The organism is Lysinibacillus antri (assembly GCF_003977595.1).
Lineage (GTDB): Bacteria > Bacillota > Bacilli > Bacillales_A > Planococcaceae > Ureibacillus > Ureibacillus antri.
Window position 1 is genome coordinate 1 of the sequence record NZ_RYYR01000008.1, and the last position, 57,671, is coordinate 57,671.

Genomic DNA, 57,671 nt, shown 5'->3' on the forward strand with positions numbered 1-57,671 from the left:
TAAGGTAAAACTAAAAGGCATGAGTCCAGTACAGTACCGAACTCATGCCCAAGTAGCTGCCTAATATTCATGTCTAACTTTTTGGGTTCACTTCAATTAGGGTTCTTTCTCTAAATATATGAAACACTTATTTAACTAATTCTCGGCCACCAGCAATACCTGGATGTGTCATTTCAAATGGATCAAGGATTATATCCAGTTGTTCTGCAGTAAGAGCACCCGATTTTAAACAAAGTTCACGCACTGAAGCGCCAGTAGCGATGGCTTCTTTTGCAATTTGTGCAGCCAGCTCATAACCAATATGCGGGTTTACAGCTGTAATAATACCAACACTTTTTTCAACGTATTCTCTTAAGTGCTCTTCATTTGCCTTAATATCAACTAAACATTTATTTGTAAACACTTCAAATACATTACTCATAATAGAGATTGATTGAATTAAATTAAAGAATAATACTGGCTCCATAACATTTAATTCGAATTGACCAGCTTCCGATGCAGCTGAAATTGTTAAGTCGTTCCCCATCACTTGGAAAGCTACTTGGTTTACCACTTCTGCCATAACCGGATTTACTTTTCCAGGCATAATGGATGAGCCTGGTTGACGCGCAGGTAAGACGATTTCAAATAGACCATCGCGCGGACCTGAAGCCATTAAACGTAAGTCATTTGCGATTTTTGACATATTAATCATACAAACTTTTAAATTAGCTGAGACTTCTGTATAGCAATCTGTATTTTGAGTAGCATCCACTAAATGTTCTGCCCCTTTTAACGGTAAGCCACTTAATTCACTAAGATTTCGAACGACTGCTTGAATATAAGTTGGATCGGCATTTAACCCTGTACCAACTGCAGTTGCGCCCATGTTTACTTCATATAGATGTTGTCTTGAAAGTGAAATACGATCAATATCACGTGATACGACACGACTATAGGCTTCAAATTCTTGGCCTAAAAGGATTGGTACCGCATCTTGAAGGTGAGTACGTCCCATTTTAATAATATGACCGAATTCCTTTGATTTTGAGACAAACGCTTGATGCATTGTTTTAATGGATTCTAATAATTGATTCATTAAACTTAAAATTGCGATATGTGTTGCTGTTGGGAAAGCATCGTTCGTTGATTGAGACATGTTAATATGGCTGTTTGGGCTAATAATTTTATAGTTTCCTTTTTCTTCACCCATTATTTCAAGCGCACGGTTTGCAATAACCTCGTTTGCATTCATATTGATTGATGTTCCAGCTCCACCTTGAATCGGATCAACAATAAATTGGTCGTTCCACTTCCCTGCAATTACTTCATCACATGCTTGAATAATATGTTGGCCGATTTCTTTTTTCAACATACCAACTTCCATATTCGCAAGCGCGGCAGCCTTTTTAACAATACCTAAAGACTTAATTAATTCTGGATGAATGCGATAACCTGTAATCGGGAAGTTTTCAATAGCTCTCGTTGTTTGAACACCATAATAAGCATCTTTTGGAATTTGTTTTTCCCCTAAGAAGTCTTTTTCAATACGATACGCTGTATTTGACATTATACTATTCTCCATTTCTCAGATGTAGGCTATTAAAGCTACATAATTTGTTTCTACACTACTAATATATATCAAGATTAGAACAATTTCATCTATTTTTGAGATAAATATTTTTTTATTTATTAGGTCATATATAAAAACATGGAAAATCCATTTAAATTACCTATAAAAAAGAGATGCCCAGAAAGCACTGCACTTTCTGGACATCTACGCTTCTAATGATAAAATACCACTAAAAATCTGTGCTCCTGCGGTAGTAACAATAAATTGTCACTATCCTCGTCGCAAAAGAGGGACGTCCAAAAATCCCTTTTCGGACGTCCCCCCTTTCGCTATACAGTTGTTTCCTCTAACCATTTTAATTGCTGTTGTACGAATTCTGGAGTTAAATTGTGCTTCACAATGTAGCGATTTCGTTCATGTTTAGAGCATTCAATTGTACAACCACCTAAATGTTTTAACTCATTTTCTTCAGAAGCTAAAATTTGTTTATTACATTCAGGGTTTGCACAGTTTACATATCGTTCACAAGGAGTCCCATCAAAATGATCCTTCCCTACCACAACATGCTCTACCTGGTTGATTGGGACAGTTAATCTTTCATCAAACACATACATTTGACCATCCCATAATTGACCTTTAGCCACAGGGTCTTTACCATATGTGGCAATACCACCATGCAACTGACCAACGTCTTCCCCAATGCCTTCACGTTTTAACCAACCAGAAAACTTTTCACAGCGAATTCCGCCAGTACAATACGTTAAAACGCGTTTACCTTCGAATAGCTCTCGATTATTACGTACCCATTCTGGTGTATCACGGAATGTTTCTACTTCTGGGCGAATCGCACCTCTGAAATGGCCGACATCATATTCATATGTGTTACGAACGTCTAACACAACTGTATCTTCTAGTTGCATTTCAGTTAAAAATTGCTCCGGTGTTAAGTAGCGACCAGTAATTTCATGAGGATTGATATCATCTTCCAAGCTTAAATTTACGAGTTCTGGACGTGGACGAACATGCATTTTCTTGAAAGCGTGCCCTTCTACTGGATCAATTTTGAACACAATTCCTTTAAATAAAGGATGTTGCTTCATCATTTCCATATAAGCATTTGTATCTTCAATTGTTCCGGAAACAGTACCATTCATTCCTTCTGTTGCAACTAAAATACGACCTTTTAAATTCAATGCTTTACAGTCAGCTAAATGTGCTGCAGCGAAAGCTTCTGGGTCAGTTATATTTGTATAATGATAATAAAGTAATACTTGATAATTCATTGTTTATTCCACCTATCATGTTTATTTGCAAGATAATTGATAGTATCTTTCGTTTTTAAAGCAAAAAAAATAGCGGTAATCCCGCAACAAGTTTTGTTAGTAAAGTATATTGCTATAACCACGCTATTAGATTAACATACTTTCTTCATCTTCTCTTCAGACCTAAGTTTGAATTAATCATTACCTATTATTCAATTTTTTTACATCTCTCTCCCTCATTCATATCATTCCAAAAACAAATTTCTAAAAAAACTTTTTCTCGACCCCCACAAACTTTCTATCACTCTACGAATAATAAAGTGTCCGAATAAAATGGACAAAATAATCTTAGAGGTGACTAAACATGAAATTCAAAAAAGCAGGCGCAGCAATTATTGTAGCAACATTAACAGTAGCAGGATCAAGTTATGCATGGGCAGATGAAAACCTATTTAATTCAACAGAAGAACAAACGGAAACACAAACAGAAGAAACAACACAAGTGATTACACCTGAAGACGAGACAAATACGACAGAAGATACAACAGTTGAAAATTCAGAAGAAAACGGTACTGACGAAACGGTTACACCTGAAGAATCAACTACAGATGAAGAGGAAGAAACAGATACTACGGAAGAATCGACAACTACTTCACCTGAAGAAGTAAATAAAGATTCTGAGTTCCCTGAAATCCCTGAAGGTTACACAGCTGGAAATCTTATTGCGTTAAAGCAAGCCTATGAGAATGCTGGAAATGCAACGGCTAAAGCGGCTATTTTACGTAATGCCGAAAGAGCTATTGCTAAATTCGAAGCAAAACAAGCAGCATCTAAACAAGTAGACTCAACGGAATCAGAAGTTATCGATTTAACACCGTTCTTAGAAAACACAGAAACAGTGACACCTGTTACAGAAACGAAAGTACAACCAGCACCAGTTGAAACAACAAAAGAATCAGTAAAAGCTCAACAAAAAACTCTTAAAGAAGAACATAAACAAGAGAAAAAAGCACTTCAAGAGAAACATAAAACAGAAAAACAAGAATTAAAAGCGGAACATAAAGCTGAAAAACAAGCGGCTAAAGGGAAAGAGTAAAATTATCCAAAAATATTAAATAATTATTTCAATATATTAAAACCGCTTTTCATTTCCAAGAAAGCCATATACAATCATGGCATTCACTAGATGTGAGAACGGAGGGTATTTATGCTTTTGTCTATTATTCATGGACTATTTAAACCAAAACAAGATATTGGTGAGCTTGCACAATTGGCAAAAGCAGGTAATGAGGAGGTTTTAAACGACCTCCTTTTTGCTCATGCTCCGTTTATGAAAAAAACAGCTTCTTTTGTCTGTAAACGAACAATTGACGAACATGATGAAGAATTTAGTGTCGCTATGCATGGGTTTCATGAAGCAATTCAAAGATATAAAGCTTCAGAAAAGGCTTCTTTTTTAACATTTGCGCATCTCATTATTAAAAGAAGATTAATCGACTTTATTCGAAATGAATCCGCAAGAAAAGAAAGAGTTTATTTAATCGAACCAAGCAACGAAGAATCATCTAATCAGCATTATATATTTGATGAGCAATCCATCCATACATATTCTGAAACCCAACGAGCACAATCCAGAAAAGAAGAACTACTCTTATATAAACAAGCCCTTGCAAATTTTAATTTAACCTTTGAAGAGCTAACGAAATGTTCGCCAAAGCATGAAGATTCGAGGAAAACTGCATTTTACATTGCTCAAATCGTTGCACAATCGGAAGAGCTATATAGCTATCTGGACAACAATAAAAAACTTCCGATTAAACAGCTTGAATCTTTAGTGGAAGTATCTCGAAAAACAATTGAACGCCATCGCAAATATATTATTGCTGTGGTGATCTTATTAAACAGTGATTATACGTATTTGAAAGATTACGTCAAAGGAGAAATCATATGATGCGCACATATAGAGGAATTGTTTGCGAAAAAAACAAAAATGATATGGTTTTCATGACGGATCAAGGTGAATTTCTTCGTGGCATTCCTCTTGTCGCAAATGCTGAAGTTGGCGAGGAAGTAGAATTTCAACTCGTTACCTCTGCCCCACTTCGAAATAAGAAATTGAAATTATTTGTGGCTGCCCCAGTTTTGGCCGCTGCGATTGTTTTACTTCTCCTAACCTCAACCTTGTTTACAAAAACAGCGAATGTGTATGCATATATTCAACTAGAAGGCGAAACATCCATTGAAATTGGCATAGATGAGGATGGTAAAGTAATTTCAGTGAGTTCTGATAATCAAGAACTTCCGCTTGACCATTGGAAGGACCAACCAGTAGATCAAGTACTAGCTGATGCAATAAAACAAATCGCGCCCAACAATGAGGATTATGAAATCAAAACAAAATTTGAAAAACAAGATCAATCGGAATTAAATTCGTATATAGAAAACACCGTTAAAGAAAGCAAAGAGCAAATCAACAAGCCAGTTCAAAACATACAAGAGAAGATCGAAAAAGAAGGAACGATCCCTGAGGACAATACACCTACAGAGATACCTGATGAAAATAATGGTAATAATACGAAACAACAACAACCACCATCGAAAGTACAAGACGAAAACAACGGAAAATCGAATCAAGAAAAAACAAATAACTCGAACGCAGAAATTAAAAAATCCGATAACCATTCAAATCAAAGGGAAAATAAACAAACGCCAAATAACAATAACATAGAAAAAGAACACCTTAATAAAGATAAGGAAATTAAAACGAACGACAAATCAAATGGTCCACAAAATAATAAGCAGAAACAACCACATCAAGAAGAATAGAAAATCAGGGAGGCGATCATGTAGCTTCCCTTTTTAATAGAAATGAACAGTGGACTATAGGACAGTTCTAATTATGCATCTACCTTAATATAATTATAATATGGTGGCCCAAAAACTCGAATTTTGCATACTAATATTTCGTACATTGATTTTCTTGGGCACTACAATACTTTTTTATTTTGCTAATTCCTTTGAAAGTATATAATAGGTTAATGGAGGTATACGATGCTGAAAATAAAAAATATAGAATTTATAAAAACGGTTTATGATGAATCTCTTTCACATAATATCTTTTCAATTGCGAATATTCAATTCTCAAATTATCCTCCCATTAACGGAGCTCTACTTTACTGGAAAAAGAACACATCTCGCGCGGAGTTTACTCCTGAGGGGGATTTTAAATTTTTCTATGATATGGCAAACATTACATATTACGCTTCTGTTAAGTTTCCAAAAAATATAAAATTAACCCGTGATCAAAAACAAGAACTAGCTTATATTTTACTGGACGAACGAGGCTCAATCGGTACTTATAGTTTAAAAACCCATCCTAGCCGAAAGAAAAAATTCAATCCTAAGACATCACTAGCAAAATTAAATATACCGAAAGATTTTGACGTAAAATCCATTCCTTCTTATGTTGGACCAATTATTGATGACCTTGATATGAATGTATTGCTAGAGGCAAACCCACATCTATCTAAAAAGTTTATTCATGATTATTGCTTTTGGCGTTACAACTTAGTCAAAATGCATCCCAATGAATTTGAGCGCTATTTAGACTATGTTGATTTTTCATATATTTGTTATGCTTGTGATACGCTAACGGAGAAATACTTAATCGATCATTTAGATCAAGTCGATGTTTCTTCCTTACAATACAATTACCCTGTTTTATCTCGTCTATCAGCATCCTTTAAAAAATTTATTATCGATGAATTAAGAAGTCAAAATGTCAAAATGAATCAACATTTTGAAGAAGAGATTGATTTATTTATAGAAGACGATACGTATTTTAGTGAGTATAGTACGATCCATCTACTAGATGATGAGAATGATTTCGATGAGGAAGAAGAAATAACAGAATTTCAATTTTTCGAATTCGATCGCGGTCAATATAAATGGCTAGGAAGCGAACACATGGTAAAAGGAATTCCTTCTCTTGCAAGTCAAATATATGATGACATGGGCTATAAAAAGCCATCTAATAAAGAAATGGATATGATGTTTAGTAGCTATAACAAAAAACAGAAACAACTGGTTAGTGCGATTATAGAACCTCATTGGTTACATCGATATCGCGAAAAATTAGACTGGACAACTATTTGTCAATATAACGTATATTTAACAGAAGATTTTTTAAATGCCCATCTACAGTATATTGATTTTGGGGCACTCGGAAATAATCTATGGTGCGAACTCTCAGAAGCTTTTATCGAAAAGCATATGAACCAATTTAATCATAATAAGCCAGTCCCAATCATTATTCGCCATTTAACCGAACAATTATATTTAAATTATAAACATATGATCAAAGTGAACTCTGACCTACTTTATCAATATTACGATTCAATTGGAAATGATGAATATGAGAAGTTACAAAACTTAATAAGCGAATAAAAAAATCAGGAACATTGGCATTCAATGTTCCTGATTTTTATTTATATGAGTAAGCCTTCAATTTTCATTGTAAATTCTTGTACATTAAGGGGTTTACTAAAATAATACCCTTGTACATATTCACAGCCATATTCCTTTAAAATTTGCAGTTCTTCCAGTTTTTCAACACCTTCTGCAACAACTTTAAGATTTAGCGCGTGTGCTAATGAAATGATAGCCGCAACCATTGATATTCCCGATTCCCCCTCGCTCATATTCACAATAAACGAGCGATCAATTTTCAAAATATCAATTGGGAATTCCTTTAAAAAGCCAAGAGAACTATAACCAGTACCGAAATCATCAATCGCTACCGTTAACCCTAACGCCTTTAATTGTTTAATTTTACTCAGTACATCTTCATTATGGTCCATCATGCTCATTTCAGTAATTTCGATTTCTAAATTATGTGCATCTACACCTGTTTCATCCATAATTTCAACGAGACGGTTTATAAAATTAACTTCTTGAAAATGAATTGGCGAAATATTGATGGCAACATGCAAATCAAGGCCAAATTGTTCTTTCCATTGTTTGATTTGTAGAGAAGCCTTACGTAACACCCATTCGCCGATATCGCAAATTAAACCGCAATCTTCAGCGAATGGAATAAATTGATTTGGTGGAATCTGTCCTAATTCTGGATCTTTCCACCTTAACAATGCTTCCATTCCAACCATTTTCTCAGTTTTTACACAAATTTTAGGTTGGTAATACAATTCTAGTACGTCATTTTTAATTGCATGATGTAGTTTTGATTCAAACATGAGTGCATGGTCATTTAAACCGTTCATATTTTCTCGGAAAACTTGATATTGATTTCCCCGCTTATTTTTCGCTGCATACATCGCTACATCGGCACTAACCATTAAATTTTCCGCATTATTCCCGTGATCAGGAAAAATGCTGATCCCGATACAAATACTTGAATAGAACTCGTAATTATTAAAACTAAACGGTTTATTAAATAGCTGCATAAATTTATTGGCCATATAATCCACTTGAGCTGCATCCTCTAATAAAAATACAAACTCATCTCCATTGAGACGATAAAAAGAATTCCCTGATTTATCAAGTGTTTTAAAACGCTCCGCAACTTCGATTAGGAATAGATCCCCTACATTATGACCAAGCGCATCATTAATATTTCGGAAACGATTCACATCAATAAAAAACAGCGCAAACTTACTATTTGTTTGGCGACTTGCATCGATTTGTTTTAATAATCTATTTGATAAATTCCGTCGATTTGGTAAGCCTGTTAAATCATCGTGATTCGCAAAGTGTGTTAAAATATTAATGTTTTTTTGAGCAGTTATATCTGTTCGGATTGAAATATATTGATAAGGCTTCCCCTTTTCATCTAAAAAAGGAACGATTGATGTTTGTACCCAATAATGAGAACCATCTTTTGCTTTATTACAAATTTCACCGTGCCACGTATGACCATTACCAATTGTTTTCCACATTTCTTTAAAAAATGACTTTGGATGTATGCCTGAATTTAAGATTCGGTGGTTTTGTCCGATTAATTCTTCTCTAGTATATTTTGAAATATCACAAAAGCGGTCATTTACGGCTGTAATATTTCCCTTACGATCGGTTACTGCAAGAATAACAGATTTATCAAGTGCTGCTTTAATGTCTTTTAGTTCTTCATAACTATGATCCATTAAAGAGGTTTGAGTTGAATGAATGTCGTTTTTCACAAATGGCCCTCCATTCATTAAGTACATTCCAATATATCAATATATTAGCATGTGAGTTAACGATTATTTCGTAATTATAATACCTAATGCAAATAAATAATAGTGTATTGTCGAAATTTAAATAAACATTGTCATTTATGTCGAATTTTCAGTATAGTAATATACTACTAATCTTACTAATGAAAAACAACCCTACTTGCATAGAAACAAGTAAGGTTGTTAAAAGAAGGTGCTATTTAAATTAATTTTCAATATCACGACCTCTTTTCTGTTCGGCTCGTTCGTTATATGCATCTAATTGTTCCTGTGACAAGTTCAAAATATAATAGTGGAAATTGATTGGCTCTAAACCATGTTGTTGGCATGCTTGTTTGTAATATTCATAACCGATACGATAGTCACCCATCTTACATTCTTCCTTTCATTTCACGTGCTTGTTCATTGAATTGATCTAACTGCTCTTGTGATAATTGTTGAACATAATAATAAAAATTAATTGGCTCCAATCCAAAATCCTCACATTTTGTTAAGTAGTATTCATAACCTTCTCGATACATTGACATTTTTCATCGTCCCTTTCTTTTGTGTACTATAACAGTATTTATTTTGTGTTTTTAATATAGTACAGAATGCAAACAGTGTCAATAAGTTTTCTAAAAATTTTTAAAAGTTAATGTAGGCTTTAAATGTTGGATGAACGCCGTTACTGCTACACATATAAAAAACTCACGTAAATACGTGAGTTCCTAAAAGCACATCTTATGAAATTAAACTTTTAACCACTTTGGAAATCGTCGCCCCATCTGCTTTTCCAGTTAATAATGGTTTTGCAATCTTCATTGCATCGCCCATGTTCATACCTGTTGCGACACCAGCTTCTGTTAACACCGCCACAATTTCTTCTTCTGAAAGTTGTTTTGGTAAAAAGCCTTTTAATAGTGTTAGTTTTGCTTCTTCTTTTTCAATAAGATCTTCACGATTAGCTTGTTTTGCACCATCTAACGCTTGATTTGTTTGCTTAATTTCACGGTTTACAATAGCAATCTCTTCTTCTGTAGTTAGAACTGCACCTTTTTCTTTCTCTTCTTTATCTAACGCAGACTTTAATAAAGTTAGTACACCTTTTGATAATGCGTCCTTTTCTTTCATTGCCTTTTTTAATTGTTCAAATACTGTTTCTTTTAACATTCGAATCTCTCCATTCCTTACTTCCATAAGTAAAAATATACATGGAAATCGCTATGAATTCCAATTGTAGCTTTATAATCTTCCATATTCTTATCCTTTAATTTAATGAAGTTTTCACTTATTAACGTTTATACTTTTTAAAAACGTTTTCACGCTCTAAATTTTCTTCAATTTCTATACACAAACAATTATCTGAAAATTGTAAGTTGAATTAATTTTCATAACTTATATAATAATCTTACATTCGACATCGAGATTTACAACAAGAGAGGATTTGAGTTACATGAAAGATTTTTTTAATAAATTATTAACTGGGATGAGTTTAGGGATTGTTGTTTGTTTAATTCCAAATGCTCTCGTAGGTGAAATATTAAAGCTTTTCATTCCTTATGCTCCATTTTTAGAAACTGTTCTAAACGCGTCTGTAATTGTGATGAGCTTACTACCAGTCGTTATTGGGGTTATGGCAGGAATTCAATTTAAATTATCACCCATTCAAACTTGTTCTGTTGGACTAGCTGCATTTATTGGATCTGGTGTAACAAATATTATGGAAGACGGTACTTTAACAATCGCGGGCATTGGCACTGTCATTAATATCGCCTTTACAACAGCATTGGCAGTATTATTTGTACAATTTTTAGGAGCGAAATTGAAAGATTGGACACTGTTAGTCATGCCAGCATTAACAATTTTCATTCCTGGATTAATTGGTCTAGCAGTATTGCCTTATGTAAAAAATGGTTCTTTATTCATCGGTGAAGTAATTATGTATTTAACGGATTTACAACCTGTTATTATGGGTGCTTTAATTGCTATGATATTTTCTGTATTAATTATTTCTCCGATTTCAACAATTGGCGTGGCAACGGTAATTATGCTTTCTGGAATCGGAGCAGGTGCAGCGAATTTAGGAGTTTGTGCTTCAGGTGTTGGCATGTGCATCGCAAGTTACCGTGCAAATAATTTTGGTACTGCCCTTGCACACATTGCTTCAGCAAAAATTCAAATGCGAAATTTCTTTATGAAACCAAAAATTGCCCTACCCATGATTATTACAGCAGGTATTTTAGGTGCTCTTGCCGGTTTATTTGAAATCGTCGGCACACCATATAGTGCTGGTTTTGGCCTTGCGGGATTTGTAGGTCCATTGAAGTTTTTAAATTTAGCTGGCTGGGACGTGGCTAACATCGTACTTTCAACCACTTTATTTATTGCCTTACCGTTTTTACTAAATACAATGCTTTTAAAACTATTCGAAACAAAGTTACATTGGATTAGTTCCGATGATTATAAAGTAAATTACGAGTGATGTCGTTTTGCTAGTCAAAGAAAAATAACCATTCTGCGGATTTTTGCAGAATGGTTATTTTTATAGAAAGGATTTCAATTGCTGCAACCCATCATTCCCAAGTTTATAGCCCATTTGATACCCTTTTTTCATGTTTACAAGATTCTTTTCCATACTATTTAACGCAAATTCTGGGCGGAAAATAATTGCATTTCCCTGCTTTTCAAGTTTTTCGCACAGTTCAATGGTTTCATTGTACTTATCCACTCGTGCTTCCATCTGTTCTACTAGCTTCGGATATTTTTTTCGCAAAAGACGGATGACCCATTTACTTTGGCGATCCATTTCTTTTCTATATCCTTTTGGTCGCGTCAAAATAATGACATGCTTATCATAGCCGTCTTCTAATGCTTTTCGAATTGGGATTGGATCGGCCAAGCCACCATCAAAATAGGGTGTGTCGTTAATTTTGATTTCGGGAAACAGTAACGGAATGGCACAGGTTGCGCGGAGCATCGTACATTGACGATCCATCTCGAGTGCATTCATATACTCAATTTCCCCTGTGATTGCATTGGTTACCCCAAACAATACCGTCCCATCATGTTGTTGATATGTATCCCAGTCAAATAAATCTAATTGATTAGGAACGACATCGTAGGCAAAATTTAAACCAAATAAACTTTTTTCTTTTATAAAATTGCGAAATCCCATATAGCGTTTATCATGGCGATAATCCGCTAATACGCGAAATGTACGTTCCTTCTGTCTAGATACGTAAGAACAGGCATTAATCGCTCCAGCAGAAATTCCAATAATATAAGGCATCATCAGTTTATGATCTAAAAAGGAATCTAATATGCCCGCTGTATAAATTGTACGAAACGTGCCACCTTCTAAAATTAAGCTACAATCTTTTGGTTTTATTATGTCCATTTTTCCCCTCTTACTCCAATAGTTTATCAACATCAATTTTCTCATTATTTGTAAATCGTTTCAACCGATCCTTCAAAACACTTTTTCTCGCATAGCCAAATTGCTTATAAATTTCTAACTGCTGATCCGCCTGCTGAACCACTTCTTTATTAATGGTTGCATAGCGAATATCGGTAGCAGTTACTTTCAAGCCTAATTGTTTTGAAATGGATTGAAAGATTCTTTCGATTGTTTTAACGGTTATAGGACTGTATTTTTTATTTCCGACCCCTAACCAAATTGCATCCACCTGATTACTCAGTGGGAACATTTGAACCGTCTCATTTCGATAAATGTTAAACCACTCCATCATCGACGAAGAGATTTCTAATTTTCTTATTTTTTTACGAGACCTGATCGTTATAATATTGTCTTTCACATGCGTCCATTTCAACATAACAAGTTCAGAAGGTTTTAAACTCAATTCAGCAATTAATCGGACAATACAAAAATTCCGTAGCGCAATCCAACGAAACTCTGGGTCTTCACTTGTTTCATAAATAGACAGCCAGAAGCGAATGATTCGTTTTAGTTGATGCTCTTTTAATGTTTTGATTTTCGTTTCATTATTTTTTAATGGTTGAACATCTTCTACAGGTAATTCTTGAATCAGCCCTCGTGAATGTATATAAGAAAGGAAACTTTTTAAAGAAGATAATTTACGATTAATTGTTGTATGTGTAGTATAACTCGCTTTTAAATGATTTACGTAATCCTTGACCAAAGTTCGAATATTCGAATGAAGATCTTTGTTTTGTTCCTGGACGAAAATTAAAAATTGTTCCCCATCAATACAATACTGTTTGATTGTATGTGGTGACTTATTTAAGGATTCTAAAAATGTTCTGTAATACAATACTAATTCCATATCTCCACTCCTTTATTTGCTTGTGCGTTAGTTTATTTAATTATTTGTAATTTCTGGTGCGTGTATTATTTATATTATATATAAAAGTGTCGGATAATATGCATATAATAGCAAACATATTTGGGAAAATTATCTACGTCGTGTCTCGATTATGTTGAATATTCAAATAATAGTAGGAGTAAAAGTTATCGTAGTATATAATGTTGGGAAAAACATAAGGGGTGTGTTTCATGCAAGTTCGTACGACTAGATTAGAAGAAGAGGATGCAAAAATTATTTATCAAGAAACTGCAGGGTTAGCGATTATTACAATTCACCGTCCCCAATTGAAAAATGCATTAACTGCAAATATGTGGGATCAATTAGCTAAAATTGCTTTACAAACATTAGATAATCCAAAAAATAAAGTTTTATTACTACGAGGATCCGGCGAAAATTTCACGGCGGGTTCAGATATTAAAGAATTTAATTCCGTTTCATTAGAAGAAGCAGAACAAGCATTCGTTCATATGGAAAAAACCATTTCAACTATTGAAAATCTTCCTATTCCTGTTATAGGTGTCATTAACGGTCCGGCAATGGGGGCAGGTCTTGAATTAGCGTTAGCATGCGATATTCGAATTGGCTCAGAAAAAGCACGTATGGGGATTCCGGTTGGAAAGCTTGGAATCACACTTAATAATAAATTTGCGAAGCGTCTTGTCGATTTAGTTGGCCCTTCTGCAACAAAGGACTTTGTTTTTACAGGTCGATTATACAAAGCAGAAGAAGCCTTTAAAGCCGGCATGCTCAATTACTTAGTGGCCGAAAAAGACTTAACGAAATTTTCTATTCGTATGGGAAAACTAGTAGCCGGAATGTCTCCTGCCTCTTTACTTGCGGTGAAGCGCTCTGTTAAGGAATGTTTAGATTCGGCACCAGTGTTATGGAATTCTTCTTCACCTTTTGTTGATCAACAAGACTTCCCAGAAGGTGTCCGCGCATTTGTTGAAAAACGCCAACCACAATTTAATCGGAAATAAACATACTTAAGGGGGATTCTCAACAAAATGAGATCCCCCTCTTTTAATGTACACCTTTAATGGAAATGTTGATCGTTGCAGGCTCAAACTCAAAATGCTGTAAAAATTGCGTACAGATTTCCGCTTGTAAGCCGCGCATCTTTTCAATTACGTCATAGTGAACTGGCCCTTTAATAAAGATGGTTAGTTCGACTACCGTATTCATCTGTTTTAATGCAAAGTGAACCGAATCCACTTTTGCAATAAATTCCGTTTGTTTTAAAATATACTGTAATAATTGCGTATACACATTTTTAGAAATCGTAATCACTTGCTGATGAAAATCAGGTTGCACAATGGTTGTCTCCCCTAATTTCACACGGTTTTTCGAAAAAATCTCAAATCCTCGTTGAATAAACCGCTTAAAAAAGTTTTGTTCTACTTGTTTATACGGAATTGGCATCACATGTTTCCCTTGTGTTAACCGAACAAATTGAGCCATTTGAATTTCTTTTGATGAACGAATTTCTTCTATGTAATGAAAATGGTCAATCGGAGCAAGTTGAAGACGATTGGCTATAGTTTTTGTCATTTTATCTGAAGTTCCAATTATTAAGAGCGATTCTATTCCGCTTTTTTCAATTGCTTCCATAACATCATTTCTATGTTGTTCATCTTGAAAAATCGCTCTACGGACAGCCGTTATCGTATTTTTTTCAAACTTTGCAGACGTCCCTGCTTTTTTCTGCCCGTTAACAATTAATAGACCATCATCAATAATCGCCTCTATATGATGTTCATGAGCAAATTGAAGGGCACTTGTACTTTTCCCCGTTCCACTCGGTCCACTTAATGAATATACAATCATCTATTCCACTCCAGCTTGTTTTCTTTAAGTGTAATAGATTCGATTCACTTTTTCTATATTTGTAAAATATTTCTCGAGGTTTGCTCTTTTATATTCATATCTACTATATTTCGAATCTTTTTACTTATTTCGAATATTATAAAGAATTTCTAATCGTCTGTATGTTAAAATGTGAGGTAGATTTGTAGCCAAATAAGGAGTGTCACACCTTGAAGATTGAAGCATCAAAAAAAATGTCATTATTTGAACCATCTGTATTTACAAGTTTAAAAGTGTTTGCAAAAGAACAACAAGCAAAAGGGATGGAGTTAATCGATCTAAGCCTCGGTAGTCCAGATTTACCTCCCCATGAAATGCTTCGTAACCATATGTCTGAATTAAGTAAACAAGCTACTTCCTATGGATATACATTAACAGGTTCTAAAGAATTTAAAGAAGCTGTTGCACGCTATTATCAACGCTGTAATCAAGTAGAGTTAAATCCAGAAACAGAAGTCGTTTTAACAATTGGCTCTCAAGAAGGACTTGTCCACTTACCTTTAGCCTTTTGTGATCCTGGAGACATTGTCTTAACAACGAACCCTGGTTATATTGCCTACGCTGCTGGGATCAACGTAGCAGGTGCACAAAGCTATTTCATTCCATTGGATACGGAAAATGGATACTTACCTAATTTACAAGCGATCCCTGAAGAAATAGCAAAGAAAGCGAAATTACTTATTTTAAACATGCCAGGTAACCCTGTACCAATGTCTCCATCCATTGAGTACTTCACAGAGGTTGTAGCATTTGCGAAAAAATATAACATTTTAGTCGTGCATGATGCGGCATATTCGGAGTTCTATTTCACAGGAGACGGTCCAATAAGCTTCTTAGCAACACCAGGAGCAAAAGAAGTTGGGATTGAAGTCAATTCATTATCAAAAAGCTTTAGCTTAGCCGGTGCGCGCGTTGCCTATATGGTTGGAAATCAAGAAGCGATTACGATTATTGATCAATTAAAGTCTAATTTAGATTTCGGCATTTTTGCACCGATACAAGCTACTGCAGCTCTTGCATTAGACCACGCAGAAGAAATTACAGCTTCGTTACGTACAACTTTCGCAGAGCGTCATAAAGTGTTAATGAAAGGCTTAATCGAATTAGGCTGGGAAGTGGCCCCATCGAACGGTGGAATGTTTGTCTGGGCAAAATACCCTTCTGAGTTAGATAGCGTATCCTTTGCTTATAAAGCTATTGAAGAAACGGGTGTAGTCATGGTGCCAGGTACGACTTTCGGTAGCGAAGGTGAAGGCTATGTACGTTTAGCACTTGTTCAATCGGTGGAGTTATTAGAAGAGGCTGTTGAGCGGTTGAAAACGTTAGCTCTATAAAATGGAGAAAGGTTGTTCCTCTTAATTGATGGACAACCTTTCTTTCTAGGCTTTTCACTCTTATTAATATTAAAATTCCTAAAAAAATATTATGAAACACAATTTCTTAATAATCACCCGATGCATTTAGTTAGGCATTAAGAACTGTAAATTTATCTACATTTTTAACTATACAAGAAATAATTTCTGTACACAGTAAGAAATACCTAAAACATTTATAGGAGGAACAATGATGAAGTACTATGTAGTAGATGCCTTTGCAGAAAAAGTGTTTGAAGGAAATCCTGCTGGGGTTTGTGTAATGAATGAATGGCTTTCTGATGACATCATGCAAAAGATTGCCATCGAAAATAACCTATCTGAAACAGCATTTGCAGTAAAAGAGGCGGAAAATTATAAGCTAAGATGGTTTACACCTGGAGGAGAAATCAATCTTTGTGGTCACGCAACGTTAGCAACTGCTTTTGTTATTATGAACTATGTTGAAACGCAACTAACAACTATTCAATTCAACACAATGAGCGGGATGCTTACTGTAAATAAAAAAGAGGATTTGTATGAACTTGATTTCCCATCTGCCCTTTCAAAAGAGATTGCTCTTACTGAACAAATGATTGATGCTTTGGGTGCCACGCCAACTGAAGCCTATCTAAATAGAGATTTGTTACTTGTATTCGAATCACAAGAAGCCGTGAAAAATCTAAGTCCGGACTTTGCAAAACTAGAACAGTTACCAGAGGGGCTTGGTGTAATTGTTACGGCAAAAGGAGAGACTTTTGACTTTGTTTCAAGAGCATTTTTCCCAAAGTTAAAGATAAATGAGGATCCAGTATGTGGTTCTGCTCACTGTGGGTTAGTGCCATTTTGGGCAGAGAAACTAAAGAAACAGGAACTCGTAGCAAGGCAGTTATCCAATAGAGGCGGCACACTTTATTGCAAGCACGAGGATACACGGGTAAAGATGGCCGGAAAAGCCGCGCTCTACTTAATAGGCGATATAAATATCGGGTAATAACTATAGAAATATAAAATAGAGTCAAATTAACATTCTAATCAAAAACTAATAGCTTGGCGTTTGTTCCCAAGCTATTAGTTCAAATAAAAATATACATCGTAGAAGATCATTCATTCTCTTAGTATAAAAATAATCCAAAACTATTACATAAGTAAGCCTATGCCATTACCAATCCCCATCTCCACCATCAAAGAAATCGTCAAAATCTTCTTCCTCTTCAAATGAATCGTCTTCAAACCCAAGTGCTTCTTCTACGTCTTCGAAAATTTCTTCGTCTATTCCAAATGCTTCTGCTACCTCTTCAATTACATCATCTATGCCATCTAACATCTCACTTAGAAGCATACCACCAAGCAGCCCCATCGCTAGTCCTCCAATCATACCACCCGTCCCATGACTATGATGAGGTTGGTAAGACTTATACGAGAATGCTTGTGTATACGCATGAGGATTTTCAACAGCTTCTGTAATGTACTGCTTTAACAAGTTTGTTACTTGCGATTCATGTTGTAACAGGGATTGTTCAATAAAGAATTCGCGTTTCGCTTCGATTTCTTTAAATCCATTTCGGCAATCTACTTCCAGCCATACACGCACACCAGAAGGTTCACAAGCAAAACGTAGCTCCACTTCATTCACTTGCCCTGTAAAAAGCTGTGTTGGGAAAAAGGCAAATTCTTGACCATGGCGATCCACTTTCCCGGATGAAGGTTTCTCTTTAAACCCTAAGTTACCGAGCGATTCGAATAAAATTTGTACAGGCTGTGGTACATCAATAAGTAGACGATCCACATCGGTACGATCGACACCGCCGTCAATGTCTAGCTCCGTATCAAAATAATACGAAATCGACCCTCTAGAAACTGGTAAACTTTCAGGAATTTGATATGTAAAAGGAATGACTTTTTGTTCTTTTGGTAGGATTACGTGTGCACCACTTAATGGAATATTCGCTACTTGTCGTGTTTCGATTCCTTGTTTTGTCCCGACACTAATCATTAGGCGAACGGCTAGGAAATTTACTTTTTGTTCGACTTCCCCACCTTCAATATAAACCTCACCATGAATTGTTTCCCCTGCAATATACGGGCGGTTTTCAAAACGCAAGTCTACAGTCGCAGCCCCTTTACCAAAGCGCGCTAAAATTTTTTTGAACATGCTCAACTCTCCTTTAGATCTTTCTTACTACTAATCCCATCTCGTTAAAATATTATTATAAATTGAAAAATATACCTTATCAATATTACTTTTCGATATCCGTTTTTATTTATAGTGAAAACTATTTAAAAAAGCTAGCAACTACATTTTTGTTGCTAGCTTACTTAATACTTTATATGGATTTTCCATTAGTTCAGTAATGGAAAGCTCTTCTATATTGTCGCCATGTTCATGCAATAACGTTCCACTTCGCCAATGGAACTGATGATTGTCTAGTTGATACGATACAATCCGTGTTCTTTGTGTAATGACCTTTGAATTTAGTTTGATCATAGCATCTGTTGACATTTGTTTTAACATCATCCATAGCTGTCGTTTTTCATTCGTTGTTAGTAGTAATTCTGGTAACGTAGAAGCATCATTATATACATGATCTTCTATTAAAAGAGGTTCACTTAATGAGTAGTGATCGGTTTGAATTGTATTTAATCGTGATGCCCAAGCTTCACCATGAAAGACCATATACTTCCCATCCCGGGCAACCGTTGTAATGACAGCCTCCTCATATACCCCCACCGCTTGATATAAAGCAATTTTCTTAGCTTTGAACCATTTTTTTGGTAGCGTGTTTTCTCGTACACGGATGGTTAACTCGTGATCGTCTCGTTTCCCTTTGTAAGGAACGACCAAAACATAATCAGATCGATCATTATATAAAAATTCTTTCGTGCCTTTTGGTAAGATTCCTTCTACTTGTAATTCATCCGCTGTTTTATTTAATAAACTATCAATAATCGTTGCCACTAAATCCGTTGCTTTTGGTAGAAACGGAAGGCCGCCAATGTTTACTTTCTCGATACTTTTATATAAATGATGCTCTCGGTATCGGTCCTGTTCATTCCACGGAAATAATACATACGCACCAAATGCCGTTCGTTCATAAGCGCCTTCACTTTCCGCAACAATCGCATCCCGATATCGATGCATCGTATTAATGTCGTCTTCCATTGGACCTGGACTATTGTTGCCCTCATCATTCCCAAAGTTAATCCGGTATTTTGCATCAAAAATATAAAGGAAATCATACTCTCTGCCTAACTTTTCAATGATCAGCATCGTGTCAGGAATTTGTCTTACTGTAACAGCTTTCTTTTCTGTATAGTACTGATATTGGAGCTTAATGATCTCTCCAGTCGATTTATTACGGAAAATACGCTTAGCGCCACTTCCCTTTTTTAAATTTACAACTAAACCATTACTACTTACTTTAATAATATCTTGAGAAATTTCATCGCATTTCTCTTTTAGGATTCTTCCAAGCCTTAAGAATGTCCAATATTCATAAAGTAAGGCAATATCTTTCATGGACATTTTGTAGATTTCCCCGCTTAAAATAATGCCCTTTGAAAGAGTTGCATAGATTTGATAGACATCTCGGTACCCTGCTGCCATCTGTAGCACGACGCTCATAACAGAACGATCTAAGCGACCAATACTTTGCCAAAAAGGCTTTTTTAATTTTTTCGAGAGTTCATCTCTCATTCTATCTAAAATTGAAAGTACATCTTGATCTGGTTCTAACTGATAGTGTTCTTTTGCTTTTTGTATGCTCAAGTAAAGTTGTTCAATTCGTTGAGAAAGCCGTTCTAATGTCATTTTGACATACCGATTTTCGTGGGTATCAAACGTATGAACCTTTCTGGCAAGCAGCCCTTTTTGTGGCATCATTTGTTTCCCATTCAACTGAATTCCCTTTTCAACTTCTATAAAAAGATTGGCATTTTTTCGTAAGTATGCTCGTCCAACTGCATCTTGTTTACGTAAACGATCTCCGCGCACTTCTTCGTAAATGGTTTCTAGCTTACGATGTGGTTTTTGCTCTACAAAGTTTACAGCCTTCATATACGCTTCGTAATGCTTTTCTATTAGGCGATAAAATTCTACTCCTGTAGGCTCATGATAAACTTCAGCAGACCCCTTTAAGAAAGTTCGTTTCAAAAAATCATAAGCCAGGTTATACACTTCCTCGCTTACTTCCGTTAAAAGCGCGCGATAGTCTTTTTTATAATCGAGCTTCGTTGGATAAACCTCTATGACAACAGATAGCAACGGATTTCCATGATCGTCACGAATTTCAAAATTACTAAAGCCCACTTCATTTTGGAAATGTAGGGTCCCACTCAGTAATTTTGTATTCAATATGGGGCGCACTGCTTTTCGAAAGCCCTCATACTCATGATAAAACTGAATAGGAACATCTTTCTTAGGCATAATTTGCACTTCATATCTTCCGTTTTCAAAAAAAATCGGCAAAAAGGGTTGTCCGCTGCTTTGAACTAATTGTTTATGTTCAATATCAAAAATCTCGACATATGCTTCGTTTGACACGCTAAAATACATGGATTCATTCTCTTCAAAAAACGATTTATAGCTTTCTTGATTGTAACGATTTAAGTCGAGGTCACCTGAAATGACTAAATAAACGTCATCCGTATGAATCGTTAACAGTTGTTCATTTTTAAGCCGTCCAGAACGATACGAAGCCATTATCATCTAACCTCTTTTTCATTTCTTCTATCTTTTTGGAACATTTTTCGTACGGTTTTAATTCGATTTCTAACTTTTCTAATACCGGCTCCACTATATTTTGTGTACCGCTAATGCGCGGAAGGATTTTTTGCATTATACAAAAATCCATGGCTTCGTTTTCTGTAAGCAACATACCCGCTTCTGCATTATGTGCCATATAAAAGGAAATCTCATCACGCACACGATAACCGACTTGGGCATGGATTACTTTTAAGGATTCATTAATAGCATTTATTTTTTCCGAGACTTGTCGAATAAGTGGTTCATGGGCTGAAAACGCATCAATTAAATGAATATATGTGGATTCTAGCACATCGTTTGAAACCTGGATTGGCTTAACGGATTCCTTCTCCACCATGGCATCAAAATTCATCAAGTCAATCTCATTAAATTCAATGGTATTCGCACGGTCCAACACTTTTTTACTAAACGAGTGAGTCGTTTCATCCATGTTTACGGTACCAATTACGTAAAGATTGCCCGGTAACGTTACGGTTTTTTCCTCTTCATTTTCTTCAAACGTAATCAACGGCGATGAAGTAAAATTCCCTTCCTCATCTTTTTTACGGCTTTCCATCACACTTAGAACATCACTGAAGTAATACTCAACACGCGCTAAGTTCATTTCATCCAATAGAACAAAATGCGGTAAATCCGGATTGGCTAAAGCATGTTCTACAATCTTAGTTAACGGCCCTTTCCAAAACTCCCCTTTAATATCTCTATACCCGAGCAAATCTGAACTATCGCTCCAATCAGGGCGAACAGGAATTAACTTAAACTGCTCATTTTCTTCCGTGGCCCCAATCGCTTCAGCAAATAGTTGAACGATTTTTGTTTTCCCTGTACCGGAAATGCCGGAGATGATGATGAAGGGTTTGGTGCGTAAGGATAGGTAAAGATTTTTGATGTTATTCTCAAGATAAGTAAAACCTTTTGAAGTGATATATGAATATACATGTGGAATAAATTCATCTTTACTTAGAGGATTGTTTATGTTTTGATAACTTACATCTTCATTAAAATAATTAAAATATTCTTTTATATCCGAATGTTTTACAAGCTCCAATCGGAATTTTTCTTTAGGGTTTTTCGTCAAATATATAAAATAGCCAAAGTTATCCTCTTCTACAGCATACTGCCACTTTCTTGTAGTCGCATTTCCAGGTGGACTATAAATAAATTTTTCATTAGTCATTAAATTTAAAAACTTAACTAAGTCACCGATTAAAAAAACATCATAAAAACGAATCAATAAATAATTTTTAGAAAAATTGTCCATTTTATTTCTTACACTATTGATTTTGGAAACACTAATATCTAAGTATTTAGTTTTTTCTCCTTGAATACCCGGTGATAATATTAACATAAAATCTCTTATAAGTAGGTTCGTTTCTATTTTCTTCAAACTAAGTTCTGTTATAAGCAAATCTATATATTTGTCTGCTTGCCCTTTATTGTTCGCCATAAATAATCTCCAATTCTACTCGTTATTTTAATAGATCTATGTAGTTCTTAGATAGAATTTTAAATACTTTATACTTACATTTTAAGGCTAAAATTTAAAAAACTACAAATAATGACCTTGTAGTTTTTTATTACTTATAATTTTGTAAGGATATTTAATAATTGCCTTGCAATAGCATTTGACATTATAGGAGGAACAGCATTTCCTACTTGCTGATATTGCGCATCCTTGGATCCCTTGAAGACAAAACTGTCAGGAAATGTTTGTAGTCTGGCAGCTTCACGGATGCTAATAGCTCGGTTTATTGTAGGATGAATCCACATTGCTTTACGTGCATTTGTTACTGTTGGTGAAGGTGCATTGAAATCCAATCGTTTATAAATAGAATTCTGAGTTCTAGAAGGGTCTGCATACGTATTAATAATACTTTTGTCCAGGTCATGGAAGTTCTGTCCTTGTTTAAGTTGTTCAAACCTCTTTAGAATATGCGCCCTTGTTTGAGTGATAATATGATTATGAAGTAAATCACTATCTCTTAATAGTTTTGTCAAATCACTCATTTTCTCCAACTTTACTAAAGGTATAGCAGGTAAAGTTGTTTCATACTGGGGATTTATCTCTACCAAATCTCCTATCGCATCTCCGACTGTGCGGTAATTTCCCTCATTAAATAATCCCCTGGGTAAACTTATTTCTATTTCTTTATTTGTAATTAAATCTTTTCTAATACCTAAGGCAAAAAATCGTTTACGTTTTTGAGGAGCTCCAAACAAGGCTGCATTTATTACCCCTGAATCAATCTTATAAATAACCTCTAACTTTTTTATTAAATAATTGTAGACTGTAATTGATTTAACATGGACCTCTATCTTCTTTCCTTTAGTATCTATATTTATTATTCGAATAGAATTACTTCTAAGTTCTTGCATAATATAGAAGCACCTTTGAACTTTAATAAACTCTTGCATCGCGTATAATATAGTTCTATCACTTTGCAATTTTGTTATAAAATCAATAAACAATTTTAAAGAATATTTAATATAGTTCTCAAAATAATCTGACTTACATGTATATCTTGCGATTGTATTTTTAATATTTTCAATGTATTGTTTTCCACGTTTTTGAATTAAATCATTTAATTTCCCTTCTACTTTAGCTTTACTAATTAATAATATTAAATCTTTTAATAATCGTTTTTCTATTAAAAATTGTTGAACTTCATCTTCTTCAACCATTTTTTTTAGCTCTTCTATACCATAGATAAAATCTCCTTCATATAGCGAAATCTTTTCATCTATTAAGTAATCCTTCAAGAATTCTTGATCATCGTTATCAGAAAGATAGAAGCGATGTACATCGGATTTAAACATGGGTACATTTTCTATTACAAATGCTTTTGGTTTTAATTTTTCAACAAACTCTATATACTTTTTTACTAAACTATTATTTTGGCTAATTAGATCAAACTTTTGACGATTGGCATTAGAAAACCCTTGGCATGGAGGACCCCCTATCACAACATCTATTTGGCCAAATCTAAAATTAAAATCTTCAAAATCTGTAATACTTAAAATATCATCCAGAACTGTCACATTTGAATTATGATTTGCTTTATATGTTAGTTGGGCCGCTGAGTGCTTTTCAATTGCCACTTTAACCTCAAACTTATTAGTTTGTTCAAACCCTAAACTTAATCCGCCAGCTCCAGAAAATAAATCAACTACACTATACACTTCCCGCACCTCTTCTTATTCATAAGAAATAAAGCACTTGAAATTAAACTCAAGCGCTTAGAATTCTATAATATTAACCCCTCGTTGATAGCTTTCTCATAAAGTTTAAATAGGATGTTAGCTTGTTTTTCAGAAGGTAATACTATATTGCCTTTTGCAACCTTTTTTAGAATATCAAACTGAGTTAAAGTAATAGTGGATCTATTTTCTCTTAAAGAAAAATACTCATATAATCTATTCCACTTTTCGACTCCTAACTCATATACAAAAGTTTGTATTTCTATTCCTGAATCCATCTTCTTCTCTGTCACAACTTCTTTTTTAATATATTGAACTTCTTCTGATTCTAAATAATATCTTGAAGGAATTTTAATTTCTTCTATATTCATTTTTTTAATTTCTTTCCAACACTCTTGCTTTTTACACCACTGAGATACGTTAGCGTGTCCAAACGGTGGGTTCGTAATACTATTGTAAACTTCTTTAGTAACTACTTTTAATACATCTATTAAATCATCTTCTATCTTTTGGGATGTCCAGATTTCATTAAAATTAAAATACTTTTTTTGCTTACTCCTAGTAAACCAAGACAAGTAAGAAATTGTATACGCTACAGTTTGAGCCCTATAGCCACCATTATACCAATCAGATTGAGAAATTAACTTTTCAACTGCTTTAAATAAAATCACTCTAGCAATTGAATCCTTAAAATAATTCTCTGTAATAGCCAAATTATCTTTTTCCAATAAATCTGTAATATAAACTGCAAAATCTGCAAAACTATATTGTGCCCCACGACATACTATATCAGGTTTTTGTAACCAAGCATTCTCACTTTTAGAAAGGAAAGTCTTATCTACAACTTGAGATTTCGGGTTTTCTAATTGGAATTGTTTTTGCTTAGCTTTTGTTAAATATGCTTGCTCATTTAAATACTCTCCACGTACTCTCTCGTAAAACCACCTAGTCATTTTTTGAGAACCAGATGACATAGGCGCCCAAAGTCTAGATGAATATTGTTTGAATTCTTTATGGAACGGACTATTAGAGAAAAAATCAGATTTATTAACTTTATTTTGTGTATTCGCATATTCTGCCACTTTAGAAACGAAATCTGAATGATTTTCCTCAGAACCTACTACGGAAATTTTCATTTGTACAGTTACATTTGAGACATCTAGTTTAGCATTTTTTTTTGCTGCATAAATTGAAGATGTAGTCTGTCCACCATTAACAATTTGCAAGTTATGAATTTTTCTAATATTACCATCATGATCAAATTCAAGTTTTGAAGCCGTTGCTGTGATGCCATTGTTATAGGCAAAGAACATTTCAGGAGCGCCTTCAATTGTGTTTCTTATCCCTTTGTTGACACCACCTTTAAACTGAAGAAATGTACGGACATTTTGTTCTAGTAATCTTTGACCAAAGTTTTCATATATATCAACTAGTTGATCACCAGTAAAATATGATAGATACGAAGAATACTTATCTGATTCAATCGGGATTCTTAAACAAGGTAAATTCATTTCTACTTCAAAAGAGCTATCAGAATTTTGGGATATATGATTTTTGTATAAATACTCTATGTCAACGATACGGTACTCTAAGGTTATACCTGCTATACCTTCAGCATTAATTGACCTAAAAGTTCTTGTTATCTTCCCGTCACTAACTAAAAACAATCTGATTTTTTTTATTTCTTTACGTTCGAATTTGGAAAATATGAAATAGGTCATTGAGTATGCAGGCGATGTTTGTTCTAATTTTTTATAAAGCCCTTCAAAACTACTAATTATAAAATTTTTAACTCGATTAAATTTTTGTTCAATAGTTTGTCTCGTTATAGTTTCTATTGTATTAGTTTGATAGAATTGATGTACTAAAACTGATAAAATTCCTCGTTCCTCATCAAAGTCATAACCACATGCTTCCATAGGTGAACGTCCACCTATTTTTAAGTAATCTGCCTCTGTATAATTAACTGTCAATTCCCCAGTAGACACCAATTCTTCGCACACTATCTCATAAAAAGACTGTGAATTGAATAAACCTCTACTATCTGCTTCAGATAATATAGTCTGAAGAAAATCTATATGAAACTCTTCAATTGTTGCCATTTAACTCACTCCATCTAAAATGCTTTCAAATGCAACTTCATAATTAGAACATTTTGTTAAATCAATTTGATACTTTAAAGCTACAATTCCAAGGGGAATCTCCATATTAGTTAACTTTGGGAAATCTTCTTTAACTTTATAAGAAGAAATTTTATCTACAATAAACATAAATAAATCTTCCTCTTTATGAATAATTGGAGAATATCCAAAATCCATTAGTTTTAATTCAAATAACTCTAAAGTAGAGTATTGCGCATTGCTAATTAGAACCGCACTGATTTTATTTACAAGTTGAGCAATGTTCTCTCCATTTTTACCATTTGTTAAAGCATATGCAACCAGATACAATGCATCTTTTGGCGAATTTAGTTGTTCCTTAGAAGAAATAGTGACCTTTTCGCCTTTGGTTGTTTTGTAAGACTTGATTTCTACTGTTCTATCATCAAGTAAAAAGTCTTGTTTATCATAATCTGGTCCAACCCAAGAATTAATAGCATGGGTTGGACCTATTTTTGGAATTACTTGATTATACAAAAAAAGTAATTCTGTATATAATCCCATTTGCACTTCTAATGGTAATTTATTACTTAATTTCTTTTTCAATAAATTTTGCCATCTCTTTAATCTAATTTCGGTTACGGCTAACATGGATAATTCATTTTCAATACTAATCGCCGACTTAATTAGATCTTCACATAATACCAGAAATATTTCCCATTCTTCTTTATTACGTAAAATTAAGTACCATTCAAATTTTTCTTGTTGAGCATTTAAGCTTTTAATTACTTCTATATCTTTTAAAGCGATACTATCTAACTGTATTTGTTCTTTTGTAGGTACCTCAATACAAACTCCGTAGTCACCTGTACTTTCTTTAATCCAAAATATATCTAAATGTGCAATCGCTCTTCTTCTAGATCCGTAATTAATATTTTCCCAAGGATTATTAATCATCGCTTTCTTCCTCTTTTAATTCTTCGGCTATATAAACTGAATTAACCTTCAACTTAATATTTTTGTTACCACTGTTAATTCCGCCGGGGAAACTTATTCCGAATGCAGGTAAAGTAACAAAATTGTCACCCTCTTCATTAGTAATAGATGCTTCTAAGATATGTAGCATCAAAATTGGCTTTTTAAGTAGTGAACGCACAACTCTCCTTCTACTAAATTTATCCGCTTCCGTTTCCCCATTTTCATCTTTTGATTGTTCATAGAATAATTTTTCCCTTTTCAAAGTTTCTAAATCTTCTTCAGTCAATGTTACTTCTTCTGCATTACCTGAAGAGACTTGTCTTTTAAGAACTTCAAAGAATTCTCCTCGTTTTTCAACTTTACGTCTTTGCTGTTGAACTTGTACGTCATCATTAACAGGAAATACTTCTTCTGAAGTACCACTATATAAAACAATATCCCAATTAATATTAACTTTATTAACGTATTCTTTAATAAAATTGATTGGCATGCGAGAACGCATTCCAAACTGATCTGTTGATAAATCGAATGTATGATATTGACTTAGAAAATTAGAAACTATTGTTTTATCAACATCTTTCCAAACTAAGTTATTTTTCTTTTTTTCAAAATTATTACCCAATGAATTTACAAGTTTTTTTATTTCGTTGATATTTTTAAGTCTTATTTCATCGGTCGCCGGAATCCAACCAGTTTCCTTTAAATGTCCATCTAATTTCATTTCAAAGTAAATTTCACCTGTATTTTTTAATTTATTCCTCGCAGTTACTTGAAGTCCGCTATCAGGATGTTGCTGAACTGCTAAACCAAAGTCTTTAGGTGTTTTACCGAACTTTTCCATCTCCTTAAGACTATCCATTAAATCTAATGTTGCTTCAATAATTATTTTAAAACTATCAAACATAGTTTCCGTCATATAGATTTTACATAAATCTTCATAATCTGTTCGATAGCCAAACCATCTACCCATTTGCATTAAAGTATCATAGAAAATAGTCGTTCTTAAAAAATAACTTACACTTAGACCTTCTAACGTGTATCCACGAGATAAGCTTGATCCACCAATAACTATGGCGTTAGTAACAATATCATCTCTGTACTCTAAAGGGATTTTAGTCTCAGTATGAACTTCTCGAATTACGATAGAATCTATAATTTCCGTCACTTTTTTTATAGCTATTTCCCATTGAAACTCGACATTACTATGGTGTTTATCAAAAGTTTCTTTAAGTAATTCAAGTAGGATATGTCTATTTTCAGGACTTTCAAATCCTCCATATAAAGTAATAATTTTTTTTATTTGATCAAAATACTCTGTTATTTTATTGGTAATATTTCTATGTACAGCGGTAAATCTCGTAACATGTACTAACATACTATTATGTTTATTTTGTTGTCCCCTTAGATGCCTTATAGAAATATTTAGAATGAATAATCTTATTGCTTCCTGAAGAGTCTCAGGTAGATTTGTTATTATATGATCTTTCTTATGCTTTGCTGGAATTATATCTTGATAATCCTTAACTGGAACTAAATACTTTTTTGTAGGATCTAAGAAAATCCTCTTTGCTCCAAAATAATTAGTAGGTGCATCTAGCGCATAAATAAAATCCTTTGGAAATAAATCATCCCCAATATCATCATTTGTTGCCTGGTGATCAATGAAAATATTTGCATATGGGGTAGCGGTATATGCAACATATGCACTTTTCTTGAATAAACTTAAAAGTTTTCGAATTCTTTCATTAATTTTTGTTGGGTCCTCATCTTCTTTTGTATTTATGGAGGCATAATCAGATTCATCATCAATTACTAATACAGCATGATCTGAAATGCCATGATTATATTGCGACTCTAACCACTTAATAACGTTACGTAAAGTACTAGTGTTTTTCTTAATTACGATGATGACCGGACTATTAATATTATCAAAACTTAGGCCCTGTGAATTCTGATCAGCATCTTGTTTATTAAAATCCTTTTCATTAGTTGTTAGACTAATTGGTGCAATTTCTTTCTTATAATTCCCCTGCTTACCTACTCCAACTTTAACACCTTTGTCATTTCCAGTAAAAGCTTCATTCATACGCTTTTGGGTTTGATTTCTCAGATTGTTCATACCGCCTGCAATAACCACGATAAATTTATAACCAGCATCAGCTGCCTTACACACTAATGCTGCGTAGTTAGCAGTTTTCCCAGATTGTACGTGACCAACTACCATTCCATATTTTGAAAACTCTTGAGATGAAGGATCTTCTAAGTTATTCATAATTACATCAGTATCTATATCCATTGTATTAATTACTTCTGTAGGAAGAGAATCCCCCATATATTCTTTATAACGACTCCAAAAGTATGTTTCTCTAGAAATTTTAACTTTGTTAGACCACCAAGTTGGATCAGACCTTTTTTGTTGTTCTTCCCCTTGCACTATTGCTCCTGGTCTCATTTCAACGTCAAAGTGTGTTTCTAACTCTCTAGCCATACGATTCCATTCATCATCAGTTAGAGGCTCTACAGATTGAATTAGTGTAAATTGAGAAAAAACATCTGGTCCGAGAGTACCTAACAAATTTTTAGTAATTTGAATTTGCTCTTCAATTTTACCAATTGGTAATGGACTATCAACTTTTTTTAGTAATGACCTTAGGTACTCTTTAATATCTTGATAACTATTATTCATCCAATAACAACTCCTTATGATCTTTAAATACTTCTGTTTTCAATATCTGGTCAATATAATCTTTAGAAAGATTCATAGATTTTAATTTTTGTGCTAAATCGTAAATTTCATTAAAGGCCATAGAATTCTCTTGTTTAATTTTATGAGGCTCTGTCATCATATGAGACTGAATTGCAGACAATGGTAAATAAGCTTCAATCCCTTTTAAATAGGCATCTAATAGTTCATTCTGATCTTTTACACCTAATTCTTTAATTTGATGTAGTATTGGATGCTCTTTGTTTATGGTAAATCGTATACCATCATTTATATGTTCTACTTCCCAAAACCTTGTTGTAGTCTTATCTTCTATTTTTTTACTGCGACCAGTGTATGGTCTTGAACCTCGCTCTAACACTTGGCCAAGTATTTTTTTTAATTCCTTTTTTATGTTTCCCTCTGGATTAGCTGTTGATTTTTTAATATCTATATGCCATAGATGATCCTGATTATTTGGTATATCAACCTTTATCCTTACTAATCTATGTACATCACCAACTTTATGTAATCCCCACCAAGTTCCATGAATTAATAATCTTCCTCCTCTATATAAATAGAAGCCCTGAGATTTTGTATAACCTTCTGACGTTGCATACCGTTCATATTCCTGAGAAGACATTTTCGAATGATGTGGTAATATAAACGGTTGTACAGAAATCACATCATTATTAATTACTATACGTTGTTCAAATAAACATTGTGTTGCATCATTTTTTTCATTAAATGGATTAAATGCTTGTAAAGGAATTTTGTTTACTATAACATTTATCTTCTTCCCTCTAATACTTCCTTCAATAAATCTATGAAACACTATTGATAAATGCTCTCTTAATTTATAGATATTGTCATAGAAATCTTCTTTTTTAATTGCATCAATAGATTCCCAAATAACCAATGTACCTTTAGTTTGATTATTTAATTCTCTAAATAATGGTAATTCTACTAAGTCTTTAATATTTGGCGTTATTAAGTTCCATTCATCTGTGTCTTCTATATAGTCTAAATCCCATTGCCTTGCATGAATTTCTTTCTCTCTCTTACTAATAACAGTTAATTTTTTGCATTGAGAAAATGATGCAGTTTTAAGTCCTAAGCCGAATCTCCCCAAATCAAATTTCTTCCGTTCTTCATCCGGATCTTTACTACCTAATCTCATTGCTTCAATTAATTCTTCTTCATCCATTCCGTTACCGTCATCTAACAACGCTAAAGTCATACTTGGTGTATCAAGGGCAATTATTTCTATATTTTTAGTATTCGCTGATATACTATTGTCTAAAATATCTGCCACCGCAATTTCGAATGTATAACCCATATCTCTTAATGATTTAGTAAAATTCTTCACGTTCGGTCTAACTACTTCTGTAATCAATATTTACACTCCTCCGTTTATATTAATCTTGTTTAGTATCGAATATTAAAATTAAACGAATCATAAAATAGTATTAAAAATAAGGTTGATTTGACATTCAATGGAATTTATACTATAATATTTAATTTTATTAAGTCACTATTATAGATCTATTATATACTAAAACTTAGTATATTTTTACTAGAATAATATACTATATTAACTCATGATTACAAGTTTGTAAAAATAAGGTAATGTTTTTTCCTTATAACTGTAAATAATGCTACTTAATATCTCCGACAATTAAACTGTTAAAGTTTAGCAATTCGATCCTTTTTCCTTTTGGCGAAATTTGCTGCTAACCCTTACACTTTAGAAACTAAAAAAGCAACAAACCATTGTCAGTTTGCTGCTAAAAATTTTATTCTTCTTCATCAATATTTAATAGGGTGAAATTAAAACCTTTTGATTTTTAGTAGAGATAAATATGATTTGGAGGCGTGTCTAATTTACAAACTACTTTACTAAAGCAGTTAGTTTGTTTTTATTCGTGTAACCAATGTTAAAAAATGTATCATATTGTAAAACTATTGTAATTATATTTTCAATTAATACTCGTCATAATTGATTCTTTTACTTTTTTTAGTATACGCAACCAACAGGTCTATAAGACGTTCAATCTCCTCTATTTCCAACGTTGAATTATTTAAATATTTTTCAAACATTATATCAGTTGAAAGGGTGACTAATTGTATCGGTTTATATTCTAAAAAAACTTTTTCATTCTTTAAACCAGGATGCTCTATACTCACTTCTCCAATTATATTAATAAAGTCGCTTGATAAAGTAGGGAATAATAAAATATTAAATACTTTATTTATATGATCTTTCGATTGAAGAAGAGCTCTTTCATACATAAATTGTTTTAAGACATCACCTATTCCAGGCTTATTAATGATTGTTTTATTGTTTGCACTAAATTTAATATTATAATATTTTGCATCTGCTAAAATTAATGAACCAGTCCCATATAGATCCTTTTCCTCTAGAACTATGTCTGGTATGAGTGTTTGTTTTAATTCATGCCTCAAGAAACGATAATCATATGATTTCCATACATTGTTTGGCATAGCTGGATCCAATTTATGTTTAAAGATTTTTTTACAAATATCTTCCCAAACATATTCAAATTCTTTAGTACCATAAATAAAAACTTCGTTGCTTTTCTCATACCAATTTTCTATAAACCGAATTAAAGACTTGATTACTGATATTTCCCGATCATAGTAAGATAGGGACAACCTTGATTTTAATACATACAAAATTGTATCTTTATCACCTAAATCTGATAAAAGGATTGTATTATCATAAGCCGTATAATCGAAGCTATATCCTAAAATGTCTGAAAATCTTTCGATACACTCAACTATAACAGCCTTATGAATTTTATTTACCATTGTGTCAATTTCTTCATTTCTTTGTATTCGATACATATCAAAGTAATATGGTGTATTATCGATTATAAAGGCATACATCTCATCTGTTGTTTTTTGCCAATGAATCTCATCTTCTCCATTCAAAGAAATAATCTCATTAAAGTATGATAAATAATTATGTTGATAGAAATCCCTTAATAAAAAATCAACAATTGGAATAACACTTACATACTCATCATTTATCTTTTCAGTAAGTATATCCATATCAGAAGGTGTCTCTTTATTGTATTTTTTTATTACATTTATAATATCTGAAAAGATGGACATATTGACTTTTAAGATTTCATAATAATCCAGATATTTTGGTAATATACAAAAAATATAATTCCCGTATGTTACAACCCCAACAAAGTTAAATGTAATATTTCCACCTTTATCATTCACACTTATGATTTGTTGTTTTAATAATTCATTAATTATTTCTAACCCAAAGTTATTTTTAAATTCGTTGAAATCTCGTTTCTGGTTTTCAACCATAAAAACTTTTCGAAATAATTTATTCATGGCGAATCACCTTAAAAGTTAAAATTGAAGACATTTTCTCCCCGATCATACTGTTCAACAATTTCATAGAACGAATTGAATTTGAATAACTTTTTGGGGTTCATTCTCATAGCGTCCTCTCGTAAATAAAGAAGTAACTTGTTTTTAATCGCATTATTTTGTTTTAGTTCATTTTTATTCAAGAAAAATGGTCCTAATAACTTATCTTCCGGAACAAAGTCTTTCAAAACATTATTTATTTTATCTCGAAATTCATTCCATTTAATTGGTGAATTTAAAAATTTCAAAGAAATCTCCCAATCCTCCACAACATCTTTATACTTGTTTAACTCTAAATATTCAAAACTCCATCGTCTCTTAAAAGCTGTATCTAAGGGATTTACACCTTGATCCGAATTGTTCATTGTTGCCCAAATATAGAGGTTATGGGGGATTATTGTATTAAGAGCAAATGATTGATCAACGCCCTCACTTATTAGATAATTTTGAATTTCTTCTGTTAAAAAAATGGGGTACTCACTATCATGATTATCATTTCGGTCTAGGAGTTGAAATATATCCCCAAAAGTAGCAGCAGTATTTGCACGATTTATTTCTTCAATTATAAGCAGAAAATTCTCGTTCTTTCCTTGTTGAATTGATTTTTGTGCCCTAATTAGCATTTTTAAAAATGGTCCAGGAACAAATTCATAAATAATAACAGGTTCTAAATTAGTAGAAACTGGTGTCAACTTGTCTGATTTATAATATTGCTCCTTTGAATCAGACGAATTAGATTTATACAAAACAACCGGTTTATACGAGCCCATAAAATGGCTATATGAATAGTTAGGATGAAAGGTAATACGTTCATAATGAGAAGATGCGAAATAAAATTTAGCTTCACGCTCAATTTGATTACTTTTTCCTGTACCAGGTGCTCCATAAATTATTCTGTTCCTTGGTTTACTTGCCAAAATTTTATTTAATAATACTCCTTTTTTATCATTTGTTAGTTCTGTTATCGTCATACTTACTCTCCTCTAAGTAGTTCATCAATGTCGTCTATTTCCACTGCCGGTTCAAAAGAATCAATAATATAAAAAGCAACCTCACCATTCGCCTTAATTTCAGTAATGAGAACTATACTTGTAATTAATGGTTCATTGGTCTTTTTTATATAAACTAAATCGCCAATCTTACTCTTAGAATTAAGCAGGATGTTTAGCGACTTTGGATCGCCTTCACTTTCAATAATATAAGTATCATTAGAGGGGGCATAAAGTTTGGAGTGCTCCACTTCTTTTACTACTTTACTCTCAAATTTTTCTTTATCTTTTTCTTTGATTGTTTTTTCTTCAATAACTTTAGCTATATTATTATAAAATTGATTTCTCGACTTTATATGATCCATTCAATTAGTCCCCCTTAGAAATCGCCTCAAAAAAGTCATTACTTAGAATAGCATTAACAATATCTTCGAATCGATAATCAATAACTATAACATCTGATAGTTCCCCATCAATTTCTTTCTTTTCTATTTTAATTAACCCAGCCTGTCTTAAGTTATTCCAATAAGTATTTCGGTTATTTTGTACAGACTGTCTAGCACTCTTTGGTCCTTTTTTCACCCCTGGTATTCTTTGAATTCCTGTAAATAACTCTGGTTCCTGTCTGTAATGATTTATGAATGTATCTACAATTTGTTCTTGAAAACTATCATCATTTCTTTCAATAAAGGTAGTCATTATATCCCACTCAGTTCTATCTAAATAGCCATTTCTTTCAACTGCCCTTAAAATGGCTCTTACAGGATACAACCCTTCAGGATTGTCAGTTTGGTAAAACATAAGCATATCCGCCCAAACCATTTGGTGTACCTCTTTTAACTGATGATAATTCTCTTTATTCGCCCTTCTCTTTTTTGTCAATAAATTAAATGTATTGCCTATTTCTGAAACTGGGTTATCAGAACTTATTTTTTTATTTTCACTTATACGACAATTTAGGATACCCATTTTCATCATAATCGGGCGTACTTGCCTCCAAGCACTTGGTGAATAACCCGTATGTTCTTGTAAGAGGGATGCACTAAAGGTTTTATGGGTTCTTGCAATATCTTGTAAGAATTCACAGATCTTTAATATTTGTATAGGTAAATCACTTTCATCTTCAAAATTCAGCTCCGGGCTTCGCCCTGGTTCAGACCAACCAAAATAATATTCAAGAATAATATCTTTCCCGCCAACTTTTAATTGTATAGACATGGAATCGCCCCCATTAACTTAATTTCCTCAATATAATTTCTCTATCATCCATTTACTTAATATCAGTAAAATTATTCCAACTACTTAATTATATGCAAAAAAAGAGACTAAAAACAGGGTAAACTTTTTAGTCTCTTTTATACATTATTAACTTAAACTCAAGCTTAACTGCAAGTTACTATCAGAATTTACTTTCACAGTTATGTCATCGCAATTATTGCGATTAAGGAGTTGTGTTGCTATTTGATATGCCAATAACGGCGGAACTGCATTTCCTACTTGTTTATATTGACTTGATTTAGCACCTGTAAAGATAAAATCATCTGGAAATGATTGTATTCTAGCACATTCCCTAATAGATGGTACTCTATTTTCACTATAGTGGAAATAGTTTCTATGTCCTGTATCTATTGTATGCGATGGTTGCTGACTATTCATTCTTTGAAAAGCTTTATTATATTTACGAACCTCCCAATATTCTGGAGGTAAATCTTTTATTGAACCACCATCAGGTACCATTGATATTATATCAATTGTTTGTGAGGTATGATTGGTATCATTATGATTAAAGACTTTTGTAGAATTTTTCCGCATTAATGCTTGGAAACTATTTTCAGGCTCGAAGTTGTAATTATAACTTTCAGCATAGTTTTCTATATTATCTAATGATGGTAAATCTGATAGTGCTTCTAGTGTGGATACTTTTTTTCCACTTGTAGGCGGGTACTCAAAGTGACCATCTAAAACCCCTACAAAAAATACACGATGTCTATTTTGTGGAACTCCATAATTAGCAGCATTAAGTACTTGAGGTTCAGCTATTTTATAGCCTAATTCCCCAAACCTTTTAAGGATATCCTCTTTAAACATTCCTTTGTTTAACGTAAGTAGCCCTTTTACATTTTCTATTACAAAAAATTTAGGCATTATTTCTTTAACAACTCTGTAATATTCTAAATAAAGATGATTTCTTTCATCATTAATATCTCTTGTGCCCACTGTACTAAAACCTTGGCAAGGCGGACCGCCAATAATACCTTCAATCTCATGTTCAGTTTTTAATTTTTTTAGTTGTTCGTTTGTTAATTTCGTGATATCCATATGAACAGCAATGTCTTTTTTTCTATTAAAATTATACGTTTGGATTGCATCCTTCCAAAAGTCAATTGCAAAGACTGTTTCATACCCAGCCATTTCAAACCCCAAACTAAATCCACCAACACCACTAAATAGATCTATTATTTTAGGTTTATTCATTTGATTCCCTCCTTAATTACGCTAGCAATTGATTTAGCCAACAATGGAGGAACTGCATTACCTACCTGTCTGTACTGGCTTGTCCTAGAACCATAAAAAATAAAATCATCTTTAAATGATTGTAGTCTCGCTGCTTCTCTTACTGTTGGAATTCGATGATATATTGTGTGGAAATAGTTACTGTGTGCATTTCCAGTATCAATTGTTACTGAAACATCCTCTTCATTCAATCTTTTATATGCGGAGGAATGCCGGTTTTTTCTTTGATTAGGAAATAACTCGTCTGGTATATCCATCCAGTTCCCACCTTGTGGTACGTGAGACATTCTTAGTTGTTGAATCTCCGCTGGATACCTGATTTCATGATTTTCGATTTTATTTTCTTTATTTCTTAGATACTTACGATATGGACTATTTGCATCTGTACTAAGATAATAGGTAGCTCTACCTTTTTCAGCTAAGTCTTCTAAATTATAAAGCTCTCCAATTGCATCTTTAACTAATACTTTTTGTTTTTTCACTAATTTATTAAAAGTAATTTGAGGAATATCGTTTCTTGTTGCTAGGAAAAATGCCCTTAAGCGTTTTTGAGGCACTCCATACTCCGAAGCATCTAAAACTGCACTATCAACCTGATAACCGGCACTTTCAAGTATTTCATATATTTTTTTCTTTGCATAACCGTTATCCCTCGTCAAAATCCCCCTTACATTCTCTATTAATACTACCTTGGGTTTAAGAACTTCAACGAATCTAATGTATTCAAAGAATAATTTATTTCGAGGATCATCCTTTTCTTTATGCCATCTATTTGCTGATGAAAACCCTTGACAAGGTGGACCTCCAACTATAACGTCGATATCACCTAATAAATCAAACATAAAGGGAATTTCATTATTCGTAATCTTTTCTATATCAGCACAATAGGCTTGAGCATTTTTGAAATTATTATTAAAGGTTTCAACTGCATCTTGGTTGAAGTCAAGCCCTCCAACAATTTCAAAACCAGCCAACCTGAAACCCTCACTTATCCCACCACAACCACAAAACAAATCTATCACTCGAGCTGCCATAATCACTTTCACCTTCCAATTACTACAAATTTAGTTCAATAACCTTCTTGGGTGTATTTTCTTCAGAAATTCCTATATAATTTAAAGTCTGTTTACTTGTTGAATGATTAAATAATTTTTGTAAGTGTTTCAAATCTCCATACTTTTTATAAAAGTGGTAACCAAATGTTTTTCTAAGGGTATGGGTACCTACTTTGGAAGACAATCCAATTTTTTGTGCCGCATCATTTAATATTCGATAAGCATGTGATCGATCAATGGGTTCATTTCCCTTTCTACTAGCAAATACGTAGCAATCTTCTATGTTTTCTTTTCTTATTTTCTTATATGTATAAAAAGAATCTTTAACAATATTAGCCACAGGGTATTTTATATTATTTATTATTAAGTACATGACCCCCTCCTGCTCTTTAAAATCTTTAAATTTAAGGTTTAACAAATCTGTTAATTTTAACCCAGTATTAATTCCTAGTAAAAAAAAGAAATAGTCTCTATAACTTTGATTGATTAATACTTTTTTAAGATTTTCTATATCTTCTTCACTTCTTATTGGCTCTACGCAATTCAATTTAACACCTCCCTGAATACAGCAAAACGTTAATATTGTTTAATTATGCTGTATTCATTATATTTCAAAGCAATTATATTATCAAGAAAAAAGAATATACGTTTGTATTAGTGAAGTAAATATAAAAATCTATTTTAAAAGCCAAGAATGTACAAGTTGTTGCCTTGCATATTCTTGACTTTCTTATTTCACCTATAAAAAGCCTTTATTTGTAATTATTTAGGTCGTGGTAATAGCAAAAAGATTTGATTCAGGAATACGAACTCACGCACTAAAATTAACTTGTACTAGTTTCGTAACTCAAGAATGGTTAGCTCAATCCCGTTTTGAAAGGGAATGGTGCCATTACATTATTCTAATTACTGATACTATCTTTACTACATTAATTTTATCTTTTGACCATAAAAATAACGCATCCTTAAGTTGACGGATCAGATGGATTAAGTCTAATAAGTCCTTGAAAAGTTTGCTTTCAAATCACCACCATATACTCACAAGCCAATTTCACTGAAGTCCATCCTTTGCTTTGACCTCCGCTAAATTTGACGCGTAGTGTGAGCTCTTCTTGGTTTTGATCCCATTGCAGTGTGGTTTGAATGGCTGATGGGGTGTTAGGGTAAACGTGGATTTCACCTTTTACTTCCCCATGTTGAATCATTTTACTTTTATTGATGGTATACACTGTCACAAGTGTTGGGGCATGTCCAAGTATAGCTGTTATACCTTTTTTCAAATTGGCTTGTGTCGTCTTTTGTAAGCTTTCACCTATTGCTATTGAAACTCGTTCCAGTGATTCTATATGATTGATACCATTTTGTTTAAAAACTGTTTCGGTTTCTTTGATGACCTTATCTAAAGACCCGCAGTTAAAATATTTCGGTCCTAAAATTTGACCTGCTCCCGCATTTTTAGATGTAATCTTTACTTTATTTTTGGCGATGGCTTTTAATGAAAATCCTTCTTCTACATATTGATTATTCACACGTAGAATTACTAATAAATCCCGTGTATCCAAACGATTTTCTAAATAACTTTCTGGTATTAGTTGAATACTTTCTATTACAAAGGTTTTATATTTCGTTTTCAAATACTCTTGTATTGCTTTCTCTGCACTTTCGGATGATGTGTGTAGGTCTTGTAATGTTTTCGTTGGCACATTGGACGAATATTTAATCAACATGTTTTGATATTCGTGGGAATCTACTTGGCTAATAGTAGGATTTTCTTTTAGGATGCGATAATACGTCATTGCCTCATGACACTTTCCAATCGCATTGCTCAAGCTATCTTCAGTAGTTTGTGTGTGCTTTTCTATGATGGATTCAAACATTTGAACTGATTTTAAGTTTTCTTGTATCACTGTTTCTTCAGTTGGGAAGTGGTCATAACTTGTTGCCAACTTAATAGAAGATGTTGGTCCGCTTTCGAATTTAAAACGAAGAGTAACGGCTTCATTTCCTATCCGAATGCCCACTGTTGTCATTCCCTTTTTGTAAAGGTAAATGTCCTGTGTGGAATCAATTGTTGTTTTCCATTGCTCCACCAACAAACACTTGTTCCCACTTTGATAACGCGTTATAATATTGATTGTATCTATTAGTAAAAATTCCTTGAATGCATTTAGAATGCCTAAACTTCTTTCATTGAATTGTTGTTTAAGTAAATAAAAGCAGTGTTCTCGCAGGGCAAATAGTAAATTTTTACGAAACGGGTCGATTTCATCTACAAATTTAGGGTAGTAGTTGGCGATCATCTTTTTTAATTGTGCAGTTGAATCTTCGTCATTCACTACTTCCTTCGTGTTAACGATATTTTTCAAATAAGTAACGTACTCTTTCTCAAAAAACTGATTAAAATCCAATTGTAACGTTTCAGATTTAAAATACTTTTGTAAAAAGCTTTTCGTCCCGATGTTTTTTGCTTGGACTTTCGCATTTCCTTTTATATAAAATAAATTAATTTTCACTTCTTGTTTATCTTGTAGAGTTAATAGTAGATCTGGATTTAAATCAGGGTGAGTTGTATTATATTTGGTCGTCACGTATCCAATCTGTGGGTACATTTGAATGATATATTGAGCTGTCTGGCGAACAGACTCTGAAAAATCACCTAGGGACTGATTCGTTATATAATGATTGATTGCTTGTCCAACATTTATTACATGTAATTTTCCGCTTTTACTCGGTGTCGACATTCCCATCCCCCCATTACAAACATTTTATCTCAACATTTAGAAATATTATACAAATTATTTCAGTGGCCTTTTCTCATAAGACATGTTAAAATAAACATTATTATCGGAGGTGCGTAACATGAAAATTGCAGAACGAGGCAGAGCAAAGTTCCGCCCCTTAAAAGATTACGATCAACAACAAGTTAAAAATTTATTAATTGATAAAATCCAAGAAGAACAAGCTAAAGCTCAATTATTGTCAGATAATGATATCGTAGAATCGTTTGATCGACATACTCAAAAGCTTAATCTAGTTAGTCTTTTCTCAGGGTGCGGTGGCTTAGATTTAGGGGTAGAAATAGCAGGTCTAGATGCAGCGCTTGGCAAAGAAAAAACAAACGAACTACTAAAAGTTAGAGACCATTTTTTATATTACCGAAGTTCAAGTATTTTCCATACGATTTATTCCGTTGATATGTTTAAGGAAGCGAACCAATCCTATCAACTCAACTTCCCAGACACGGTCATTCAACACGAAAAAGATATTCGCCAAATAAAGGATTTTCCTAATTGTGATATTGTCTTAGGGGGATTTCCTTGTCCTGGATTTAGTGAAGCCGGTCCACGTTTAATTGATGATGAACGCAATTTTTTATATATCCATTTTATCCGTTGCCTGATGCAAACAAAGCCAAGTTTCTTCATTGCAGAAAATGTAAAAGGGATGCTGACTTTGGGCAAAGGTGAAGTAATTAAACAAATCATTCAAGATTTTGAATCAGCAGGATATGTTGTTAAGTATAAACTGGTTAATGCTCGAGATTATGGAGTTCCTCAAATGAGAGAGCGTGTCTTTATAGTCGGTGTACGTGAAGATCTTGATTTTGATTACCAATTTCCTGAACCAACACATGGTTTAGAAGAGGGGCTACTTCCCTATGTTACATTAAAAGAAGCAATTGGGGATTTAGAAGAAAATCCTGGCGAATGGTTTGAAGGTAGCTATTCTCCTATGTATCTTTCTCGAAATCGAAAAAAAGCTTGGGATGAACAAAGTTTTACGATTCAAGCCTCAGGTAGACAAGCCCCTTTACATCCAGGTGGCGAAGCAATGAAAAAGCTGGGAAAAGATCAGTGGATTTTGCCAGGAGAAAAAAGCCAACACAGACGACTTTCTGTTAAGGAAATCGCTCGTATTCAAACATTCCCGGATTGGTTTTTGTTCTCAGATGGCAACAATGTATCCGTTAACCCAAACAACCGACTCGATAAAATTTACAAGCAAATTGGGAATGCAGTGCCTGTTGAACTTGCCCGTGCAATTGCGGCTCCTATTGCACAATGGAGCACTAAAAATTTAAATGTGATTATCGACAATCGTTCTATTACACACCAGCTTAATTTATTTGATGAATAAACTATAAAAAGAAGCTCTTTGAATTTTTGGATTCAAACGGCTTCTTTTTATTTATTAAAAATATAGCTTTATTTTATTTAAAAGTTGTAACCATTTTCATCCTGTTATAAACAAAAATACGAAAGGAAAGAATGAACAAGAGATGCTACGTGAAAACTAAGAACTCATTCTTTTTCACTAAAGGACATACGTGTAAATTGTTAGTAAGAAAGGAATTTGTGATGAAAAACATTTCAAACGTTTTTTGGATTTCCGTTATCATCGTTCTCGTAGCAGCCGTATTTGGTATTGTTGCACCAGAAAGTTTTGAAAACGTAACAGGAAATCTACAAGCATTTCTGACCACGACTTTTGGCTGGTATTATTTAATTTTAGTAACGATCATTGTCATTTTTTGTATTTTCCTTATTTTCAGTCCTGTTGGCATCATCACATTAGGGAAACCTGATGAGAAACCCGAGTTTTCGAGAGTTTCTTGGTTTGCAATGTTATTTAGTGCTGGCATGGGCATTGGTCTTGTATTCTGGGGAGCAGCCGAACCTCTTTCCCACTATATGACCCCTCCACTAGCTGAAGGAGGCACAAATGCAGCACAAAAAGAGGCAATGCGGTACACATTTTTCCACTGGGGCATTCATGCATGGGGGATTTACGCGATTGTCGCATTAGTATTAGCCTACTTCAATTTTCGTAAAGGAGAACCCGGTCTCATCTCCGCTACCTTAAAACCTGTCTTAGGGAAAAAGGCAATGGAAGGTACTTTGGGTACAATTGTCGATGTGTTAGCGGTAGTTGCAACCGTTGTTGGGGTTGCCACAACTTTAGGTTTTGGCGCCACACAAATTAATGGAGGACTCTCTTTTTTATTCGGAATACCAAATAATTTTACTACTCAATTTATTATCGTAGCAGCTGTTACTGTTTTATTTATCATTTCAGCATCAACTGGATTAGGAAAAGGAATCAAGATTTTAAGTAACGCAAACATGCTTTTAGCCGTTGCATTATTAATCTTACTGTTTATCGTAGGACCGACACTTCTCATCTTAAACATGTTTACTGATTCGCTTGGTGGCTACATACAAAACATCGTTCAAATGAGCTTCCGTATTGCACCACTTAATGAAGAGAACCGTTCTTGGATTAATGGATGGACAATCTTTTATTGGGCATGGTGGATTTCATGGGCACCATTTGTAGGTATTTTTATCGCCCGCGTATCAAGAGGAAGAACAATCCGTGAATTTGTCATTGGCGTTTTATTGCTTCCCGTCCTTGTAAGCTTTATATGGTTTGCTGTATTCGGTACATCAGCCATCGAGGTTCAAAAAGCCGTAACTACTGATTTATCTACGTTGGCAACTGAGGAAGTGTTATTTGCCATTTTCAATGAATTACCTTGGTCCAAAGTCTTATCTATTGTCGCCATTATGCTTGTGAGTACATTTTTTATTACGTCTGCCGATTCCGCCACATTTGTACTTGGAATGCAAACAACGTATGGATCCCTCATACCACCTACCGCTGTCAAATTAACTTGGGGGTTTGCGCAGTCCATTGTCGCTTTAGTTCTTTTATTTAGTGGTGGACTGCAAGCCCTGCAAAATGCATTAATTGTTGCAGCTTTTCCATTTTCATTTATCATTATCTTAATGATGATTTCACTTTATCGCTCTTTAGCAAAAGATAAAAAGGAGCTCGAATTGTATCATAAGCCTAAACCACGTAAAAAATCAGAACACTATTATAACCAAAACAAATAATAGCTTGGTATTTTTTCCAGGCTATTATTTTCGCTGAAGAAATACATCTATGTCGCATTTGTGCATTACAGTAATCCACATAATGTAAACTAATGGAATGGCAACAGATTTGGACAACTTTTTCAAGGTGGTTAGATCGCTCTCTTAAAGCATAATGGGCGCATAAGTTGCTTGACCTGGAGCCTCGATGGGCATAATTCGCTGTGCCAAGAAGCCTGCTAAATAAGGCTTGCTTAGCCAAACGAGGCTATCATGCCCATTGCTACATATAAAGCTCTTCTTCGTTGAAGGGCTTAGTAATTAATCCTTATCCTCCATAATTTCGTCACCTACTGAACCAGTCGCCCTTGCAGATGCTTCCCCACCAAGGTGTACTCCAAATTCAGATGCAATTTCATTATTCACGTAGTATTCTAAATCTCGATGTACTCTTAATCGCTTCTTCTACTACCCACACATCTATCTAATTTATTTTACGTTGCTTCCATTTCTCACCCATTTCCATAATTACATTCCCCCATTGAGTGAATTGAGCGATTTTTTCTCTATTTTTATCTACTTCAGAAGCAACAGAATTTGTAATTTGTTTAATTGAATGATTTAATCCATTTACAGAATCCCCTATATTTTTAACAGCATTTACAACAGAGTTTAATTTTTCAATTTTTTGTCCGATATCTTCTGCTAATATATTTATTTTTTCTAATAGAGTAGTTGTTTCACGAGTAATACCTTGCATTTGTTCTTCAATTCCAGCAACTGTCCCTGCAATACTATTTAAAGTATTTTTTAATGAGAACAGCGTCATTCCTAGACTAACACATAAAATTAAAATTCCAATTGCTACAATCAGTACTGCAATATATAAAATAACTTCCACCTGACGACCTCCCGTGCATGTCTATAACTTATTTTGCGAAGTTTTCCTCAAATTATTTTTTTATTATTAAAAAAAGAAACAACTTAATCAGGGATTAAGCTGCTTCTTTTTTAAAACCTCTTCAAAAGGTACTTAGAACTTATTAACATTCATAAATAATTAAATTATTTCTATATACTTTAATTAATGAATTACATCCGTTTTATTGATGGATCTCTACTCTTTATCGGATTTTAAAAGTTCTAATGTTTCATTAAACTCTTGTTCAATTTCTTTATTTGGTTTGAATGTAATTAAACTTACTACAACTGTAATGATTAAGTTAATTAAGAAACCAGGAACGATTTCATATAACATACCTGACAATGTTTCACTTTGTCCCCAAATAAATGCTAGTACAGCACCTGCAATCATCCCTGTAAGAGCACCAACATTTGTTAACTTTCTCCAGTATAATGCAAGTAAAATTGTTGGTCCAAAAGCTGCACCAAATCCAGCCCATGCAAATCCAACTAAATCTAAAATCGAACTATTTGGGTTCCATCCTAAAATTGCTGCAATCACTGCTACAACTAGAACCGCAAGACGTCCAGCCATTACATAATGTTTATCTGATGCATCTTTTTTAAATAACGCTTTGTACATATCTTCTATTAATGCGGATGATGTAACGATTAACTGAGAAGAAATCGTACTCATTACTGCCGCTAAAATAGCCGCTAACATAATCCCTGCAATGAATGGGTGGAATAAAATTTGCCCCATTACAATAAAGATTGTTTCTGGGTCTTTAATCGTTTCACCTGATTGTTGGAAATATGCTAAACCAACTAAAGCTGTACCCATTGCACCCACTAAACTTAAAATCATCCAGCCAATACCAATGCGACGTGCTTGCTTTGTTTCTTTAACAGATTTAATCGCCATAAAACGTACAATGATATGAGGTTGTCCAAAATAACCCAGACCCCACGCTACAGATGATACGACACCCGCAACTGTAGCTGTTGAAGCGAATAAGCTAAAGTGCTCTGGACTTACTGCTTTTATTGAATCAATTGTTTCCCCAATACCACCAGTGAAGAAGATACCAATAGCAGGAACCAGTACTAAAGCTAAGAACATAATTAACCCTTGCAAGAAGTCGGTGTAACTAACGGCAAGGAAACCACCAAATAATGTATAACCAACTGTAACGACTGCTACAAGTAGTAAGCCTGTATGATAATCAAATCCGAATGAACTTTCAAAGAATTTACCACCCGAAACCATACCTGACGATACATAGAACGTAAAGAATACTAGAATAACAATTCCCGAAACGATTCGTATTAATTTCGTATTATCTCGTAAACGGTTATCTAGAAAACTTGGAATTGTAATAGAGTTTTTTGATACTTGTGTATAAACACGTAAACGCGGAGCTACTAATAACCAGTTTAACCATGCCCCTACTGTTAAACCGATTGCGATCCATGCCTCAACAATTCCTGCTGCATAGATCGCACCAGGTAGACCCATCAATAACCATCCAGACATGTCCGCTGCCCCAGCACTTAATGCTGTAACGGCTGGTCCCAAATCACGTCCGCCTAGCATGTAATCATTTAAATTTGTCGTTCTTTTATATGCATACCAACCAATAATAATCATTGCAAGCATATAAATGACAATTGCCAACAACTGAAATGAATAATCTGACATTTCTTTCTCCCCCTGTTGTAAAATATTTTAAAATAATTTTATGAAATGAATTACTCCTTCCTAAATTCAAGTACTTCACCTATCTTATGTGTATCAATAGTTTCATTTCATACTTACAATCACCCATTTGAACCCCTAAGATAGAGAATTTCAAAATCTATAGACTATAACATAAATTAAAAATTGAAAGTTTAAAAGACCTTTTTTTCTGAATACTCATAACAATAAATTTTTTAAACCTTTAAAAACTCAGTAATATCAAGTATTTTTGTAGAATTTTTTGTTTTATAATTTTTTTTTTGAAAAAAAAAGAGTGGTTTTATTTTTCTGAAAAGTGATATAATCGCCGTCGAAAATAATTTTTCAATACGGAGGAATAATTTTATGACATTAAAAGACTTTTTTATTTACCTTTCAGAAAACCGTTTATTAAATTCTGCAGCTCAAAAATATGGACTTAGACTTGGGGCACAAAGTGTAGTTGCTGGCGTGAGTATCGAAGAAACAGTAAAGTCTATTAAAGAACTTAACAAACACAATATTTCTTGCACGGTCGATAATCTAGGAGAATTTGTTTTTGAAAAATCTGAAGCTACTGCAGCTAAGGATAAAATTTTGGAAGTAATTCAAGCCATTCATGATGAAAAATTAGATGCACATATTTCACTAAAACCTTCACAATTAGGCTTAGATATTGATTACGATTTCTGCAAAGAAAATTTAAGAGAAATTGTTGCACTTGCTCATCAATATAACATCTTTGTGAATTTTGATATGGAAGATTACAAGCGTCTACACAGCTCATTTGAGTTACTAGAACAACTGAATCAAGAATTTGATAACATTGGTACGGTTATTCAAGCATACTTTTTCGAATCAGAAGAGAATATTGAGAAATACAAAGATTTTAGATTACGTATTGTAAAAGGCGCTTATAAAGAACCTGAGGATGTAGCTTATCAATCAAAGTCAGAGATCGATAAAAACTATATTAAATTAATTGAGTATCATTTACTAAACGGTAAATTTACTTCTATCGCTACACATGACCATAATGTTATTAATCATGTAAAAGCTTTTGTTAAAAAACATAATATCCCGAACGAAAAGTTTGAATTCCAAATGCTCTATGGCTTCCGCAAAGATATGCAATACGATCTTGCAAAAGAAGGCTATAACTTCTGTACATATTTGCCATTTGGAAAAGATTGGTATGGGTATTTTATGAGAAGACTTGCAGAACGTCCTCAAAACCTATCACTTGTTACAAAGCAAGTATTTACTAAAAAGACGAATACTGCTATTGTTCTTGCAACAACAGGTTTTGTGTTAGGTCGTTTATCTAAAAAAGTGAAGGCAAAATAAAACCATATTTTTTAAAATAAATAATGAAAAGTCGATTTGTCACATCACATCAAAAGATATGTGTGTGATACAAATCGACTTTTTTTATTCCTCACGTTCGTAAGTAGCAATTTTTGATTCTGTGTATTTTTTGATTCTGTATTGTAAACTTTGTCGACGAATTCCGAGTGCAGATGCAGTTTTCGAAACATTGCCCTCGAAAAGATCTAAAGCTCTTGAGATGTAGTAATCTTCAACCTCACTCATATAAACATCTAATGGCCTCAAATCATTTTTATTCATGACAACAAATATATCGCTTTGTGTCATTTCTTCATTCTTTGGCGACTCAATATTTTGTATTTTCCACTTGAAATGAGCCGGCAACATATGAGCTTCAACGAAAATTTCATTGGTTATTAACGAACTAATATCGTCTAACACTACCTCTAACTCCTTTAAATTACCTGGCCAATTGTAATTTAAAAATATATCCTTCACATCATCTGCTAATCCCTTAATCACGGATCCATAACTTTCCCGATGACGTTTAAAGTAATCTTCAACGAATGGCATAATATCTTCTTTTCGATTACGTAGTGCTGGAACATAAATAGAGATATCTGAAAATAGGCGATAAAGTTTCTTTGATAGTTGGCCTTTTTGGATTAAATCAATAGGATCCTCACCTACACTCGCTATAAATACATGATGATGTTCTGTACTAGTCTCGAGCAATTTCACAATCTTCTCTTGGGCCTCCATAGATAAATATTCAATTCGTTCCGCAAAAAAAGTAATATTTTGTTTTTCAACAACGTACTTTTCTAACTGATTTAGAACCGTTTTCTCGTCACGCCTACAAATGAGTGTGACAAACATATCATTTTTTTCTTTTAGTTCATGATGAATACCTTCTGCAATCATATCGATCCCTGTTCCCGATTCACCAACTAGGATGACAGGCATTCTACTATAGGCAACAACCTTTGCCTTTTCAATAACTTTTTTCATAACAGCGGATACAGCCGTGATAATTTCAAATGTTAGAGGTTCATTGTATCGTCTAAGTGGTTGATACATCATAAATTCTTGTTGTGTAATGTCTCGAGCGAATTCTACTGCACCAACTAATTCTTCTTGACTATACAGCGGATAAATATTACTAATTAAAGTTACTTCTTGTCCCTTTTCATTCCAAAAAGTCTTTTTTTCATTCAAAATAGACCTTTCATCTTGTAAAACTCTTAATAAGCCCCCTTTCTCCATATTAAATCCAACAATCTCCAAAGCCCTTCTTTTCTCAAATTCTTCGTCACTAATACCTTGTAATTCACGCATTTTTTTATTATAAATAATGAGTTTTCCCGTGGTATCAACTACGCAGATTCCATTATCTCCTTTTTCAACAATAAATTTATAAATATCAAGTAAAGTATCGTGTTGCATTTGGATCCCCCTATACCGATCTCTTACTACAAGTTTACCATGTTAAGGTATTTAGATAATTTTTATTTTCACTATTGCAAAGTGCCAAGAAATATTGCATCATAATTAATATAAACAATAACATAAGTGCATAATCATTTTGCACTTATTCAATTATGAATCGTATATTATACTTTGAAATCGTAGGTCAATTATTGATCAAAATGATGGAATACTTAAATAACAGGAAGGAAAGTGAAAGTATGACTAACGGAATTTTTAAAATCCCAACACCTACAAACGAGCCAGGTAATACTTATGCTCCAGGAACAAAGGAAAGAGAAACATTAAAAGCTGAATTACAACGCCAATCTGAAATTGTAGTGGAGATCCCTGTGATTATCAATGGTCAAAATATAACAACAGATACAGTGAAGCAAGTGGTAATGCCACATGACCATCAACATGTTTTAGCAAACTATTCGCAAGCTGGCGAACAAGAATTACGTGATGCGATTGAAGCGGCAATGGCTGCGAAAGAAGCATGGGCAAATATGCCATGGGAACACCGTGCAGCGATTTTCTTAAAAGCTGCTGATTTAATCTCTGGTCCATACCGTGATGTTATGAATGCTGCGACAATGCTCGGACAATCTAAAACAGCTATTCAAGCTGAAATCGATTCTGCACAAGAATTAGTGGACTTCTTACGTTTTGGCGTTGATTATGCGAACCAAGTGTATTCCATTCAACCAGCAAGCATGAAGAATGTTTGGAACCGTACAGATTACCGTCCATTGGATGGATTTGTATTAGCCATTTCTCCATTCAACTTCACAGCGATTGGTGGAAATTTACCAGCCGCTCCAGCCATGATGGGAAATGTAGTCGTATGGAAACCTGCAACAACTTCATTACTAGCAAACTATTATTTTATGCGTATTTTAGAAGAAGCTGGATTACCAAAAGGTGTGATTAACTTTGTACCTTCTCGTGGCGCACAAGTATCCGAAATCGTATTAACAGACCCACGTATGTCTGGCTTCCATTTCACTGGTTCTACAGCTACATTCCAAACGATTTGGAAAACAGTTGGAGAAAACATTGCCAACTATACTTCATATCCTCGTTTAGTTGGGGAAACAGGTGGAAAAGACTTTGTATTTGCACACGAATCTGCACAAGCAGACAAAGTAGTCGCTAACCTTGTTCGTGGTGCGTTTGAATACCAAGGTCAAAAATGTTCAGCTGCTTCACGTGCTTATATCCCAGCTAGTCTATGGGAAGAAGTAAAGGAAGGTTTAGTAGAGAAAACTGCAAAGCTTAGAGTTGGCGATGTTCGTGACTTCCGTAACTTTATGGGTGCAGTCATTGACCGAGCAGCCTTTGAAACAATTACAGAGTATATTGAGTATGCAAAAGCTTCAGAAGAAGCAGAGATTATTGTTGGTGGGACGTATGATGATTCTGTTGGCTACTTCATTCAACCAACAATTATTGTCACAACGAATCCAAACTTTAAAACAATGGTAGAAGAAATCTTTGGACCAGTGTTAACAATCTATGTCTATGAAAATAATCAATTAGAAGAAACATTAAAAGCAGTCGATACAGCGTCTATGTACGCATTAACAGGTGCTATTTTTGCACAAGATCGCCAAGCAATTCTTCACTTAGAAAATCGCTTATCTGGTGCAGCTGGAAACTTCTATATTAATGACAAGCCAACTGGTGCAATGATTAACCAACAACCATTTGGTGGATCACGCGGTTCTGGTACAAATGATAAAGCAGGTTCCGTATTCAACATGATTCGTTGGACAACTCCACGTGTCATCAAAGAAAACTTTGCACCAACTACAGATATTGCCTATCCATTTATGGATGAAGAGTAATTAAGAAAATAGAAGCTTTGTAATTTTTTACTATATAATAGAAGAAACTCATGTAATTACGAACACAACCTTAACTTTTTACTATATTTATAGAAGAAATATTTTTTTAAAATTAGCTCCCTCTAATTTGATACATTATATTTCTTTTCCAACAAAAAGGAACTCTAAGATCTGCTCGGATCTAAGAGTTCCTTCTTATTTGTATTCAACATATTTATAAATTCGCATTTATCAATGTGAGCTTCATTGAAATCTTAACTAATAATATAATTTTTTATTGGCTATTACTTGTAGGTTTATGAATTACGCCCGCGCAGCTGACTTTCCGCCATTTGAACAAGACGCTTTGTGATTTCCCCACCTACTGAACCATTTGCGCGAGAAGAAGTTTCTCCTCCAAGTTGTACTCCAAATTCAGATGCAATTTCATATTTCATTTGATCTAATGCCTGTTCAGCACCAGGAACAGCTAGTTTATTACGATTACCGCTATTGTTGTTTGTCATATTGATTGCCTCCTATATGAGTAATTACTAATAAATTATGAATGATTTATCAGTGTTTATAGTTTACTTTAAAGTTTAATTATTAAACGAGGTAAGTTATGGAATTATTGCTTGTTTTTAAAATTTAACTCCACCAAACATCACAATAATTGCAATACAATAAATATCTACAGGTAACGCAATAAGCCATGCTACTAGCCAGTTTACGTTCAATAACATAGTTGGCGGGAAATTAGTTTTTGTTATGCTACCTTCTTTTTTAAACTCACTTTGTTGGGGGAACTTATTTGAAGACTCTGTAATTACTGTTTTTACTTGAGTCAAGTTAGGATTAGTATAATCAGCTTCTAAAAATGCATATTTGGAATTTAAAATCGGCAAATTTACACTCCTTCGCATCATTTTTAAATACTTCTTGAAATGTCGAAAGTAGCTTCGATTTATGCCAGGAACTGTACATTTAGTCTAATTATATTCTTAAAATATAAAAGACATGACCTTTTGAATCGTAAGTACAGGCCGGTTTATATTCAGCTATAGTTAGTTCTTCTTGTTCTTTTTCTATGTTCCCTTACTTTTTTTCTGAAGTTGAGTGCCTTTTTTAAACATCCCGACTTTTTTATGTTGATTATAGTCGGGTTTTGTTCTATTTTCCTTAAAAGCTAGGGGTTAATTTAAAATATTAATATTAAGTGTCGGATAATATGTTATTTATGCTGTTATAGTTCCCTAATAAATGGAAAAATAAAAAATCCGAAGACATGCCGGAAAAAATACCGGGAGCCCTCGGATTGATATACCTATAATAGTCATTCAATTTTGTTAGCTTTTTTCTTTACTGGCATCCAAATTTCGCTATAGACATTTTCGGATGTGCCAGTGTATTTTGTAAAAGAAATCCCAGGTAAATCTGCTACTTCATAATGGGAAGAAGGTAGCCATTCGGAATATATTTTTGCGGTAGTTTCTTGCATTGTCGCAGGAAAGGGCCCTTGATTAGGGAAGATTGCCCATAAGCTCTCTTCAATCGTAATTTGCTCTAAATCATCGAATGGATTTTCTTTTGTCGTTGCAAAGCCAATCATGTGTGTTAAATAGCCTTTTTCCTCTAAAAATCCATCATCAAAATCATACGATACATTCAACACTTGATGAGGATCTAAATCCGCTAATTGATGCATTTCACTTCTTTGTTGTTCAGTAATGGTCTGGGCTAGTTCTATAATGGCATTATTTTCACCTTCAAATTGAATGGGCACCCTTTTCGATACCCCTACTATATTAAACTTTTCTTTCTTTTCGATTTTAAATTCCATGGATTTTCCCCCTCTTATATCGATAAAGAATGTATATTTAGGAAATGATTTTTGAATTTTGTTTTTCGCTACTTCTGAAGGTAAAAACCCACTCCACTCGCGAAAAGCTCTTGAAAATCCTTCTATTGATTGATAACCATATTTATAAGCAATATCTGTAACCTTTGCGCCGTATACTAATTCCGCATTTGCCACGGACAATCTTCTATTTTTGATATACTCGTTCAATGACATTCCAGCCATATACGAAAACATTCTTTTGAAATGATAATCGGATAGCCCTACAATTTTAGATATATCGTTTCCAGAAATGTCTTCTGTTAAATGGGTTTCAATGTAATCCATCAAATGATTGAATTGTTGTAGCATTCATTTCCCTCCTTTACAACTACATCATATCGTTTAAATTTATTATTCACTCGATATTTTTTATACGGCTTTTATCGGAGCTGTTATTTCATTTATTTTAATATTAATAGGGGCTTTTTTGCTTCGAATGTTTTAACTTCTATTGAATTACCTATTGCAATCGTCTCTGCCAATGTAATTTTGTCAGAAACCGTAACCCCTCTACAATGGATTGGCATCGTAATTATACTAGTAGCAATCGCATTAAACGAGCTCGGGGGTAATCTTATTCTAATTCGAAAGCATTCTTAAAATACATATAAACCTGGTTTCCAAATGGTGAGCCAGGTTATTTTATGGTTCTTCTTAAACAAAGGATTTTAACAATAACCCAAATTACCTCAAAAATGGTTGTGAGTGGTTTTCTCCAATGCTATATTTAGCTTTAAAGTAATAGTATTATATTAGGAGGTGCGAAGATGCTAGTTGTTATTACAGTATTGGTTTTGCTGTTGCTAGGATTTGTGTATGAACAGCTTTCTCGACGGATTGATACCAAAACTCCCATTACGGGTAAAATGATTGATGTTGGTGGTTATCGTCTACATGTAACTGAACATGGTCAGGGTGAACCTACCATTGTTCTCATTCATGGTGCTGGTGACAGTTCGTATTCATGGATACATATTCGCAATGAATTAGCGAAATTTGGACGCGTTATCACATATGATCGCGTAGGCATGGGTTCTAGTGATGCTGGTCCTGCCCCAACGCCTAATCATACGGTCCAAGAACTGAACAATTTGCTAAACAAGACTGGAAACGCGGGACCCTACATTCTTGTTGGTCATTCCCTTGGTGGAATCATTGCGCGGCTATATGCTTTGAAATACCCAAACAAGATAGCTGGCTTCGTTTTCCTAGACTCGACACACGAGTTTTTAAATGAAGATTTGAAGTTTAAGCGAGGGTTTGCTGCAATTGGCGTAATGCTCAAAGTTCTAAGAGTACTGTCTCCTTTTGGCATTCCCCGATTTCTTGGCAACGTAACGGGAATGATTCCGATGTTTGCCCATGAACGCGCCTACTATGAGCAGCAACTTAGTCCCGAAGAGTACAAACAATGGAAGGGCATTGTGTATCAAATCTTTGCTAGAAGTGCTGCCGGAGCTGAGTTTAAAGAGGCTATGACACATTTGGCGGAAGCAGCGAAGCAATTAGAAAACTGTACGACAAAATCTCCGTTTGGCGACTTGCCCATCGCTGTTGTGAACAACCCCGGATTCGGTGCTCACTGGACAGAGATGCAACAAGAACTTGCCTCCCGTTCAACCAACAGTATTCATAAGACAAGTGATCGGAAAGGACACAGCCTACAAATGCCGCGCCCGGAACTGGTTGTGGAAGCTGTTCATTACGTTGTTGAACAAGTGCAAATACGTAATGGTCGAACTCTTGCCGAATCTCACATAGAACATAGAAGCTCAACAACTATGGAATCCGTTTAACTTTTTAGAAAAAGACGTGTCAGCTGCAACTCCAACCTAACACGTCTTTCCCTCCTGATATTTGAATTAATCCCCCTCTATCACTTCCCTCACCTGTTCTTTCTTCACCAACTCTTTAATTCGACGATCAATTCGCTCTAGTTCACTACTTGGATCTTTCCACCAGTTTCGGCTCCAAATGCGTTCAATCGTCCAGCCTCTTGATTCTAAATAGCGTTGGCGGTACACATCGCGTTCTCTTGCACTTGGGGAACTGTGATACATCGCCCCGTCACACTCAATGCCGAGGATATATCTGGAACGATCATTTGGATGAACAACAGCCATATCAATTCGATAGCCAGACATACCTACTTGTGTCGTCAGTTCATAGCCCAAATGACGTAATTGCGCGTATACTTGCTCTTCAAATGGGGAATCAAAATGCAATGATTGTTGAACGACATGGGTATTTACATTTTCATTAATTTCTGCAATGACGGCATTAATTTCGTCTTCTCTTCCGCCCGAAACCGCTCTTGCATATTTTAAATACGATTTTAATAGCTTGGGGCCGCGCTCGGATGCGTTGGCCACATTAAGTTCTTCTGGTTCAATACTTGAAACAACAATAATACCCTCTTTTGCACGACTGACCGCGACATTTAATCGATTTTCGCCACCTTTTTGATTGAGTAAGCCGAATCGATTGTACACTTTCCCTTCCTCGTTTTTGGCATACGCAATGGAGAAAATGATAATATCGCGTTCGTCTCCTTGTACGTTTTCGATATTTTTCACAAAGAGGCGTTCATCTAGATCGCGGGACATTAATTCGTTATACATCACTCGAAATGCTTCATCTTCTGCTGTAACACGATCAATGACATCTAAAATTTTCGCCTGTTGTTTGGCATTAAACGTAATGATTCCAATCGTCTTACCGGATTGTTGTTGAAGTGTCTCCTTTAACTGGTTGACAACTTCGATCGCTTCGATTTCATTCGATTGATTGATCCATCTTCCATCTACCCGTTTCCACATCAAGGCAGGTGGTTTTTTAAATGGTGTCACATTGGGTGCGATTTGAACATAGCCGTTATAAAAAGCATGATTGGAAAAATTAATGAGCTCTTCATATTTGGAACGATAATGCCATTGCAAAATCTTTTCTGGAAAACGTCGCTTTGCTAAATTCAGTAAGCTAACCGATTCGTCCGTATCAAATTCCATTTCTTCCTCGTCTTCTTCGTCCGCATAGCCTGCGCGGAATAAATTGGACGGTGGGAGCTGCTTTTCATCACCCGCGATCACAATTTGTTTTCCTCGAAATATGGAAGGTAAAGCACTTTCAACGGTTAACTGGGAAGCTTCATCAAAAATCACGAGATCAAACAACCCTTCTCTTAACGGGAAAATGGACGAGACCATTTCTGGTGAAGCAAGCCACACGGGTAAAATGTCCACCAGTCCTTTTGCCGCAAAATTATTGACGAGTTTACGCAGTGGCCAAATCATTCGTTTTTTACTTGTTTGATGTTTCAATTCTTTCGTGGACCGTTCTTCTGTTTGTTGAACCGACTTTACTTTGTTTTTCAGTTCATACATTAAATACTCCGCTGCTACTTGTCGCTTTTCTTCTAATAGATTCGCAAAGGATTCACGGATTCGTCCAAACTCATTTGTAGAAATCTTCTGGACATCCGGATATTTCGCTTCAATTTGATCAATCCAGTGAATGAACGCTGAATTTTTTAACGTATCTACCCAAAACTTTGGTAGTGGTTGTTCGTTGTTAGGCTCTTTTTCTTGCAGCGCCGTAATGACAGACTTTGTATCATCGCTTGCTTGTTGCCAAAACAAATCCATTAATTTCAGGTCATCAAAATCACGGTGGAGATACTCTAAAAGTAAGTCTAATTCTTTTACTGGCATATCCCCTTCTGCGATACGGTCCTGTAATTTTTTCACGTGTGTCTCTTCTAACAGAGAAGCTAAGGATTTCATTTCATCCAACATGGATTTTGTTATTTTTCCTAAGTCGTGCATAATTTTTAACGATTGTTTTACCTTTAGCCACTCCGTCGAACTTGTTCCTTTAAACTTCTCTCCGTTTGTGACTTCTTCAATAATGGATTTTCCTGTCACCGTCGTCCACCAGAAGAGGCGCAACCCTTGAAGCGTGCGTTTTTGGCTATCCTCTAGGTCTGGATAGATTTTATCTAAACGATGTTGGATTTCCCATGTATACGCAGGCGTAATTTTTTCAATATCTAACGCTTCGATATACGTAGTCGCTTTTTTTGCTTTTTCGATTAATGCTTCTAATGTTTCAATCGCCACTAATTTCGTTTTCATATCAAATGCAGCAAAGCTTTTTCGGTGGCGTAGTGGATAGGACTCTTGCCCGAATTGCTCATACCACTCTCCATACGTATACACCGCTTCTGTCATATCACGTAAAGACTCTTTTGTTAATCGGTCAATGACATGGTGTAAAGCGATTATTTTGCTTGAATCGGTTATTGGTTTTGATTCACCGTAAAGCTCGTATAATTTA

45 protein-coding genes and 1 pseudogene (1 of these 46 running past the window's edge) are annotated in these 57,671 nt (G+C 34.2%); 13 read left to right on the top strand and 33 right to left on the bottom strand.

All coding sequences use genetic code 11. From position 1 onward, the window contains the following. Nucleotides 1–127: 127 nt before the first annotated feature. Nucleotides 128–1,549: an aspartate ammonia-lyase gene (gene aspA / locus EK386_RS07295; protein WP_126658445.1), complete on the bottom strand. Its 1,422-nt coding sequence runs from the start codon at nt 1,547–1,549 to the stop codon at nt 128–130. A 332-nt stretch (nt 1,550–1,881) separates the two neighbouring features. After that, complete coding sequence (gene trhO / locus EK386_RS07300) at nt 1,882–2,835, bottom strand: oxygen-dependent tRNA uridine(34) hydroxylase TrhO (protein ID WP_126658447.1); 954 nt, start codon at nt 2,833–2,835, stop codon at nt 1,882–1,884. A 343-nt stretch (nt 2,836–3,178) separates the two neighbouring features. Between trhO and EK386_RS07305 the strand changes: the two genes are divergently transcribed. The 4 genes from EK386_RS07305 to EK386_RS07320 all read left to right on the top strand — a co-directional run bounded on the left by EK386_RS07305 (nt 3,179) and on the right by EK386_RS07320 (nt 7,260). Beyond that, complete coding sequence (locus tag EK386_RS07305) at nt 3,179–3,910, top strand: hypothetical protein (RefSeq protein ID WP_126658449.1); 732 nt, start codon at nt 3,179–3,181, stop codon at nt 3,908–3,910. A gap of 111 nt (nt 3,911–4,021) precedes the next feature. After that, nucleotides 4,022–4,765: an RNA polymerase sigma-I factor gene (gene sigI / locus EK386_RS07310; RefSeq protein ID WP_126658451.1), complete on the top strand. Its 744-nt coding sequence runs from the start codon at nt 4,022–4,024 to the stop codon at nt 4,763–4,765. Beyond that, entirely contained in the window at nt 4,762–5,640 is an 879-nt protein-coding gene (locus tag EK386_RS07315; protein ID WP_126658453.1) for an anti-sigma factor domain-containing protein, read from the top strand. Before sigI ends, EK386_RS07315 begins: the two co-directional genes overlap by 4 nt. Nucleotides 5,641–5,865: 225 nt before the next feature. Continuing rightward, nucleotides 5,866–7,260, top strand: a complete 1,395-nt coding sequence (locus EK386_RS07320) for a nucleoside-diphosphate sugar epimerase (protein ID WP_126658455.1) — start codon at nt 5,866–5,868, stop codon at nt 7,258–7,260. A 41-nt stretch (nt 7,261–7,301) separates the two neighbouring features. Here EK386_RS07320 and EK386_RS07325 read toward each other — a convergent pair whose 3' ends face one another. The 4 genes from EK386_RS07325 to EK386_RS07340 form a co-directional block, all read right to left on the bottom strand. After that, complete coding sequence (locus EK386_RS07325) at nt 7,302–9,008, bottom strand: sensor domain-containing protein (protein WP_246027612.1); 1,707 nt, start codon at nt 9,006–9,008, stop codon at nt 7,302–7,304. Between the two features lie 241 nt (nt 9,009–9,249). Further along, nucleotides 9,250–9,414 (bottom strand): transcriptional regulator, encoded by a 165-nt coding sequence (locus EK386_RS07330; protein ID WP_126658457.1) that lies wholly within the window; start codon nt 9,412–9,414, stop codon nt 9,250–9,252. Between the two features lies 1 nt (nt 9,415). Beyond that, nucleotides 9,416–9,571: a transcriptional regulator gene (locus EK386_RS20110; protein WP_143963528.1), complete on the bottom strand. Its 156-nt coding sequence runs from the start codon at nt 9,569–9,571 to the stop codon at nt 9,416–9,418. Nucleotides 9,572–9,767: 196 nt separating this feature from the next. After that, entirely contained in the window at nt 9,768–10,196 is a 429-nt protein-coding gene (locus tag EK386_RS07340; protein WP_126658459.1) for a GatB/YqeY domain-containing protein, read from the bottom strand. A 283-nt stretch (nt 10,197–10,479) separates the two neighbouring features. Between EK386_RS07340 and EK386_RS07345 the strand changes: the two genes are divergently transcribed. After that, nucleotides 10,480–11,508, top strand: a complete 1,029-nt coding sequence (locus tag EK386_RS07345; RefSeq protein ID WP_126658461.1) for a PTS sugar transporter subunit IIC — start codon at nt 10,480–10,482, stop codon at nt 11,506–11,508. Between the two features lie 60 nt (nt 11,509–11,568). Here EK386_RS07345 and EK386_RS07350 read toward each other — a convergent pair whose 3' ends face one another. Then, a complete protein-coding gene (locus tag EK386_RS07350) occupies nt 11,569–12,423 on the bottom strand; it encodes a patatin-like phospholipase family protein (protein ID WP_126658462.1) in 855 nt (284 codons plus the stop codon). Between the two features lie 10 nt (nt 12,424–12,433). Continuing rightward, the gene (locus tag EK386_RS07355; RefSeq protein ID WP_126658464.1) at nt 12,434–13,330 is read right to left on the bottom strand and encodes a tyrosine-type recombinase/integrase; all 897 of its coding nucleotides are present in this window, start codon (nt 13,328–13,330) and stop codon (nt 12,434–12,436) included. 230 nt (nt 13,331–13,560) lie between these two features. On the opposite strand from EK386_RS07355, the gene EK386_RS07360 reads away from it, so the two are divergent. Next, nucleotides 13,561–14,352 carry an enoyl-CoA hydratase/isomerase family protein gene (locus tag EK386_RS07360; protein ID WP_126658466.1) on the top strand — a complete coding sequence of 264 codons (792 nt, stop codon included), beginning with the start codon at nt 13,561–13,563 and terminating at the stop codon, nt 14,350–14,352. 43 nt (nt 14,353–14,395) lie between these two features. On the opposite strand, the gene EK386_RS07365 is transcribed toward EK386_RS07360, so the two are convergent. Then, nucleotides 14,396–15,199, bottom strand: a complete 804-nt coding sequence (locus EK386_RS07365) for a hypothetical protein (protein ID WP_126658468.1) — start codon at nt 15,197–15,199, stop codon at nt 14,396–14,398. Nucleotides 15,200–15,408: 209 nt separating this feature from the next. On the opposite strand from EK386_RS07365, the gene EK386_RS07370 reads away from it, so the two are divergent. Next, nucleotides 15,409–16,572 carry an aminotransferase class I/II-fold pyridoxal phosphate-dependent enzyme gene (locus tag EK386_RS07370; RefSeq protein WP_126658469.1) on the top strand — a complete coding sequence of 388 codons (1,164 nt, stop codon included), beginning with the start codon at nt 15,409–15,411 and terminating at the stop codon, nt 16,570–16,572. A 232-nt stretch (nt 16,573–16,804) separates the two neighbouring features. Further along, the gene (locus EK386_RS07375; RefSeq protein ID WP_126658471.1) at nt 16,805–17,584 is read left to right on the top strand and encodes a PhzF family phenazine biosynthesis protein; all 780 of its coding nucleotides are present in this window, start codon (nt 16,805–16,807) and stop codon (nt 17,582–17,584) included. Between the two features lie 168 nt (nt 17,585–17,752). Here the strand turns inward: EK386_RS07375 and EK386_RS07380 are convergent, their stop codons facing one another. The 16 genes from EK386_RS07380 to EK386_RS07455 form a co-directional block, all read right to left on the bottom strand. Further along, nucleotides 17,753–18,745 (bottom strand): sporulation protein, encoded by a 993-nt coding sequence (locus EK386_RS07380; protein ID WP_126658473.1) that lies wholly within the window; start codon nt 18,743–18,745, stop codon nt 17,753–17,755. Between the two features lie 141 nt (nt 18,746–18,886). Continuing rightward, complete coding sequence (locus EK386_RS07385) at nt 18,887–21,292, bottom strand: restriction endonuclease-like protein (RefSeq protein WP_158674388.1); 2,406 nt, start codon at nt 21,290–21,292, stop codon at nt 18,887–18,889. Further along, entirely contained in the window at nt 21,264–22,802 is a 1,539-nt protein-coding gene (locus EK386_RS07390; protein WP_126658476.1) for an McrB family protein, read from the bottom strand. The genes EK386_RS07385 and EK386_RS07390 overlap by 29 nt, the downstream gene beginning before the upstream one ends. A 134-nt stretch (nt 22,803–22,936) precedes the next feature. Continuing rightward, entirely contained in the window at nt 22,937–24,535 is a 1,599-nt protein-coding gene (locus tag EK386_RS07395) for a DNA cytosine methyltransferase (protein WP_158674389.1), read from the bottom strand. Nucleotides 24,536–24,600: 65 nt separating this feature from the next. Then, on the bottom strand, nt 24,601–26,655 hold the full coding sequence (locus EK386_RS07400; RefSeq protein WP_126658480.1) for an AIPR family protein: 2,055 nt from the start codon (nt 26,653–26,655) through the stop codon (nt 24,601–24,603). After that, nucleotides 26,656–27,609 carry a PD-(D/E)XK motif protein gene (locus EK386_RS07405; protein ID WP_126658481.1) on the bottom strand — a complete coding sequence of 318 codons (954 nt, stop codon included), beginning with the start codon at nt 27,607–27,609 and terminating at the stop codon, nt 26,656–26,658. Continuing rightward, nucleotides 27,602–30,316, bottom strand: a complete 2,715-nt coding sequence (locus EK386_RS07410; protein WP_126658483.1) for a Z1 domain-containing protein — start codon at nt 30,314–30,316, stop codon at nt 27,602–27,604. Before EK386_RS07410 ends, EK386_RS07405 begins: the two co-directional genes overlap by 8 nt. Beyond that, nucleotides 30,309–31,727 (bottom strand): ATP-binding protein, encoded by a 1,419-nt coding sequence (locus EK386_RS07415; protein WP_126658485.1) that lies wholly within the window; start codon nt 31,725–31,727, stop codon nt 30,309–30,311. Before EK386_RS07415 ends, EK386_RS07410 begins: the two co-directional genes overlap by 8 nt. Nucleotides 31,728–32,314: 587 nt before the next feature. Next, entirely contained in the window at nt 32,315–33,706 is a 1,392-nt protein-coding gene (locus tag EK386_RS07420; protein WP_126658486.1) for an LlaJI family restriction endonuclease, read from the bottom strand. A gap of 11 nt (nt 33,707–33,717) precedes the next feature. Next, nucleotides 33,718–34,716, bottom strand: a complete 999-nt coding sequence (locus tag EK386_RS07425; protein ID WP_126658488.1) for an AAA family ATPase — start codon at nt 34,714–34,716, stop codon at nt 33,718–33,720. Between the two features lie 2 nt (nt 34,717–34,718). Beyond that, nucleotides 34,719–35,099: a hypothetical protein gene (locus EK386_RS07430; protein WP_126658490.1), complete on the bottom strand. Its 381-nt coding sequence runs from the start codon at nt 35,097–35,099 to the stop codon at nt 34,719–34,721. A 4-nt stretch (nt 35,100–35,103) separates the two neighbouring features. Next, nucleotides 35,104–35,952, bottom strand: a complete 849-nt coding sequence (locus EK386_RS07435) for a hypothetical protein (RefSeq protein ID WP_126658492.1) — start codon at nt 35,950–35,952, stop codon at nt 35,104–35,106. Between the two features lie 147 nt (nt 35,953–36,099). After that, nucleotides 36,100–37,209: a DNA cytosine methyltransferase gene (locus EK386_RS07440; protein ID WP_126658494.1), complete on the bottom strand. Its 1,110-nt coding sequence runs from the start codon at nt 37,207–37,209 to the stop codon at nt 36,100–36,102. Further along, a complete protein-coding gene (locus EK386_RS07445; protein WP_126658496.1) occupies nt 37,206–38,282 on the bottom strand; it encodes a DNA cytosine methyltransferase in 1,077 nt (358 codons plus the stop codon). Before EK386_RS07445 ends, EK386_RS07440 begins: the two co-directional genes overlap by 4 nt. A gap of 22 nt (nt 38,283–38,304) precedes the next feature. Next, nucleotides 38,305–38,850, bottom strand: a complete 546-nt coding sequence (locus tag EK386_RS07450; RefSeq protein ID WP_126658498.1) for a tyrosine-type recombinase/integrase — start codon at nt 38,848–38,850, stop codon at nt 38,305–38,307. Nucleotides 38,851–39,322: 472 nt separating this feature from the next. Then, a complete protein-coding gene (locus EK386_RS07455) occupies nt 39,323–41,044 on the bottom strand; it encodes a hypothetical protein (protein WP_126658500.1) in 1,722 nt (573 codons plus the stop codon). 118 nt (nt 41,045–41,162) lie between these two features. On the opposite strand from EK386_RS07455, the gene EK386_RS07460 reads away from it, so the two are divergent. Both EK386_RS07460 and EK386_RS07465 read left to right on the top strand, forming a co-directional pair. Further along, nucleotides 41,163–42,440, top strand: a complete 1,278-nt coding sequence (locus tag EK386_RS07460) for a DNA cytosine methyltransferase (RefSeq protein ID WP_126658502.1) — start codon at nt 41,163–41,165, stop codon at nt 42,438–42,440. A 221-nt stretch (nt 42,441–42,661) separates the two neighbouring features. After that, on the top strand, nt 42,662–44,203 hold the full coding sequence (locus EK386_RS07465; RefSeq protein WP_126658504.1) for a glycine betaine uptake BCCT transporter: 1,542 nt from the start codon (nt 42,662–42,664) through the stop codon (nt 44,201–44,203). A 300-nt stretch (nt 44,204–44,503) separates the two neighbouring features. Here the strand turns inward: EK386_RS07465 and EK386_RS20825 are convergent. From EK386_RS20825 to putP, 3 genes and pseudogenes are all read right to left on the bottom strand, one after another. Beyond that, nucleotides 44,504–44,599: pseudogene (locus EK386_RS20825) on the bottom strand (alpha/beta-type small acid-soluble spore protein); the annotation flags it as partial. A gap of 67 nt (nt 44,600–44,666) precedes the next feature. After that, nucleotides 44,667–45,083 (bottom strand): DUF948 domain-containing protein, encoded by a 417-nt coding sequence (locus tag EK386_RS07470; protein WP_126658506.1) that lies wholly within the window; start codon nt 45,081–45,083, stop codon nt 44,667–44,669. A gap of 216 nt (nt 45,084–45,299) precedes the next feature. Beyond that, nucleotides 45,300–46,787, bottom strand: coding sequence for a sodium/proline symporter PutP (gene putP / locus EK386_RS07475; protein ID WP_126658508.1), 1,488 nt, complete (start codon nt 46,785–46,787; stop codon nt 45,300–45,302). Nucleotides 46,788–47,171: 384 nt separating this feature from the next. On the opposite strand from putP, the gene EK386_RS07480 reads away from it, so the two are divergent. Further along, complete coding sequence (locus EK386_RS07480; RefSeq protein ID WP_126658510.1) at nt 47,172–48,152, top strand: proline dehydrogenase family protein; 981 nt, start codon at nt 47,172–47,174, stop codon at nt 48,150–48,152. Nucleotides 48,153–48,236: 84 nt separating this feature from the next. On the opposite strand, the gene EK386_RS07485 is transcribed toward EK386_RS07480, so the two are convergent. Continuing rightward, nucleotides 48,237–49,580 carry an AAA-type ATPase lid domain-containing protein gene (locus EK386_RS07485; protein ID WP_126658512.1) on the bottom strand — a complete coding sequence of 448 codons (1,344 nt, stop codon included), beginning with the start codon at nt 49,578–49,580 and terminating at the stop codon, nt 48,237–48,239. A gap of 242 nt (nt 49,581–49,822) precedes the next feature. Between EK386_RS07485 and pruA the strand changes: the two genes are divergently transcribed. Continuing rightward, on the top strand, nt 49,823–51,454 hold the full coding sequence (gene pruA, locus EK386_RS07490; protein WP_126658514.1) for an L-glutamate gamma-semialdehyde dehydrogenase: 1,632 nt from the start codon (nt 49,823–49,825) through the stop codon (nt 51,452–51,454). Nucleotides 51,455–51,750: 296 nt separating this feature from the next. Here the strand turns inward: pruA and EK386_RS07495 are convergent, their stop codons facing one another. The 3 genes from EK386_RS07495 to EK386_RS07505 form a co-directional block, all read right to left on the bottom strand. Then, nucleotides 51,751–51,960 (bottom strand): alpha/beta-type small acid-soluble spore protein, encoded by a 210-nt coding sequence (locus tag EK386_RS07495; protein WP_126658516.1) that lies wholly within the window; start codon nt 51,958–51,960, stop codon nt 51,751–51,753. Between the two features lie 117 nt (nt 51,961–52,077). Beyond that, nucleotides 52,078–52,341, bottom strand: a complete 264-nt coding sequence (locus tag EK386_RS07500; protein WP_126658518.1) for a hypothetical protein — start codon at nt 52,339–52,341, stop codon at nt 52,078–52,080. A 428-nt stretch (nt 52,342–52,769) separates the two neighbouring features. After that, complete coding sequence (locus EK386_RS07505) at nt 52,770–53,645, bottom strand: AraC family transcriptional regulator (protein ID WP_126658520.1); 876 nt, start codon at nt 53,643–53,645, stop codon at nt 52,770–52,772. Nucleotides 53,646–54,103: 458 nt separating this feature from the next. Here EK386_RS07505 and EK386_RS07515 point away from each other — a divergent pair, with 458 nt between their 5' ends. Next, entirely contained in the window at nt 54,104–55,132 is a 1,029-nt protein-coding gene (locus tag EK386_RS07515; protein ID WP_126658521.1) for an alpha/beta fold hydrolase, read from the top strand. A 66-nt stretch (nt 55,133–55,198) separates the two neighbouring features. Here EK386_RS07515 and EK386_RS07520 read toward each other — a convergent pair whose 3' ends face one another. Next, nucleotides 55,199–57,671, bottom strand: partial view of a PDDEXK-like endonuclease domain-containing protein gene (locus EK386_RS07520; protein ID WP_126658523.1) — the 3' portion only. 1,295 nt of this gene lie beyond the right edge of the window; 2,473 of the gene's 3,768 nt are visible here — the last part of the coding sequence; its start codon lies beyond the right edge, outside the window; it ends in the stop codon at nt 55,199–55,201.

Coding starts and splice junctions, on each gene's coding strand:
- aspA (WP_126658445.1), bottom strand. CDS start 1,549: ATGTCAAATACAGCGTATCGTATTGAAAAAGACTTCTTAGGGGAAAAA.
- trhO (WP_126658447.1), bottom strand. CDS start 2,835: ATGAATTATCAAGTATTACTTTATTATCATTATACAAATATAACTGAC.
- EK386_RS07305 (WP_126658449.1), top strand. CDS start 3,179: ATGAAATTCAAAAAAGCAGGCGCAGCAATTATTGTAGCAACATTAACA.
- sigI (WP_126658451.1), top strand. CDS start 4,022: ATGCTTTTGTCTATTATTCATGGACTATTTAAACCAAAACAAGATATT.
- EK386_RS07315 (WP_126658453.1), top strand. CDS start 4,762: ATGATGCGCACATATAGAGGAATTGTTTGCGAAAAAAACAAAAATGAT.
- EK386_RS07320 (WP_126658455.1), top strand. CDS start 5,866: ATGCTGAAAATAAAAAATATAGAATTTATAAAAACGGTTTATGATGAA.
- EK386_RS07330 (WP_126658457.1), bottom strand. CDS start 9,414: ATGGGTGACTATCGTATCGGTTATGAATATTACAAACAAGCATGCCAA.
- EK386_RS20110 (WP_143963528.1), bottom strand. CDS start 9,571: ATGTCAATGTATCGAGAAGGTTATGAATACTACTTAACAAAATGTGAG.
- EK386_RS07340 (WP_126658459.1), bottom strand. CDS start 10,196: ATGTTAAAAGAAACAGTATTTGAACAATTAAAAAAGGCAATGAAAGAA.
- EK386_RS07345 (WP_126658461.1), top strand. CDS start 10,480: ATGAAAGATTTTTTTAATAAATTATTAACTGGGATGAGTTTAGGGATT.
- EK386_RS07350 (WP_126658462.1), bottom strand. CDS start 12,423: ATGGACATAATAAAACCAAAAGATTGTAGCTTAATTTTAGAAGGTGGC.
- EK386_RS07355 (WP_126658464.1), bottom strand. CDS start 13,330: ATGGAATTAGTATTGTATTACAGAACATTTTTAGAATCCTTAAATAAG.
- EK386_RS07360 (WP_126658466.1), top strand. CDS start 13,561: ATGCAAGTTCGTACGACTAGATTAGAAGAAGAGGATGCAAAAATTATT.
- EK386_RS07365 (WP_126658468.1), bottom strand. CDS start 15,199: ATGATTGTATATTCATTAAGTGGACCGAGTGGAACGGGGAAAAGTACA.
- EK386_RS07375 (WP_126658471.1), top strand. CDS start 16,805: ATGAAGTACTATGTAGTAGATGCCTTTGCAGAAAAAGTGTTTGAAGGA.
- EK386_RS07380 (WP_126658473.1), bottom strand. CDS start 18,745: ATGTTCAAAAAAATTTTAGCGCGCTTTGGTAAAGGGGCTGCGACTGTA.
- EK386_RS07385 (WP_158674388.1), bottom strand. CDS start 21,292: ATGGCTTCGTATCGTTCTGGACGGCTTAAAAATGAACAACTGTTAACG.
- EK386_RS07390 (WP_126658476.1), bottom strand. CDS start 22,802: ATGGCGAACAATAAAGGGCAAGCAGACAAATATATAGATTTGCTTATA.
- EK386_RS07400 (WP_126658480.1), bottom strand. CDS start 26,655: ATGGCAACAATTGAAGAGTTTCATATAGATTTTCTTCAGACTATATTA.
- EK386_RS07405 (WP_126658481.1), bottom strand. CDS start 27,609: ATGATTAATAATCCTTGGGAAAATATTAATTACGGATCTAGAAGAAGA.
- EK386_RS07410 (WP_126658483.1), bottom strand. CDS start 30,316: ATGAATAATAGTTATCAAGATATTAAAGAGTACCTAAGGTCATTACTA.
- EK386_RS07420 (WP_126658486.1), bottom strand. CDS start 33,706: ATGAATAAATTATTTCGAAAAGTTTTTATGGTTGAAAACCAGAAACGA.
- EK386_RS07425 (WP_126658488.1), bottom strand. CDS start 34,716: ATGACGATAACAGAACTAACAAATGATAAAAAAGGAGTATTATTAAAT.
- EK386_RS07430 (WP_126658490.1), bottom strand. CDS start 35,099: ATGGATCATATAAAGTCGAGAAATCAATTTTATAATAATATAGCTAAA.
- EK386_RS07435 (WP_126658492.1), bottom strand. CDS start 35,952: ATGTCTATACAATTAAAAGTTGGCGGGAAAGATATTATTCTTGAATAT.
- EK386_RS07440 (WP_126658494.1), bottom strand. CDS start 37,209: ATGAATAAACCTAAAATAATAGATCTATTTAGTGGTGTTGGTGGATTT.
- EK386_RS07445 (WP_126658496.1), bottom strand. CDS start 38,282: ATGGCAGCTCGAGTGATAGATTTGTTTTGTGGTTGTGGTGGGATAAGT.
- EK386_RS07455 (WP_126658500.1), bottom strand. CDS start 41,044: ATGTCGACACCGAGTAAAAGCGGAAAATTACATGTAATAAATGTTGGA.
- EK386_RS07460 (WP_126658502.1), top strand. CDS start 41,163: ATGAAAATTGCAGAACGAGGCAGAGCAAAGTTCCGCCCCTTAAAAGAT.
- EK386_RS07465 (WP_126658504.1), top strand. CDS start 42,662: ATGAAAAACATTTCAAACGTTTTTTGGATTTCCGTTATCATCGTTCTC.
- putP (WP_126658508.1), bottom strand. CDS start 46,787: ATGTCAGATTATTCATTTCAGTTGTTGGCAATTGTCATTTATATGCTT.
- EK386_RS07480 (WP_126658510.1), top strand. CDS start 47,172: ATGACATTAAAAGACTTTTTTATTTACCTTTCAGAAAACCGTTTATTA.
- EK386_RS07485 (WP_126658512.1), bottom strand. CDS start 49,580: ATGCAACACGATACTTTACTTGATATTTATAAATTTATTGTTGAAAAA.
- pruA (WP_126658514.1), top strand. CDS start 49,823: ATGACTAACGGAATTTTTAAAATCCCAACACCTACAAACGAGCCAGGT.
- EK386_RS07495 (WP_126658516.1), bottom strand. CDS start 51,960: ATGACAAACAACAATAGCGGTAATCGTAATAAACTAGCTGTTCCTGGT.
- EK386_RS07505 (WP_126658520.1), bottom strand. CDS start 53,645: ATGCTACAACAATTCAATCATTTGATGGATTACATTGAAACCCATTTA.
- EK386_RS07515 (WP_126658521.1), top strand. CDS start 54,104: ATGCTAGTTGTTATTACAGTATTGGTTTTGCTGTTGCTAGGATTTGTG.